At 39.1% G+C, this 57,671-nt stretch carries 44 protein-coding genes, 3 tRNA genes, 3 rRNA genes and 2 pseudogenes (1 of these 52 running past the window's edge); 15 read left to right on the top strand and 37 right to left on the bottom strand.

The features are described from left to right. The 5 genes from DBO93_RS00260 to DBO93_RS00240 form a co-directional block, all read right to left on the bottom strand. On the bottom strand, window positions 1-1,179 hold the 5' portion of the coding sequence (locus DBO93_RS00260) for a DUF3857 and transglutaminase domain-containing protein (protein ID WP_108454539.1). Its footprint begins 1,017 nt before the window's first position; the window shows 1,179 of its 2,196 coding nt (coding positions 1-1,179); the start codon lies at window positions 1,177-1,179; its stop codon lies off the left edge, out of view. Window positions 1,180-1,371: 192 nt separating this feature from the next. Continuing rightward, window positions 1,372-1,962 carry a PEP-CTERM sorting domain-containing protein gene (locus DBO93_RS00255; protein ID WP_108454538.1) on the bottom strand — a complete coding sequence of 197 codons (591 nt, stop codon included), beginning with the start codon at window positions 1,960-1,962 and terminating at the stop codon, window positions 1,372-1,374. Between the two features lie 44 nt (window positions 1,963-2,006). After that, on the bottom strand, window positions 2,007-6,029 hold the full coding sequence (locus DBO93_RS00250) for an ExeM/NucH family extracellular endonuclease (protein WP_162533683.1): 4,023 nt from the start codon (window positions 6,027-6,029) through the stop codon (window positions 2,007-2,009). A gap of 420 nt (window positions 6,030-6,449) precedes the next feature. Beyond that, entirely contained in the window at window positions 6,450-7,211 is a 762-nt protein-coding gene (locus DBO93_RS00245; RefSeq protein ID WP_108454536.1) for a haloacid dehalogenase type II, read from the bottom strand. Next, the gene (locus tag DBO93_RS00240) at window positions 7,211-7,861 is read right to left on the bottom strand and encodes a peroxiredoxin-like family protein (protein ID WP_108454535.1); all 651 of its coding nucleotides are present in this window, start codon (window positions 7,859-7,861) and stop codon (window positions 7,211-7,213) included. The genes DBO93_RS00245 and DBO93_RS00240 overlap by 1 nt, the downstream gene beginning before the upstream one ends. Before the next feature lie 122 nt (window positions 7,862-7,983). Between DBO93_RS00240 and DBO93_RS00235 the strand changes: the two genes are divergently transcribed. Further along, window positions 7,984-8,868, top strand: a complete 885-nt coding sequence (locus DBO93_RS00235) for a LysR family transcriptional regulator (RefSeq protein WP_108454534.1) — start codon at window positions 7,984-7,986, stop codon at window positions 8,866-8,868. Between the two features lie 28 nt (window positions 8,869-8,896). On the opposite strand, the gene DBO93_RS00230 is transcribed toward DBO93_RS00235, so the two are convergent. Further along, entirely contained in the window at window positions 8,897-10,852 is a 1,956-nt protein-coding gene (locus tag DBO93_RS00230) for a DNA topoisomerase III (protein WP_108454533.1), read from the bottom strand. Window positions 10,853-11,026: 174 nt separating this feature from the next. Between DBO93_RS00230 and DBO93_RS00225 the strand changes: the two genes are divergently transcribed. From DBO93_RS00225 to DBO93_RS00210, 4 genes are all read left to right on the top strand, one after another. Next, window positions 11,027-11,233 (top strand): cysteine-rich CWC family protein, encoded by a 207-nt coding sequence (locus DBO93_RS00225; protein WP_108454532.1) that lies wholly within the window; start codon window positions 11,027-11,029, stop codon window positions 11,231-11,233. 70 nt (window positions 11,234-11,303) lie between these two features. Beyond that, the gene (locus tag DBO93_RS00220) at window positions 11,304-11,741 is read left to right on the top strand and encodes a hypothetical protein (protein WP_108454531.1); all 438 of its coding nucleotides are present in this window, start codon (window positions 11,304-11,306) and stop codon (window positions 11,739-11,741) included. Between the two features lie 76 nt (window positions 11,742-11,817). Then, window positions 11,818-12,945, top strand: a complete 1,128-nt coding sequence (locus DBO93_RS00215) for an alpha/beta hydrolase (protein WP_108454530.1) — start codon at window positions 11,818-11,820, stop codon at window positions 12,943-12,945. 301 nt (window positions 12,946-13,246) lie between these two features. Beyond that, on the top strand, window positions 13,247-13,894 hold the full coding sequence (locus tag DBO93_RS00210; protein WP_108454529.1) for a thiol:disulfide interchange protein DsbA/DsbL: 648 nt from the start codon (window positions 13,247-13,249) through the stop codon (window positions 13,892-13,894). Window positions 13,895-13,957: 63 nt separating this feature from the next. On the opposite strand, the gene DBO93_RS00205 is transcribed toward DBO93_RS00210, so the two are convergent. The 3 genes from DBO93_RS00205 to DBO93_RS00195 all read right to left on the bottom strand — a co-directional run bounded on the left by DBO93_RS00205 (window position 13,958) and on the right by DBO93_RS00195 (window position 16,115). Then, a complete protein-coding gene (locus DBO93_RS00205) occupies window positions 13,958-15,211 on the bottom strand; it encodes a DEAD/DEAH box helicase (RefSeq protein WP_108454528.1) in 1,254 nt (417 codons plus the stop codon). 6 nt (window positions 15,212-15,217) lie between these two features. Beyond that, window positions 15,218-15,571 carry a DUF2750 domain-containing protein gene (locus tag DBO93_RS00200; protein ID WP_108457683.1) on the bottom strand — a complete coding sequence of 118 codons (354 nt, stop codon included), beginning with the start codon at window positions 15,569-15,571 and terminating at the stop codon, window positions 15,218-15,220. Window positions 15,572-15,638: 67 nt separating this feature from the next. Next, complete coding sequence (locus DBO93_RS00195; RefSeq protein WP_081150576.1) at window positions 15,639-16,115, bottom strand: acyl-CoA thioesterase; 477 nt, start codon at window positions 16,113-16,115, stop codon at window positions 15,639-15,641. Between the two features lie 118 nt (window positions 16,116-16,233). Between DBO93_RS00195 and DBO93_RS00190 the strand changes: the two genes are divergently transcribed. Next, window positions 16,234-16,677 (top strand): YaiI/YqxD family protein, encoded by a 444-nt coding sequence (locus tag DBO93_RS00190; protein ID WP_108454527.1) that lies wholly within the window; start codon window positions 16,234-16,236, stop codon window positions 16,675-16,677. Between the two features lie 50 nt (window positions 16,678-16,727). On the opposite strand, the gene DBO93_RS00185 is transcribed toward DBO93_RS00190, so the two are convergent. The 7 genes from DBO93_RS00185 to DBO93_RS00155 all read right to left on the bottom strand — a co-directional run bounded on the left by DBO93_RS00185 (window position 16,728) and on the right by DBO93_RS00155 (window position 23,950). Next, window positions 16,728-18,089 carry a DEAD/DEAH box helicase gene (locus tag DBO93_RS00185; protein ID WP_108454526.1) on the bottom strand — a complete coding sequence of 454 codons (1,362 nt, stop codon included), beginning with the start codon at window positions 18,087-18,089 and terminating at the stop codon, window positions 16,728-16,730. 178 nt (window positions 18,090-18,267) lie between these two features. Then, window positions 18,268-18,352: transfer RNA gene (locus DBO93_RS00180), tRNA-Tyr, on the bottom strand. 43 nt (window positions 18,353-18,395) lie between these two features. After that, window positions 18,396-18,510: ribosomal RNA gene (gene rrf / locus DBO93_RS00175) — 5S ribosomal RNA — on the bottom strand. Window positions 18,511-18,715: 205 nt separating this feature from the next. Continuing rightward, window positions 18,716-21,607: ribosomal RNA gene (locus DBO93_RS00170) — 23S ribosomal RNA — on the bottom strand. A 408-nt stretch (window positions 21,608-22,015) separates the two neighbouring features. Further along, a tRNA-Ala gene (locus tag DBO93_RS00165) sits at window positions 22,016-22,091 on the bottom strand. Window positions 22,092-22,207: 116 nt separating this feature from the next. Then, window positions 22,208-22,284: transfer RNA gene (locus DBO93_RS00160), tRNA-Ile, on the bottom strand. 122 nt (window positions 22,285-22,406) lie between these two features. Beyond that, a 16S ribosomal RNA gene (locus tag DBO93_RS00155) occupies window positions 22,407-23,950 on the bottom strand. The 16S, 23S and 5S rRNA genes sit together here with 3 tRNA genes alongside, the layout of an rRNA operon. A 792-nt stretch (window positions 23,951-24,742) precedes the next feature. Here DBO93_RS00155 and DBO93_RS00145 point away from each other — a divergent pair. Continuing rightward, complete coding sequence (locus DBO93_RS00145) at window positions 24,743-25,282, top strand: gamma carbonic anhydrase family protein (RefSeq protein ID WP_108454524.1); 540 nt, start codon at window positions 24,743-24,745, stop codon at window positions 25,280-25,282. A gap of 13 nt (window positions 25,283-25,295) precedes the next feature. Here the strand turns inward: DBO93_RS00145 and DBO93_RS00140 are convergent, their stop codons facing one another. The 7 genes and pseudogenes from DBO93_RS00140 to DBO93_RS19055 form a co-directional block, all read right to left on the bottom strand. Next, window positions 25,296-25,529 carry a hypothetical protein gene (locus tag DBO93_RS00140; protein WP_108454523.1) on the bottom strand — a complete coding sequence of 78 codons (234 nt, stop codon included), beginning with the start codon at window positions 25,527-25,529 and terminating at the stop codon, window positions 25,296-25,298. Between the two features lie 24 nt (window positions 25,530-25,553). Continuing rightward, entirely contained in the window at window positions 25,554-26,366 is an 813-nt protein-coding gene (aroE, locus tag DBO93_RS00135; protein ID WP_108454522.1) for a shikimate dehydrogenase, read from the bottom strand. 106 nt (window positions 26,367-26,472) lie between these two features. After that, entirely contained in the window at window positions 26,473-27,150 is a 678-nt protein-coding gene (locus DBO93_RS00130; RefSeq protein ID WP_108454521.1) for an OmpW family outer membrane protein, read from the bottom strand. Between the two features lie 210 nt (window positions 27,151-27,360). After that, window positions 27,361-28,275: an oxygen-dependent coproporphyrinogen oxidase gene (gene hemF / locus DBO93_RS00125; protein WP_108454520.1), complete on the bottom strand. Its 915-nt coding sequence runs from the start codon at window positions 28,273-28,275 to the stop codon at window positions 27,361-27,363. Beyond that, window positions 28,272-28,816 (bottom strand): annotated as a pseudogene (locus DBO93_RS00120) (Sua5/YciO/YrdC/YwlC family protein). The gene hemF and the pseudogene DBO93_RS00120 overlap by 4 nt, the downstream one beginning before the upstream one ends. Before the next feature lie 145 nt (window positions 28,817-28,961). Then, window positions 28,962-29,216, bottom strand: a complete 255-nt coding sequence (locus tag DBO93_RS19165) for a hypothetical protein (protein WP_239059222.1) — start codon at window positions 29,214-29,216, stop codon at window positions 28,962-28,964. A gap of 228 nt (window positions 29,217-29,444) precedes the next feature. Then, window positions 29,445-30,592 (bottom strand): annotated as a pseudogene (locus DBO93_RS19055) (AMP-binding protein); the annotation flags it as partial. Window positions 30,593-31,062: 470 nt separating this feature from the next. Here DBO93_RS19055 and purE point away from each other — a divergent pair. Beyond that, the gene (gene purE, locus DBO93_RS00110) at window positions 31,063-31,545 is read left to right on the top strand and encodes a 5-(carboxyamino)imidazole ribonucleotide mutase (RefSeq protein ID WP_108454519.1); all 483 of its coding nucleotides are present in this window, start codon (window positions 31,063-31,065) and stop codon (window positions 31,543-31,545) included. 10 nt (window positions 31,546-31,555) lie between these two features. Beyond that, window positions 31,556-32,710, top strand: coding sequence for a 5-(carboxyamino)imidazole ribonucleotide synthase (locus tag DBO93_RS00105; RefSeq protein ID WP_108454518.1), 1,155 nt, complete (start codon window positions 31,556-31,558; stop codon window positions 32,708-32,710). A gap of 54 nt (window positions 32,711-32,764) precedes the next feature. Here the strand turns inward: DBO93_RS00105 and DBO93_RS00100 are convergent, their stop codons facing one another. The 4 genes from DBO93_RS00100 to DBO93_RS00085 all read right to left on the bottom strand — a co-directional run bounded on the left by DBO93_RS00100 (window position 32,765) and on the right by DBO93_RS00085 (window position 36,164). Further along, window positions 32,765-33,340 (bottom strand): topoisomerase DNA-binding C4 zinc finger domain-containing protein, encoded by a 576-nt coding sequence (locus DBO93_RS00100; RefSeq protein WP_108454517.1) that lies wholly within the window; start codon window positions 33,338-33,340, stop codon window positions 32,765-32,767. A gap of 93 nt (window positions 33,341-33,433) precedes the next feature. Further along, window positions 33,434-33,907, bottom strand: coding sequence for a DUF494 family protein (locus tag DBO93_RS00095; protein WP_108454516.1), 474 nt, complete (start codon window positions 33,905-33,907; stop codon window positions 33,434-33,436). A 2-nt stretch (window positions 33,908-33,909) separates the two neighbouring features. Beyond that, entirely contained in the window at window positions 33,910-35,043 is a 1,134-nt protein-coding gene (gene dprA, locus DBO93_RS00090; RefSeq protein WP_239059044.1) for a DNA-processing protein DprA, read from the bottom strand. Between the two features lie 32 nt (window positions 35,044-35,075). Beyond that, the gene (locus DBO93_RS00085; protein WP_108454515.1) at window positions 35,076-36,164 is read right to left on the bottom strand and encodes a LysM domain-containing protein; all 1,089 of its coding nucleotides are present in this window, start codon (window positions 36,162-36,164) and stop codon (window positions 35,076-35,078) included. A gap of 116 nt (window positions 36,165-36,280) precedes the next feature. On the opposite strand from DBO93_RS00085, the gene def reads away from it, so the two are divergent. The 4 genes from def to trkA are packed head-to-tail and all read left to right on the top strand — an operon-like array spanning window position 36,281 to window position 40,559. Next, the gene (def, locus tag DBO93_RS00080; RefSeq protein WP_108454514.1) at window positions 36,281-36,796 is read left to right on the top strand and encodes a peptide deformylase; all 516 of its coding nucleotides are present in this window, start codon (window positions 36,281-36,283) and stop codon (window positions 36,794-36,796) included. Between the two features lie 50 nt (window positions 36,797-36,846). Then, on the top strand, window positions 36,847-37,848 hold the full coding sequence (fmt, locus tag DBO93_RS00075) for a methionyl-tRNA formyltransferase (RefSeq protein WP_108454513.1): 1,002 nt from the start codon (window positions 36,847-36,849) through the stop codon (window positions 37,846-37,848). Between the two features lie 2 nt (window positions 37,849-37,850). Then, window positions 37,851-39,167 carry a 16S rRNA (cytosine(967)-C(5))-methyltransferase RsmB gene (gene rsmB, locus DBO93_RS00070; RefSeq protein WP_108454512.1) on the top strand — a complete coding sequence of 439 codons (1,317 nt, stop codon included), beginning with the start codon at window positions 37,851-37,853 and terminating at the stop codon, window positions 39,165-39,167. 12 nt (window positions 39,168-39,179) lie between these two features. Further along, entirely contained in the window at window positions 39,180-40,559 is a 1,380-nt protein-coding gene (trkA, locus tag DBO93_RS00065; RefSeq protein WP_108454511.1) for a Trk system potassium transporter TrkA, read from the top strand. Window positions 40,560-40,593: 34 nt separating this feature from the next. On the opposite strand, the gene DBO93_RS00060 is transcribed toward trkA, so the two are convergent. From DBO93_RS00060 to DBO93_RS00045, 4 genes are all read right to left on the bottom strand, one after another. Then, window positions 40,594-42,060 (bottom strand): TrkH family potassium uptake protein, encoded by a 1,467-nt coding sequence (locus DBO93_RS00060; RefSeq protein WP_108454510.1) that lies wholly within the window; start codon window positions 42,058-42,060, stop codon window positions 40,594-40,596. Window positions 42,061-42,078: 18 nt separating this feature from the next. Beyond that, window positions 42,079-42,693, bottom strand: coding sequence for a YigZ family protein (locus DBO93_RS00055; protein ID WP_108454509.1), 615 nt, complete (start codon window positions 42,691-42,693; stop codon window positions 42,079-42,081). Between the two features lie 10 nt (window positions 42,694-42,703). Beyond that, window positions 42,704-44,023, bottom strand: a complete 1,320-nt coding sequence (gene pepQ / locus DBO93_RS00050; protein WP_108454508.1) for a Xaa-Pro dipeptidase — start codon at window positions 44,021-44,023, stop codon at window positions 42,704-42,706. Between the two features lie 74 nt (window positions 44,024-44,097). Continuing rightward, the gene (locus DBO93_RS00045; protein ID WP_108454507.1) at window positions 44,098-46,017 is read right to left on the bottom strand and encodes a transglycosylase SLT domain-containing protein; all 1,920 of its coding nucleotides are present in this window, start codon (window positions 46,015-46,017) and stop codon (window positions 44,098-44,100) included. A gap of 231 nt (window positions 46,018-46,248) precedes the next feature. Between DBO93_RS00045 and tusA the strand changes: the two genes are divergently transcribed. Next, a complete protein-coding gene (gene tusA / locus DBO93_RS00040; protein WP_108454506.1) occupies window positions 46,249-46,500 on the top strand; it encodes a sulfurtransferase TusA in 252 nt (83 codons plus the stop codon). Window positions 46,501-47,061: 561 nt separating this feature from the next. Next, a complete protein-coding gene (locus DBO93_RS00035) occupies window positions 47,062-48,018 on the top strand; it encodes a GGDEF domain-containing protein (RefSeq protein WP_108454505.1) in 957 nt (318 codons plus the stop codon). 424 nt (window positions 48,019-48,442) lie between these two features. Here the strand turns inward: DBO93_RS00035 and glyS are convergent, their stop codons facing one another. The 6 genes from glyS to dnaA form a co-directional block, all read right to left on the bottom strand. Beyond that, on the bottom strand, window positions 48,443-50,509 hold the full coding sequence (gene glyS / locus DBO93_RS00030) for a glycine--tRNA ligase subunit beta (RefSeq protein WP_108454504.1): 2,067 nt from the start codon (window positions 50,507-50,509) through the stop codon (window positions 48,443-48,445). Beyond that, window positions 50,509-51,444, bottom strand: coding sequence for a glycine--tRNA ligase subunit alpha (gene glyQ, locus DBO93_RS00025; protein WP_108454503.1), 936 nt, complete (start codon window positions 51,442-51,444; stop codon window positions 50,509-50,511). The genes glyS and glyQ overlap by 1 nt, the downstream gene beginning before the upstream one ends. A 178-nt stretch (window positions 51,445-51,622) precedes the next feature. Further along, the gene (gyrB, locus tag DBO93_RS00020; RefSeq protein WP_108454502.1) at window positions 51,623-54,067 is read right to left on the bottom strand and encodes a DNA topoisomerase (ATP-hydrolyzing) subunit B; all 2,445 of its coding nucleotides are present in this window, start codon (window positions 54,065-54,067) and stop codon (window positions 51,623-51,625) included. A 10-nt stretch (window positions 54,068-54,077) separates the two neighbouring features. Continuing rightward, window positions 54,078-55,175, bottom strand: coding sequence for a DNA replication/repair protein RecF (gene recF / locus DBO93_RS00015; RefSeq protein ID WP_108454501.1), 1,098 nt, complete (start codon window positions 55,173-55,175; stop codon window positions 54,078-54,080). Between the two features lie 2 nt (window positions 55,176-55,177). After that, window positions 55,178-56,281, bottom strand: a complete 1,104-nt coding sequence (gene dnaN / locus DBO93_RS00010; RefSeq protein ID WP_108454500.1) for a DNA polymerase III subunit beta — start codon at window positions 56,279-56,281, stop codon at window positions 55,178-55,180. A gap of 28 nt (window positions 56,282-56,309) precedes the next feature. Further along, window positions 56,310-57,671: a chromosomal replication initiator protein DnaA gene (gene dnaA / locus DBO93_RS00005; RefSeq protein WP_108454499.1), complete on the bottom strand. Its 1,362-nt coding sequence runs from the start codon at window positions 57,669-57,671 to the stop codon at window positions 56,310-56,312.

Raw genomic sequence — 57,671 nt, 5'->3', positions numbered from 1 at the left:
TTTTGCGGTTTTTGTTTCAATATAAGTGATCATATGGTCAAAATTTAACATCGGTAATTCGTCATTAAACTTTGCGCCAGGATACGAATTAATCAATGCTGGATAAGCGGCAATATCCGCTTGCTTTAATAAAGCAATAATCAGTACGGTTTGATCTTTACAATCACCATAAGCTTGGCTTAACACTTCGCTCGCTAAGTGAGGTTTATAGCCGCCTCGATTTACATGCGCTCCAATATAGCGCACGTTTTTTTGCATATAATCAAAAACGGCTTTAATTTTTTCATGTTCATTCATGCCTTCACGAAACAGGGTTTGAGCTAATTCAGTAATCGACTTGTCTGATTTTTGTGTCGGCAAATATAAGGTATTAAACCACTGGTTAATCGTACTCCAGTTTTTAATTGTTGAGAGATGAATCGCAGGCAAAATATCATCTAAGCTCGGCATTTCCATTTCCAACTCTATGCCTGGCTGATGCGTTGTATTCCAGGTATATATTTTACTTTTTGCTGTTTTAGTTAGCTTAGGTTCTATCTCAATATTATAGTTAACAATGGAAATGTCTGTCGCTTTAGGGACAGTTAAGGTGTTTTTTGTTTCTAATACTGGATCAATTCGTAGCCAATTAATACTTGGTAAAAACTTTACAAAATGAAAGTTAATACTTGAGAACCATTCGTTCTCTATATAGGGCTTTATTTGCTGCGTAGTGGCTTGATATTCAATAATACTTCCGGCTCTTAATTGAGGCAGTGCAAATTCATATTGTTTACCTTCATCGAAGTAGTCACCACTATTACTAGATACAAGCGATATGGCGTCAGCTTGCATTTCTATTACTTTACCTTCAGGGGTAATAACTCGAGCAAAGTCGATTTGCTTTTCTTGATAATACGAATTGAACTGGCTAATGAGTTTTGAGTAGTCTTTTACCGCACTTTCATCGGCAATATAAATGGCATTGTAAAAGTGGCTTTTTTCGAAGCCTTTTTCATCAACAATAACATCGCCTCGGCGACTTAATATTACCGCACTATTGGTGAATGTTTTAGTGGCTAAATTTCGCTTTGCTATTAACTCATCTACTGTTGGACCGATACTCGCTGTTTGAGAATAAACAGGTAAAGACAAAAAGATAAAGCTAATGAAGGTTGTAATAATACCGCGCAAAACCATGCTGATTTCCTTATTCGTAATACCCGTTAAGTAATTAACCGGTTAATTTTTATCCTGATAGCTTACCTATTTTTTAAAAATAACTAAAGTATTGTTTTGAATGAGTAATGTAAAGTTTTTCTAGAAGAATATACCTACTAGTGAATACTTAGATTAAGCTTCAGGCTAGTAGGTATAATTAACGTTATATACTTAGTGTTTTGCTTTTCTTGTCATGCTTGCAAGCATTAATAAGGCTAAAGCAAAAATAGCTATACTGCTTGGTTCTGGCACAGTAACTTGACTGCCTAGCTGAGCACTAGTACGTTGAGCTGATATAACATCATGTGAGAAGCCAAACTCTGCTATATCTACTTTCTCAAATGAGAATTTAGCTAAACCACCCCCCTTGACCGTAAAATCAATTGATGCGAGTAAAAAGCTACTTAATCCAAATTGAGCAATATCAATATCAAATGCATATGAATCTTCACTTATTGTTAAAGGCATACCTACCGTGTAGGTATCAGTTCTCTCACTAGGGAAAAAAACATCTATATCTAGCTTATCACCAAAAGTAACTTGCCCAAAATCTAGCAAACTTTCTTCGAAGATAAAATCAAAAGTAAAACTCGATACAAAAGACTGAAAACCAAAGTTATCTTCAAGTTCAGAAATGTAAATATTAGCGGTTAACGTGTCATTAATACCGTAAGTTTTATCTTCGATATCAATCGTTATCATTGATGCATTAGCGGTGATAGCAGCACACCAAAAAGTTAAAAGTATTAGTAATTTTTTCATGTTAATTCCTATTAAAAATTTTATTATTGTTATAGCAACTGCTACTACATCGCACAGCGACTACGAGTACAGTTTTGCATAAGAGTTCGTACATCGAGCGTATTGACTTGACCATCGTTATTTAAGTCGTAACTTAAATCGAAACTTTCACCTGCTCTTAACTTGCCGATAAAGGTTCTAATATCAGCAATATCAATATCCGCATCGTTGTCAAAATCACCAATTAACACTTCAGGTGTATTAAAGGTGAATGAGACAATCACTGGATCATGGTCAGATGCACGATAGGCATCACTGCCATAATATGAAACTAACTGACCTACAGATTTATTTTCAACGTTGTAATCAAACGCAACAGGTTCATCAGCGTTAATATGCCACTCATCAACCGAGTCAACAAAAGCCGTTAAAGTGCTTGATGCTAAGGCATGATCTAAGTAACCACTTTCACCACCAAAGGCATAAGAATATGCACTTAACCCCACTTTTTCAGCAATAAGATTGTGATAACCACTGGCTGTAATTGCGCGAATTGGATCTTCCATGCCGTATGCATTGAGGTCACCAATAATCAAAATATTATCGGTATCTGATTGCGTTGGCTTTGAAGCTAACCAAGATACAAGTTTGTTTGCCGCTTGGGTTCTTAGTTCATTCCAACAGGCTTGTCCGTCATTTTGATCAGCATTTGCACCTGAAGCACTGCCACAACTCCCTTTTGATTTAAAATGATTTACAGCAACAGTAAATGCTTCACCGCTAGTGTTAGAGGTAAACGATTGCACTAACGGTTGGCGATTGCCAAAATCAAATGGTGCTTCGTTTGTTGTTACCGCATTACCAGCAAGTGCTACCGTGCCAGGCTTATAAAGTAAACCAACGGTAATAGCATCAGTACCTAGTTCTGTGGCATCAATGCTAATATATTGATAAGTATTAGCACCTACAACGCTATTGAGTTTATCGGTTAAGTCGGCAATAGCAGATAACTCGTCAAAGCCATCATTTTCTATTTCCATTAAACCAACAACATCAGCATTAATTTCAGCTAAAGCATCAACTATTTTGTCACTTTGGCGGGTAAACTCTTCAAGGTTGTCAGCGCCACGTGCCGTTGGGAAGCCGCCACCTTGGCCGTCACCATTAAAGTAATTCAGCACATTAAAGCTTGCAACTTTAACTTCACTTGTAGAACCAATAGTTGGAGATGCTAAACGCTGGTTATTTCCAAGGAATGTAGGTTCTTGAGTTGGTAGAACACGATATTCATTGAAACTATAATCTAAAATACCGGTAATATTATCAACCGCATCGCCTAAGCGAACGCCATTGTTGTAACTTAAACCAGAGTTTGGAAAAGGTACAAATTCAGGGTTTTGACTATTATTTTGATCATCAAGCACAATAACATTTCGCGTATTTCTCTCGGCTAATGCTAGCGCCTGACTTGAGTTAGGTTGATATATATTAGTTGGGATCAGTAAGCGACCTTTTGATAAGCTCAGTTGGCCATATTTTGCTAAACTAAAAGTGTCGGTGACATGTAGCTTTTGCTCAAAACTGACTTTCATCCCTTCTAACGCTTCCCAAGTATTTAAACTATCAACCGGCATCATTATATTCGTTGCTGCGATAGTATCGCCTGCTCCACACTCAACAACACTTTCACTAAGCGTTAACTGTGTACGATTATAAAACTCTTTAACGTCGCCTTTAACACGTACTTGCGAGCCTAAAGTTGGCGCTTGGCCTTGACCATTTAAATAAACAAAAAGTGCTTCTGAAGTTGCTGGGTCGGCATCATTATCTTGCGCTTCTTCTTGGACAAAAAAGCCAGATAAACTATCAACAACTGAAGTTACAACACCTTCAACAACTTTGTTTTGTTCTACCATAGGAGAAGCATCACCGTTGCCTTGAATTGCGCTGATAAGTTCAGCACTGTCACCACACATACCGATTAACGATGGTTCTTCTGGCTCTGGATCAGGTCCTGGGCCTGGATCAACCACTGTGCCATCGAAGCTATGCGAGCCTAAAAAGCTAAAAGTGTTTGACGGATAGCTATCCCATTCATTGGCAACAACGAAAGCATCGCTAACATTTTTATCGCCGCTGGCAACTGAAGACTTTCTAACCAAGGTAGTATTAGACGCCCAACTTGTTCTTTCGCCTTTAACGCCGAAAGAGTCAACGAGTTCACCATCTTTTACTAGCTCAAAATAGTCATCGCCATTAAAGTTAACGGCACTTACAGCGATATCAACTAGAGGTTTTAAGGCGCTGTCTGCTGTTATTTGTGTTGAACCAAGTACAACAACGTCTTTGGCTAATACTACACCCGATAGATCAGTCGTTACTGTTGGTTCAGTATTGCCGTTAGCATAAAGTTTAAGTTGGTAGCCAGTTAATGAAACGCTGGTATTGGTTGGGTTAAATATTTCAACCGCTTTATTGTAGCTACTGCCTTCAACATACTCAGAAATAAACAAAGCTGAACTGCTAGATGGCGGTGTAGGGTCTACCGGATCAACAGGGTCTGGGTCTACGGGGTCTACCGGAGTAGGGTCAATAGGATCTACCGGTGTTGTTCCATCACAGGCATTTGTAAATACTTGTGTTACCCATTCAGGGTGATCAATAAACGGATTACGGTTACCTTGGAATTCATAAATACGGTTGTTACGTTCTTGCTCGTAACTGTCAACCGGATCGGCAACATGCCAAGCAAGTAAGGCACATAATTTACCTAAGCGAGGCTGACCTGTGCTGGTTAACATATCAACTAAGGTTAAATCAGGTGTTTGTGGATCAGCACCCTCATAGCGTACATCCATATAGAAAGTCATACGAGCAACATCACCTTTTACGACATCGCGCGGCTCAAATGAATTACCATCTACGCGATTTTGCGGCGCTTCTGATAAGGCATTGTCGCTGTAATCAAAATCTAAATTACCACGCGATGAATTAACTGAAATATCGGTAGGTCTTAAATGATGAATATCGGTATACGCTGAGGCACTTGAACTTGGGAAGCCATGACTTTTTGCCCAAACATGCTCGCGATTCCAGTTATCTGGATTAGAAGATTGTGAGCCACTACCGTTTGAGAATTTAGCTAATGAAAGGCCTCGGTATAATAGAATAACATTATCGCTGTTCAGCGGATCTTCGTCAGTTTGCGTAAGTGCAGTCCAAACTTCTGAGTAACTCAGTACGTTATGGTTTAGGGTAATAGCACCATTAATTGCATTGCGAAAATCTGTTGCTGATGCTTGATTAGCTTGCAATGCGTGTACATCGGCATAGTAAATAGCGTCGTCAAAATCACTTACTGATGCCACTTTACTTAAATCAGGGCAATTAAAACATGCGTTTGTAATAGTATCTGGAACTGGTGGTTCAATAGGCGGATCAATAGGTGGGTCAATTGGCGGTTCAACTGTACCGCTGTTACCCGAAACCATCACGTTATCAAAAGTAATGTATTCAGAACTCGCATTGTTTTTCATGCTAATGCGGATAACTAACGAGTTGCCTGCGGCAATTGCAGCTGTCACTGTTTCACTGGTAAAATCATCAATTAAGGTATTTGAAGCACTGCCCTTACCTTGCCAATTCTCTACAGTAACAAATGCTCCACCGTCAATAGCATAAGCAACATCTAGGAAATCTGTCCCTTCGTGGTTACCATTTTCTGCGGCATTTACCGACAAGCTAACATCAGAAAAGCTACTAATATCGATAGCTTCAGACAACCACATCGCTGCGCCATCTAAATCTCTGCCTTCAAACTTTCCATTATTAACTTTAAACCAATCTGATGTAGCGGTTAGTTTCGCTGCACTTACATCAATTGACCATTTGGTTACATTCGTTAAATCAATTTGGTCGAAAACTGCTCCTTTTCCATTAATAGCTGCAGCGTCGAAGTTTTCACTCCATATTTCCTCTGCGTTAACCAAAGTTGAAGCTAATACACTCCCGGTAAAAATAGTAAAAACCATTGAACTAGCGAAGCTTGACCTAACGCTGTTGAGCTTTTTTGGTAAAAAAATAGCCACCACACATTCTCCTAATATTATTATTATTCAAAATCACCTGACCTTATCCTGCCTAATGAATGTTAAATTATTGTTACAACAAAATGAAGGTTTTTTAATCATTGACCACTTGGTAAGTAAAAGATTCTCAAAATTTTTTATTACTAACAGTAAGTTAGCTCGATAATTATTTTAACAATAGTGGAGGTAACATTAGAGTATTACCTCTAAATAATTATAAAATGTTGATATAATTTAAATATTATTTACTTTTTGTTTATTCAAAGAGATAGAAAATAGCAGGTTTTTTCATATTTATGCTTATAACTAACAACGATAAGAGATATGAAATGAGGGGGGGACTAAAATCGCAGGGTTAAAAAATAAAACGGTTAATTACAGTGTTATTAACCGTTATTGTACTGGTTGTAAATATCGCTATTATTTCAACAACGTAACCAATTCAGCTAAGTCTTTCACCACGTGATCAGGCTTTTTCGCTAATGGATAAAGTGCTTTACCTGGGCGAGCAATAAATGTTGTTTGCAAACCAGCTTCTTTCGCGCCAGCAACATCCCAACCATGAGCGGCTATCATCATGGCTTCTGCAGGTTTTACATCTAGCTTTTTCAATACCCACTCATAAGCACGTAAATCTGGCTTATAAATTTTTATATCTTCAATGCTGTATCGCTCGTCAAAATAAGACGTTAAACCTGCACTTTCAAACTGTGCTTTTACACCTTTATTTGAAGAGTTAGTCAGGCTAACTAACTTATAACCTTGGGCTTTAAGTTTCGCTAAGCCTGCTTTTACATCGCTATGCGGCGGTAAAGTTAGCAGTGGCGTTACAATCGCCGTTTTTGCTTGCTCAGGCGTGATTTCAATATTGTTGTTTTGTGCCACCATTAATAATGAAGCCACGCCAATCTGACCAAAATCGTGATAATCGTTCATCACAGTAGAAACTAGTGAGTGATGCAACATGGTAGAAAACCACAATGGCAATAAGTCTTCGCGCCCACCAAGGGCTTTGCCGATAGAGGTTCGCATAGACGTTAAATCAAGTAATGTTTCGTTAACATCAAAAATAAGTACTTTAGGTTTGTTTTGTATTTCATTAGCCATAGTGACTCCTGATAAAAGGCTTGCGCCTAATAATATTGAAAGCGTAAGTGTTTTAATTGATTGTAAAAATAACATTAAATATTTTCCAGTTGTAAAGCCGCTAGGACATGTTCGGGTTCTGCACGTAAAGTGTAATCTTCGCTGATAAATGCGTAAGTAATGATACCGTTTTGATTAATAACATAGGTTGCCGGTAACGGTAATTTAAAGCTTTTATCACCATAGTAATGTTCGAAATCAATACCAAAACCGGTGTATAGCTTTTGAATACGCTCATCTAATGTAAATAAAAGGCCAAATTGGCTAGCGACGGTATTGCTAACATCTGACAACACATCAAATTCAAGGGCATTTTTTTGAGCGGTTGATAATGTTTCATCCGGTAGTTGCGGTGAAATAGCGATTAACTGAGTATTTTTTGCTTTAAATTTCGGTAAATAATCATTCAATGCTTTTAGCTCTAAATTACAATATGGGCACCAAGCTCCTCGATAAAAGCTCACTATAACCGGACCTTGTGTTAATAGTGTCGCTAATTCTGTACTTTCGCCACGATGATTCAATAAGCTAAAGTTTTTAACTTTTTGACCAACCTGCAAAGCATTATCTCTAATATGTTGAGCGATAAGTTCTTCATTGGTGGTATTCATTAACGCTAAAACTTCTGCAGGTAAGTTAGCCTCTTTTTGCACGTTATAGGCGTCGATTTGTGCTTTTAAACTCATGATAGACCTGTGTGATATAACTTTTTCACTATTATAATGTTTTAGTTATTTAAATAAACATTGCAAAACTGAAAGCTTCATTCGAAAATATTAAACATTAAAAAGCACATCATGGCGTTAATATGTACAACATAAGCGATTTAGAAACCTTTATTGCTGTAGTAGAAAATAAAGGTGTTTTGGCAGCAGCACGAGAACAGCGTTTATCGCCGGCGACAGTTAGTCATCGATTAAGTAAATTAGAACGCGAGCTATCAACCGTTCTAGTATTTAGAGATAGTCGCAGAGTGCGCTTATCGCCAGCGGGTGAAATTTTTTACAAACGTGTTGGTGCTATTATTGAGGCCTTGCGTGATGCTGAGCATAGTATTGGTGCGCGAAGCTCAAGTGTTAGTGGCTTATTGAGGGTCACGATGCCACCTTGGGTGTTTTCCAAATACGTTATGCCAACACTGACCCAGTTTGAAGATACTTATCCTGAGCTTAAACTTGATTTTTTAATCACAGATCACTTTGTAAATGTTGTTGATGACGCTCAAGACGTGGCGATAAGAGTTGGACAATTAAATGATTCAGGCTTACTCTCGCGCAAGTTAGTTAATAACACTCGTATACTGTGTGCAGCGCCAAGCTATATAGAAAAATACGGTATGCCAAATAATTTAACGCAATTAAGTCAGCATAATTGGGTATGCTTACCGTGGCAAAGGCAATTAAAATTATTTGATGAGCAAGGTAAAATACAAAGTTTTAATGCGCCAACACGTTTTACTATTTCAAACTCTGACAATATGACCCAAGCAGCCATTGCAGGACACGGTATTACGATAAAATCGAAAATTGCGATTAAAGATGAGTTAAATAACGGTGCTTTAGTTGAGGTTATGCCTGAAGTAATGGCGAAAAGTGATGCGCCAGTTTGGTTTCTACGACCACAAAACAGTTTAACAACCCGAAAAACTGACGTATTTTACGATTTTATGAAGTCGCTATTTATTGATTGCTAATCAACAAATGTTAGCTATTTCTGTAATATTAATTAACCGGCTTTTTTTTCCAAGTACTAGACTTTTTAGCTTTTGATTTTCGCTTAAAAGCCACTTTGGGCAACTGTGCAAAAGATTGCTGTTCCGACTGCTTAATCATCTCGGCTATCGTTAACGTTAACGGGCTGATTAAATCTTCATAGCGACTTTTTTTCTCACTGATGTTGGTGAGTGTTGCCTCCCAATGTGCGGTCATATCGGGTAATGTTGCAGCCATAGGCAGTGCATTAATTAAGGATACTCCAATAGCCGTTGCATGAATATTCTTGCCTTTACGCTCTAAATAACCACGTTTAAATAACAAATCAATAATGCCTGCACGTGTTGCTTCAGTACCTAAACCATCGGTTTCACGTAACATTTTTTTGATTGTATTGTCGCTGACATAACGAGCGATACCTGTCATGGCACTTAATAGGCTAGCATCAGTAAATTGTTTAGGTGCTTGTGTCATTCGACTGATTAATTCACCATGAAGACATTGTAGTTGCTCGCCCTTTACCAGCTTAGGCAATGATTGATGTGTTAGCTGGCATTCAGTATTTTCATCACTTTGATCGACTTTATTAGATTTACTTTTCGTGCGCTGAAATAGAACTTTCCAGCCTTGAGCTATAGGCGTTTTAGCATTAGCACTGAATTTACCCCCGGCAATTAACACGCTAATTCGAGACTGGTTATATTGATAGACAGGATAAAACTGTGCCAAATATTGCCTTACAATAAGAAAATAAATTTTCTTTTCAAACGGGTTCAAGGTTAATTTATTTGCAGATTTTTCAGTTGGTATAATGGCATGATGCGCTGTAACTTTGGCGTTATTCCATGCTTTACTTTTTAACGAACTATCAGCGCCTTGTGCAAACTTGGCATAGGTTTCAGCGGCGTTAGCTAACATGGCTATAATGCCTTTAGCTTGAGCATGATGTTCTTTCGGCAAATAGCGACAATCTGAGCGAGGGTATGTGATCAACTTGTGCTTTTCATACAAGGCCTGACAAACATCGAGTACCAGTTTCGCGTTTAATGAATATATTTTGGCTGCATCAATCTGTAAAGACGATAAATTATAAGGCAACGGCGCAGCCTGTTTTTTCTGTTGTTCGTCAACCTCACTCACTACCGCAGTTTGATTATTAATGCGGCTGACCACGTTTTCCGCTAAAGCTTTATTGAGTACGCGCCCTTCTTCATCCATATAAGGCTGACAAGCGTCACTGGGTTGCCACTTTGCAATAAACTTTGCCTGACTACCAGTTTGTAAGTGTGCGTGTACATCATAAAAGTTTTTCGCAATAAAGTTGTCTATTTCTTGTTGGCGTCTAACCACTAAACCTAGCAGCGGCGTTTGCACCCTGCCCACAGATAATACGCTATTAAAGCCAGCTTTTTGCCCTTGTAAGGTATAAGCCCGAGTTAAGTTTATGCCATATAGCCAATCAGCCCGAGAACGTGCTAAGGCAGAAATAGATAATGGCATATAAAGTTGATTGCTTTGTAAGTTAGCGAGCGATCTTTTTACAGCAGGTAAGTTTAAATCGCTGATCAATAATCGTTGAATATTCTGCTTTTTCTGTGCCGGTACTTTTAGAAAATCGATGACTTCATCAACCAATAGCTGGCCTTCTCGGTCAGGGTCACCAGCATGTATTATTGCGTCAGCCTGTTTAACGAGTTTTCTTAAAACCGTGAGCTGTGCACGGGTTTGTGTTTTTGGCTTAAGTTGCCATTGCTCAGGCACTATAGGCAAGTGCGCCATTTGCCATTTTTTAAACGCTGGATCGTAGTTTTCAGGATTTGCTTGTTCAAGAATATGGCCAATACACCAACTCACTACATCGCCATTAGCAAGCGCGATATAGCCTTGATGATTTTTTTGAGGTTTAGGAAGAGCAGCAGCTATAGCTCGACCTAAACTTGGCTTTTCAGCGATATATAATTTCAAAGTGTATACTTGTTTAAAGAGTGGTAACGGATAAACCTTTTATTAGCCTAGCACCTTAAACTGTTTATTTATACAGTAAATTAAAGTAACTCAGATATTATAGCTAAATATTCTCCTGTTAGTTAAGTTATGCTACTTTCCTTATTTATAAAAATAACATCAAAAGAGCCCATAATGCCAAGCCTTGATACAAATCGATGCCCTTTATGCCAACAAAGTAATTTTTGTGCCGTAAATGCTGATACTCCCTGTTGGTGCACAAAAAGTGAAGTTAAACCGGAATTACTGAGTGAAGTACCACAAACATTATTGGGTAAATCGTGCATTTGTAAAAAGTGTATTGATAAGTTTAACTTCGACAACATTGTCGATAAGTCTTAACGATTAACAATAACGTGTTAGTATCTTTTTTAAAGAAATTATTTAATTTAATCAATAACAAGGGGGTTTTGTGTCATATAATAATAAAAAACAAGACACTATATTTAGCTCTATTACTACACCATTAGGCGATGAACTTACTTGGCGCTTTGAAGAGCAGCAGTCAGTATTACTGACCGAGTTTTCATGGGAAAAGAAAGAGCGAATTTTAACTACTTTACGTCGTATATTTAATGATGAATGGCATAAAAAAAACATTAAAAAAGCGCCAAAATCACTTAAATATGAACTGGGTGAATTAGCTAACCTAAATAAAGAACAGATGATTTTTACCAAGCCTGCTACTGAAGATTTTCCTGCGTTAGCCGTTATCTGGTGGCCCTGGGGGCATGGAGCAACTTATTCTATGCGTATAAAAATACTCAACAGTAGTTATAATGACGCGGCGCTCAAGTTAGGCCAAGCCAACCTATTGCAGAAAATTGTTCAGCGCATAAAATTAAGATAACCCATTAGTTCACTTGTTAGCGGCAATATTTTAGCTACAATTATTGTAATTAAATTTATTGTTGCTGGATGATAGTATGCTCACATTAACATTATATTATGCTACAAACAGAAACCACCTTGGTGATCGCTGGTCTCCCGATAGTTACGGACAAGATTTTAGTGCTGATCGGGCTAACAATCTACGCTTTGGGCACGTTAGTGTTGATGTTAGTGCTAATAAAGTAAAAGAACACCTGAATGATAGTGTTGATAATCGCACCGGGGATGGTGAAAGCTTAGCGGGTTATATTGAGAAAAAACTGCGTAAGAAACACCTTATATCTGCATTTGAAGAACCCGAAGACCTTAAGGGTACAAAAAATTCACCATTACCCTCTATCAAAGCTTTTCAAGCACTCAAAAAACAAATGGAATCGAAAAAAGATCTCGTCGTTTTTATCCATGGTTTTAATGTAGATTGGTTTGAAGCGGTCTCTTCAGCTTTAGCCCTAGAATTAATGCTAAATCGCCATTCTCATGACGACGACGAGCAAAAAGATACCAGTGTGTTTTTGTTTTCTTGGCCTTCAAATGGCGCAATGATGAAAAATAAAGCTTACTTATCTGATCGTAACGATGCAAGGGACTCAAGTATCGCAGTAGCACGTGGGTTTCTTAAATTACGCGATTTCCTGATGACTCTCAGACCCACTCATAAAGACCCTTTGATTGAAGAATGTGGTCAACAATTGCATTTACTTTGCCACTCAATGGGTAATTATGTTTTACAGCATGCTTTAGTGTCATTAGATAAACTCAACAACCACAAACACTTTCCGCAATTGTTTCAGCATATCTTTATGTGTGCACCTGATGTTGACGATAATATTTTCGAAGAAGATCGCCCGATGGTTAATTTGCATAGGCTAGCAAAGCAAGTCACGGTTTATTACAACAATGGTGATTTAGCGATGTATATTTCTGATTACACCAAAGGTAATACAGATAGACTAGGACATAACGGTACGGCTAGACCTATGCAGTTACACAACAAAGTCAGCCAAGTAAACTGTTCTAAAATTGTTGGCGGTATAACTGAGCATAGCTATTATTTATGGGCCACGGTTAACGAAGATATTAGGCAGAGTATTGACGGCATTCCTTACGAAGATAGTACCCGAAATAGACAGTGTAAATCGGCACAAGTATGGCGATTAACCTAAATAGTATTACTTTAATGGTTACAGCTATTATGTAAGTTTTAAAAGCTAAGCGGGTTTATGAGTACTGCTTAGTTTATCTTAATAAATTACCAATAAACTGATTTTAACTGCTCAACACTTTTCTCCTGAAAACCTATACTTGCTTACTTTTGACACTTCTTTTTACATTTTCTAATGAACATTACCTTATAGGCTTTGTCTACACACTAGTATATAAACTTTGGGCTGGCTTGGCTGGCCGAATAACGCGTTAACAAATAACCGTCATCGCATTTGCTCAATATAATTGTTAAGGATAAATATGACTAGAGTATTAAAAATTATCAGTACATTGGCCGCAACCCTTCTACTTATAGCAAGCTACCCTAGCTTTTCAGCAAAATTTGAAGCAGGCAAGCATTATACTGTGGTCGCTGAAAAGAAAACCTCGACACCTGAGTTAACTGAATATTTTTCCTATTACTGTCCATCTTGTCGTGCTTATGAACCTTACCTTGAGGGTTTTAAAAAAGTGATACCTGAAAAGGCTAAGTTTAATAAAGTACATGTAGATTTTATGGGGCACACATCCCCAGAAATACAATTTATGCTGGGTAAAGCGCTTATCGTTGCTGAAAAATTGAATATAAATAATGAGTTTACTGCAGCTGTTTTTAAGTACTTACAAACCGATAGAGAAATTATTTCAAATCAAAAAGATATACATGATATTTTTGTTTCAATTGGCGGTAATGGTAAGAAATTCGATCAAGGTATGAAGAGCTTTTCGGTGATCGGTCAAGCAAAAAAAGAGAAGAAAATACAAGACAATCTCTCGAAAAACAGTCAACTTACCAGTGTGCCAACCATGGTGGTAAACGGTAAATATATGATTGATAGTAAATCGTTAGATCGCAATAACTTCTTTGCTGAATATAATGCATTAATCGCCTATTTATTTACCCTTTAAATTTTAGGCATAAAAAAGCCGAATGTTTTAATTCGGCTTAACGTCTAAATATTGTCTTACTTATCAGCGACGGCGCGACTTACTAGCATTAGTCTTTGCTTTATTTTTATCGCCAAAGGCTTTTTGCCTACCGTGTTTTTTTTGCTGACCCAGCGTATTTTTACGTGCTGGTAAGTCTTTTTTGGTTAGGTCTGGTTCATAACCGGGTAGCCATTGTTGCATTAGGCGTGTGTCTAATACCTTTTCAACGGCTTCTAACAACCAAGCTTCTGACGGGCTCATTAACGAAATGGCTAAACCGTCATTACCTGCACGGCCTGTACGACCAATGCGGTGAATATAGTCTTCAGCAATATAAGGTAGCTCATAGTTAATGACGTAACGTAAATCATTAATGTCTATTCCTCTTGCTGCAACATCAGTAGCAATTAGAGCACGAGTTTTACCTGCTTTAAAATCTGCTAATGCTTTATCACGAGCGCCTTGAGATTTATCACCATGAATGGATTGGGTTTTAATACCATCCTTAGACATTTCTTTTGCTAGATCATCAGCGCCTTGTTTCGTACGCGTAAATATAAGGACTTGTTGCCAATTTTTAGAACCAATTAAAAATGAGGTTAACTCACGTTTACGATCACTATCAACGGTATAAACAATTTGTTCTACTTGTGAAGCTGCCGTATTACGTTCACTGACTTCAATAAGCTCAGGATCATTAAGTAAAGTTTTACTTAATTTAAAAATGGCATCATCGAAAGTGGCCGAGAACAGTAATGTCTGACGCTTTGGCGGTAAACGATTTAGAATACGGTCTATTTCATCTTTAAAGCCCATATCTAACATACGATCAGCTTCATCAAAGACAATAGTTTCAAGATGAATTAATAACACGCTGCCATTAATTATATGGTCTAACAATCGACCTGGCGTAGCAATTAAAACATCTGCGCCTTTTTCTATCGCTTCAATTTGTGGCTTAATACTTACGCCACCATAAGCAACGGCAATATTAAGCTCAGTATTTTCAGCATAGCTTACAAAGCTTTTATACACTTGTTGTGCTAATTCACGGGTAGGGGTTAATACCAGTGCTCTTATCGGTCTTTGGGCAGGTATATTTGCACTCAAACGCTGAAGAATAGGGAGTGCAAAAGCCGCTGTTTTTCCTGTGCCAGTTTGTGCCCCTGCCATAATATCTTTATTCGCTAAAATAGCGGGTATGGCTTGCTGCTGGATAGGGGTTGGTTGGTCATAGCCTAAAGCTTTTACAGCGTCAGTAAGTGATTTATCTAATGCTAGGGACGTAAAACTCATGGCTATTTATCGCTTCTTAATCGATTGTTGCTTTTGTTTAAGTTCATGCTCTAGTTCATCAGGATAAAAAACTAAACCTTGCTCGTCTTGACTTGGAAATACCACAATAGCGAGTTCATCCTCAGCTAATCCGGTACTCCAACGACTAAACCATTTATTTAAAGAAATAGCTTCTGGTTGACAAGCTTGCCATTCATCAGTTGCCCAAGCTTTGGCAAACTCTTCATTAGGCCAAACCGGAACACAATCTTCATCTTCAGTGTTTAGCATTACACAGCCATGCTCATCAGTTAATATCCACAAGGAATTTTGACTAACCGCTTCATTAATGAAGTAAGCAGCACGTTGTGCATCATCCATTTGCAATATTTGTTTAATTTTTTCTGGCTCTAACACATGTAATCCTGATCAACTTTATTTATTGGCGCTATTCTACAAAAATTTGCATCTCTTCGCCGATTTGTTTGCGCATTTCCATTAATTTTTTTGCACTTTCATGTTGTTTTATATCTGCGTCAGTTTTTGGTATCCACTCAGGAATACGTTCAGACTGCCCGTTTTGATCTACGGCAACCATGATCACAATACAATGGGTTGTTAAACGACGATTTAGTGACTTAGGATCACAGGCATTAACTTCTAGCGCTATATGCATTGAAGAGTTACCGGTATAAATTACCTTAGCTTCTACTTCGACTAAACTACCAACATGAATTGGGGCTATGAACCGAATACCACCAGCATAAGCCGTAACACAATAACGACCGCTCCAACCTGCTGCACATGCATACGCTGCTAAATCTATCCATTTCATTACCGCACCACCGTGAACTTTACCACCAAAGTTAACATCTTGTGGTTCAGCTAAAAATCTTAAGGTAATATCGCGTTGTGGTTGATTCATGGTTTTTCCTAGTTATAGTAAATTGATTATGGTTGATTAACGCTAGCAGTACTTACATTACACGACATTTAGCGTTACATTACCACTAGTTAAATCATTTATAATTTATAGGTAAACCATGAAAATATGGGTTGATGCAGATGCCTGTCCCGTTGTGATTAAAGAGATATTATTCAGGGCCGCAGAACGTACACAAACAACCACAACTTTATTAGCAAATCACTATTTAAAAGTGCCGCCATCTAAGGTCATTAGCTTTGTTCAAGTTACAGCAGGCTTTGATGTCGCTGACGATGAAATTGTTAAACGTGCCGCGCCAAATGATTTAGTGATAACCGCGGATATTCCCTTAGCTGCCGAAGTTGTTGAGAAAGGTTGTTTAGCCTTAAATCCTAGAGGCGAGCTCTACACTGAAAGCAATATTAGACAACGCCTTAATATGCGCGATTTTATGGACACATTACGTTCAAGTGGTATTGATACAGGTGGTGCGCCGCCGATCAGCCAAAGTGATCGACAAGCTTTTGCTAACAACTTGGATAAGTTGCTAGCTCAACAATAATTTATTGGCAATCTACAACAGTTAAATATTAATTAACTGTTGTATTCACTTTACTTACTCGGGTTAATTCTACGACGACTGCCACTTTTACTTTCGCTATTGCCATAAGGGTTACTTGCTGAGCTATTGCCAATATGACGTCGGTTTTTACCCGTAGGTTTATTACCACGTGCATTATCACCAGAACGTTGACCATCTTTATGTTCCGAACCTTCAGATTTAAACTTTCTTGGCTTTTTAGGTTTTAAAGCGCGTAAATTACGAGATTCAGGCAAAGCATGTACTGGCTCAAAGCCTGGCACAATTTCTCTTGGAATATGTGTTTGTATTACGTGCTCAACGTCATTCAGTAAATCTATTTCATCAGCACAGACTAATGATACGGCATGACCACTAGAACCTGCTCGACCAGTACGACCAATTCGGTGAACGTAATCTTCAGGCACATTAGGCAACTCAAAATTTACGACTTGTGGTAATTGGTCAATATCGATACCGCGAGCAGCAATATCAGTTGCCACTAAGACACTAATTTTGCCTTCTTTAAATTGTGCTAACGCTTTAGTTCTTGCGCCTTGGCTTTTATTACCATGAATAGCGGCGGCTTGAATACCTGCAGCATCTAGCTGTTTAGTTAATTTATTTGCACCATGTTTAGTTTTCATAAACACGATAACTTGTTGCCAGTCATTTTCTAGAATTAAGTGTGTAAGTAAGGCTGATTTTCTATTTTTATCAACTGAGTAAATCAATTGTTCAACTCTTTCAGCTGTAGTGTTTTTTGGGCTAATTGAAATTTCTACAGGGTCATTAACCATGCGTTTTGCAAGTTCACGGATATCAGGAGAAAACGTTGCTGAGAAAAGTAGCGTTTGGCGCGTTTTTGGTAGCAATGATAAAATTTTCTTAATATCACGAAGAAAACCCATATCTAACATTCTGTCAGCTTCATCAAGTACTAAAATTTCTAATTGATTAAAGCGAACAGCATTTTGATTATATAGATCTAATAGTCGGCCCGGCGTAGCAACTAAAATATCAACGCCTTCACGTAAACGCTGCATTTGAGGATTAATTTTAACACCACCAAACACTACCGCAGATTTCAATGGCAAATGCTTACCGTACATTTCTACATTTTCAGCTATTTGTGCAGCTAGCTCACGAGTAGGGGTAATAATAAGAGTTCGGGCTTGGTTAGCACGGGCTTTATCACCACGAGATAGTAATTCAAGAATAGGTAATGTGAAGCCTGCTGTTTTACCTGTGCCAGTTTGTGCTGCAGCCATAACATCTTTGCCAGCAAGCACAGCAGGTATTGCCTGAGCTTGTATAGGTGATGGTGTATCATAACCTTTCTCAGCAATAGCTTTTTGTATTGGGGCAGATAAACCTAACTCGGTAAAACTCATAGAATATACTCTTCTCACTAATGGTTTGAGCCAATGTCAAACAGCGGTGGAGAATACATTATAGACGGCTTTAGTGCAATGATAGAGCTTATGCCGAGTAGATTAATTAACAGCTACATTTTATTTCTAGGTATAAACAAAAAAAACCCGTAACTTTCGTTACGGGTTTATAGAATGATGGTGGAGGGAGGTGGATTCGAACCACCGAAGGCTGAGCCGTCAGATTTACAGTCTGATCCCTTTGGCCACTCGGGAACCCCTCCACAGGGTCGAAAACCCAGCATAAGCTGGGTATTCTGAAAAGAAGCCTAGCAATGTCCTACTCTCACATGGGAACTCCCACACTACCATCGGCGCTAACACGTTTCACTTCTGAGTTCGGAATGGGATCAGGTGGGGCCATGTCGCTATTGTCGCTAGACAAAAAGGGTACAATCTTGAAAGCCGTTCATTAAGACGTGTCTCAATGATAATAAATACGTTTTGACGTGCACGGATGCACTAATGTCGTGTTGGCATGGATGCCAAAGAACGACGCTTCTCTTATTCACACAATTGTCATGCGTGATGCGTGTATTCCTACACTTTTTGTCAAACTTCATACAACAAAACCACTTGGGTGTTGTATGGTTAAGCCTCACGGGTAATTAGTATTGGTTAGCTCAATGCCTCGCAGCACTTCCACACCCAACCTATCAACGTTGTAGTCTCCAACGACCCTTTAGGGAGCTTAAAGCTCCAGTGAGAACTCATCTCAAAGCCTGCTTCCCGCTTAGATGCTTTCAGCGGTTATCAGTTCCGAACGTAGCTACCGGGCAATGCTATTGGCATAACAACCCGAACACCAGCGGTTCGTCCACTCCGGTCCTCTCGTACTAGGAGCAGCCCTCTTCAATTCTCAAACGCCCACGGCAGATAGGGACCGAACTGTCTCACGACGTTCTAAACCCAGCTCGCGTACCACTTTAAATGGCGAACAGCCATACCCTTGGGACCGACTTCAGCCCCAGGATGTGATGAGCCGACATCGAGGTGCCAAACACCGCCGTCGATATGAACTCTTGGGCGGTATCAGCCTGTTATCCCCGGAGTACCTTTTATCCGTTGAGCGATGGCCCTTCCATACAGAACCACCGGATCACTATGACCTACTTTCGTACCTGCTCGACGTGTCTGTCTCGCAGTTAAGCTGGCTTATGCCATTGCACTAACCGTACGATGTCCGACCGTACTTAGCCAACCTTCGTGCTCCTCCGTTACTCTTTAGGAGGAGACCGCCCCAGTCAAACTACCCACCAGACAGTGTCCCCAAGCCCGATAAGGGCCCTAGGTTAGAACATCACGCATACAAGGGTGGTATTTCAAGGTTGGCTCCACCGCATCTGGCGACACGGTTTCAAAGCCTCCCACCTATCCTACACATGTAGGAGCAATGTTCACTGTCAAGCTATAGTAAAGGTTCACGGGGTCTTTCCGTCTAGCCGCGGGTATACGGCATCTTAACCGCAATTTCAATTTCACTGAGTCTCGGGTGGAGACAGTGTGGCCATGATTACGCCATTCGTGCAGGTCGGAACTTACCCGACAAGGAATTTCGCTACCTTAGGACCGTTATAGTTACGGCCGCCGTTTACCGGGGCTTCGATCATGAGCTTCTCCGAAGATAACCCAATCAATTAACCTTCCGGCACCGGGCAGGCGTCACACCGTATACGTCATCTTTCGATTTTGCACAGTGCTGTGTTTTTAATAAACAGTTCCAGCCACCTGGTTACTTCGACTCTCCTGTGCTTACTCCGCAAGGGATTCACACGAGAGAGCGTACCTTCTCCCGAAGTTACGGTACTATTTTGCCTAGTTCCTTCACCCGAGTTCTCTCAAGCGCCTTAGTATTCTCTACCTAACCACCTGTGTCGGTTTGGGGTACGGTTCCTATATATCTGAAGCTTAGAAGCTTTTCCTGGAAGCATGGCATCAATGACTTCAACTCCGTAGAGTCTCGTCTCGTATCTCAGCGTTGAATGAAGTCCCGGATTTACCTAAGACAACCGCCTACATACTTTCACACGGACTACCAACGCCGTGCTCACCTAGCCTACTCCGTCCCTCCTTCGCAATATATAGAAGTACAGAAATATTAATCTGTTTCCCATCGACTACGCGTTTCCGCCTCGCCTTAGGGGCCGACTTACCCTGCCCTGATTAACATGGGACAGGAAACCTTGGTCTTTCGGCGGGGGAGTTTTTCACTCCCCTTATCGTTACTCATGTCAGCATTCGCACTTCTGATACCTCCAGCAAGCTTTACAACTCACCTTCAACGGCTTACAGAACGCTCCCCTACCACTTGTTCCTAAGAACAAATCCGCAGCTTCGGTGACTAGTTTAGCCCCGTTACATCTTCCGCGCAGACCGACTCGACTAGTGAGCTATTACGCTTTCTTTAAAGGATGGCTGCTTCTAAGCCAACCTCCTAGCTGTCTATGCCTTTCCACATCGTTTCCCACTTAACTAGTACTTTGGGACCTTAGCTGGCGGTCTGGGTTGTTTCCCTCTTCACAACGGACGTTAGCACCCGTAGTGTGTCTCCCGCATATCACTCATTGGTATTCGGAGTTTGCAAAGGGTTGGTAAGTCGGGATGACCCCTAGCCTTAACAGTGCTCTACCCCCAATGGTGTTCGTGCGAGGCTCTACCTAAATAGATTTCGGGGAGAACCAGCTATCTCCCGGCTTGATTAGCCTTTCACTCCGACCCACAAGTCATCACCGCATTTTTCAACATACGTGTGTTCGGTCCTCCAGTTGATGTTACTCAACCTTCAACCTGCCCATGGGTAGATCGCCGGGTTTCGGGTCTATACCCTGCAACTAAACGCGCAGTTAACACTCGCTTTCGCTACGGCTCCCCTATTCGGTTAACCTTGCTACAGAATATAAGTCGCTGACCCATTATACAAAAGGTACGCAATCACCGGACTAAATCCGGCTCTCACTGCTTGTACGTATGCGGTTTCAGGTTCTATTTCACTCCCCTCACAGGGGTTCTTTTCGCCTTTCCCTCACGGTACTGGTTCACTATCGGTCAGTTAGGAGTATTTAGCCTTGGAGGATGGTCCCCCCATGTTCAGTCAACGTTTCACGTGTGCCGACCTACTCGATTTCATGATAAGTTTATTTTCGTGTACGGGGCTATCACCCTGTATCGCTCTACTTTCCAGTAGATTCCACTAACTTACAAACCACTTAAGGGCTAATTCGCGTTCGCTCGCCGCTACTAACGAAATCTCGGTTGATTTCTTTTCCTCGGGGTACTTAGATGTTTCAGTTCTCCCGGTTCGCCTCATTAAGCTATGTATTCACTTAATGATACCCAAGTTACCTTGGGTGGGTTTCCCCATTCGGACATCTTTGGCTATAACGGTTTTTATCACCTCACCAAAGCTTTTCGCAGATTAACACGTCCTTCATCGCCTCTAACTGCCAAGGCATCCACCACATACGCTTAGTCACTTAACCATACAACCCCAAGTAGTTTCCTATTTGGTACAAGCAGGTGACAAAACCTGCTCAATTGTAAAGTCTGACATTTTCACGCACACAAAGTGTGTCTTGAATAAGAGTGGTAATAAATTCAACTCGTAAAAGTAAATTTACTACCGGGTTGATTACGTTTCCGAGGAGGAACCGTAATCACCATCATTAACAGGCGATATTCCCGTCAACAACAGCTTGGTATTTATAATTTACAAACAACAGCGCGACACCGTGTTTGCCATATAAATACCGGTATTTATATCAGCTTTCCAGATTGTTAAAGAACTTGTCATTCACACGCATTCGGTGGTGACTTGGTTAAAAACCAAACTTAAAGTAGCTTAAACAAAGCGTAACTTAAGTTTGGTCTTTCAATTCTTAGTGAAGAAGTGGTGGAGCTAAGCAGGATCGAACTGCTGACCTCCTGCGTGCAAGGCAGGCGCTCTCCCAGCTGAGCTATAGCCCCGCAATGGGAAACATACTTTAGCCAAAACGTAATATTTTGTTCTATATCAAGGCGGTTTATCGCAAAGTGTAGGCTTTCTACACGAGTGATGAACCAACGCCGATAGAGGACAAAATTGGTAGGTCTGGGCAGACTTGAACTGCCGACCTCACCCTTATCAGGGGTGCGCTCTAACCAGCTGAGCTACAGACCTATTTCTCTTTCAAGAATTTACGTCCGAAGCTAGCATGTTTGGACTTCTTCTAATTTGTTATCATGTAATTTGTGTAGACACTCATGAAACCGAGGTTTCCATTAAGCTGTTTTACTTCAAGATAAGGAGGTGATCCAACCCCAGGTTCCCCTAGGGTTACCTTGTTACGACTTCACCCCAGTCATGAATCACAAAGTGGTGACCGTCCTCCCCGAAGGGTTAAACTAGCCACTTCTTTTGCAACCCACTCCCATGGTGTGACGGGCGGTGTGTACAAGGCCCGGGAACGTATTCACCGTAGCATTCTGATCTACGATTACTAGCGATTCCGACTTCATGGAGTCGAGTTGCAGACTCCAATCCGGACTACGACAAGCTTTGTGGGATTCGCTCCACCTCGCGGTATTGCTGCCCTCTGTACTTGCCATTGTAGCACGTGTGTAGCCCATCCCGTAAGGGCCATGATGACTTGACGTCGTCCCCACCTTCCTCCGGTTTATCACCGGCAGTCTCCTTAGAGTTCCCGCCACTATGCGCTGGCAAATAAGGATAGGGGTTGCGCTCGTTGCGGGACTTAACCCAACATTTCACAACACGAGCTGACGACAGCCATGCAGCACCTGTCACAGAGTTCCCGAAGGCACAAGTCTATCTCTAGTCTCTTCTCTGGATGTCAAGGGATGGTAAGGTTCTTCGCGTTGCATCGAATTAAACCACATGCTCCACCGCTTGTGCGGGCCCCCGTCAATTCATTTGAGTTTTAACCTTGCGGCCGTACTCCCCAGGCGGTCAACTTAGCGCGTTAGCTACGCCACCCACAGATCAAGTCTACAGACGGCTAGTTGACATCGTTTACGGCGTGGACTACCAGGGTATCTAATCCTGTTTGCTCCCCACGCTTTCGTGCCTCAGTGTCAGTCTTTGTCCAGGTAGCCGCCTTCGCCACTGATGTTCCTTCCAATCTCTACGCATTTCACCGCTACACTGGAAATTCCACTACCCTCTACAAAACTCTAGCTTGCCAGTTCAAAATGCAGTTCCCAGGTTGAGCCCAGGGCTTTCACATCTTGCTTAACAAACCACCTACGCACGCTTTACGCCCAGTAATTCCGATTAACGCTTGCACCCCTCGTATTACCGCGGCTGCTGGCACGAAGTTAGCCGGTGCTTCTTCTGCGAGTAACGTCACAGCTAGCAGTTATTAACTACTAACCTTTCCTCCTCGCTGAAAGTGCTTTACAACCCGAAGGCCTTCTTCACACACGCGGCATGGCTGCATCAGGCTTTCGCCCATTGTGCAATATTCCCCACTGCTGCCTCCCGTAGGAGTCTGGGCCGTGTCTCAGTCCCAGTGTGGCTGATCATCCTCTCAAACCAGCTAGAGATCGTCGCCTTGGTAAGCCATTACCTTACCAACTAGCTAATCTCACTTGGGCTAATCAATGAGCGAGAGGTGCCGAAGCGTCCCCCCTTTGGTCCGTAGACGTTATGCGGTATTAGCAGTCGTTTCCAACTGTTGTCCCCCACTCAAAGGCATATTCCCAAGCATTACTCACCCGTCCGCCGCTCGACGCCGAATAGCAAGCTATTCTCGTTTCCGCTCGACTTGCATGTGTTAAGCCTGCCGCCAGCGTTCAATCTGAGCCATGATCAAACTCTTCAATTAAAAATCGTTTGTGATGCTCACCTTAACTAACCAAAGTTAACTAAGAAAAGACATCTGCTCAATGAATTCTGTCGTGTTACTTCCTATCCGACTAAAGAAGAAAGTAACTACATAAAACGTATATTTAAACTCGAAAGTCTAAATGATACTTATTTTTTGTGTGACATCATATTAAGCTGTTTTTTTGTTACCCGAGGGTAACTATGTAAAATCAACGTTAATGTGAGTGTCCACACAAATTGCATGATAACTAATTGTTAAAGAACGTTAGTCGATACTCGAAGTAAAAAACTAACCGAAACAAAATCTCATTCGCTTTGCTTCGTTGCTGCAGGCCTTGCCTGAAGCGAGATGCGCATTCTACGCAACTCAGTTTTAATGTCAACGTTTTATTTGAATTTATTTTAAAAGTTTTTAAAACTTTCAAAACCTATCTTTAAAACGTTAAGTTATCTAAATCAGCCTAAACCGTGCTAGATAACTTATTAAAACAGTTCGTTGGGGTGACCCCTTGGAACTGGAGCGCATTTTAGAGATTTTTGACCTCACGTCAACACCTAAATGCAATTAAATTGCGAAAAGATGTTTGTTTGCTTTTTATTTGTACAACCCTTGCTGTGGTTGAGTTTTTAATGTTCGATACGCTGATTAATTGCACGACCTTAGCTACTATTATTGTGCTCTTTGGCGTTATCTTTAGTTACTTAAATAAAACTATATATATGAAGATTGCTATTTCATGGCTGGTTTTTGCTAATATATCTAAATCAACCATTAAAAAGTCTTATATTTATGCATAATAATTTCCGAAGCTATCGTGGTATTACTCCTACATTAGGTAATGCTGTTTATGTTGATCAGTCTGCTGTGCTTGTTGGTGACATTACTTTAGGTGATGATACAAGTGTTTGGCCATTAGTCGCGGCTAGAGGTGATGTAAATAAAATCACTATCGGCGCGAGAAGTAACATACAAGATGGTAGCGTTTTGCATGTCACCCGAAAAAGTTCAGGTAACCCTAGTGGCAATCCATTAATTATTGGTGACGATGTTACTGTCGGTCATAAGTGTATGTTGCACGGCTGTGTGTTAGGTGATCGAATTCTTGTTGGCATGGGCGCTATTATTATGGACGGTGCAGTTGTAGAAGACGATGTGTTCATAGGCGCTGGTAGTTTGGTCCCACCAAATAAAACATTAAAAAGTGGTTACTTATATGTGGGTAACCCTGTTAAGCAGGCTAGAGAGTTGAAAGAAAGTGAAGCTAACTTTCTAAAGCAGTCAGCCATTAACTATGTAGAATTAAAGGCTGAGTATTTAGCTAATAGCTAGTGAGCGATATTATTTACTTCATTTCAATATGTATTTCATCACCTTCTGGCTCATTTTTCTCGAGCCAGAGTTCGGTGACCTCTTCTAAATCATATTTTGTGCAGTTAGTTATTTCTGCTAACTGCTTTAATTGCATTGAATGAAAATATATCGTTATCCTCTGTCCTGACAGTTGTCCAGTAAAAGACCAAGCGTCATGCGCCTTATCAAAATGTAAATCATCGTTAAATATAATAGCTTGGTTCATATCGTTATTTCTCTTTTTATGCCGTTATAGCAATTGTTCTCTTAACGAGTGCAGTACAGGTTCGACATCGGGGTTCACTTCTGTCCATAACTGAAAGCTTGCAGCTGCTTGCCCTACTAACATACCCAAGCCATCGATAATATGTTCAACACCGAGTAATTTTGCTTGTTTTAGAAATGCTGTAGGTTCTTTGCCATAGACCATGTCGTAACAGGTATTTGCATGTTGGATGGTTTTATTTGATATAGGCAAGCTGTCACCCGATAAACCCGCCGAGGTTGCATTTATAATAACATCAAAGGTTAATTCTTCAGTATCAGCAAACGTGATCGCTTTAATCGCATTATTAGGGTATTGCTCTGCAATAGCTTGAGCTTTGCTTAATGTTCTATTGGCAATGGTTAATGATTTAGGCGATTGTTCGAATAAGGCTTGTACAACTCCTTTGGCAGCACCGCCAGCACCTAACAATAAAATATTACTATTTTTTAAGGTCACTTGGTGCCTAAGTAAATCGCTAACTAAACCTATTCCGTCTGTCGTATCGCCATAGATAACACCATCGGTAAAAATTAAAGTATTAACAGCGCCAGCTAATTTGGCTTTTTCGCTAAGTTCATCACACATTGCAAATGCTTGTTCTTTGAAAGGCGCTGTAACATTGGCACCTTTACCGTTATTTGCAATCAGGTTATTAACGGCCACTTCGAATTGCCCTAATGTAACTAATTCGCTCTGGTAGTTTATTATGAGCTTAGATTGTGCGGCAAATTTTTGATGTATAAAGGGTGATTTAGATTGGGCAATTGGATTGCCAAATACACGATATTGATCCATGAGGTTTCTAGCTTAAGTGTTTAACCTAAGGTTAACGCAGTTATGAAAAGATAGGAACATAAAAGCAGCAACACAGTTACTGCTTTTTATAACAATTTTGTTTAATTTAAAACTTATAGCCTAACATCAAGGAATAAACCATAGGATCGATGCTAATATCTGCTTTGCCAATACTGTTACCAGCCACGTCAAAGGTTGCTTGAGTATCAATATCGATATATCGAATAGACGCATTCAAAGACCATTTTTCATCTAGCTGATAATCTGCGCCAAGTTGAACGGATAAACCGAACGAGTCGTCTAATGCTAGATTACTTAATCCTAATGACTTGGGCCCTGTTGAAAATCCCTCATCAAAGAAAACTGTGTAGTTTAAACCGATACCTGCATATGGTTTTAACGCCGAGTTATTTTCAAAGTAATAGAGCGCGCTGAGTGTCGGTGGCAAATGCTTTACTTGTCCTAAATTTTCACCATTAACGCCAAGCACTGAATTTTTATCTTGAATAGTAATATCATGACTAAAAGGAGTGGCCGCTAAAAGCTCGATTGCCCAGTTACTATCGAAAAAGTAGACAAGGTTAAGCCCTAATTGTGTGTTATTGCCATTTGTTAGGGTCATTGTTGAGTCAGCACCGCCTAACATAATATTTGATTTACTATTGTCAGGGTTAATCAATGTTGCACCACCACGAACAAGAAAGTCACCTGCTTGATTAGCAATCGCTAGTGGTGAAAGTGTTATTGCTGAGAGAATTAATCCCTTAATTATTGAAGTTTTCATGAAAGCATTACCTTTTGTAAAGATGAAAATAAACTGTTGGTTCATTAAGGTAATTTTACGCTGACTCGATTTTTGATAATTTGATCTGGCACAAGGTTTGTTTAAAACCTGAATAAAACTGGGATGAATTTTTCAATAAGTATAAAACAGTAACTCGATATTTTTAAAGCCCAAATAGCTGTTATGCTACTTGGGCTTTAAGGTGGGTTGTTAAGCTGAATGTAACCAGTCTTGTGGCACTAAGTAATGTTGTAGTGCAGCTTCTGGACTATTTGGATCGGCTTGAAAATTATATTCCCAACGCGCTAAAGGTGGCATCGACATTAAAATTGATTCTGTTCTACCGCCTGATTGCAAACCGAACAAAGTACCACGGTCGAAAACTAAATTAAATTCGACATAGCGACCACGACGATAAAGCTGAAATTGACGGTTATTCTCATCAAATGGTGTGTTTTTTCTCTTTTCCATCAAGGGTACATAAGCATCAATAAAACCAGTACCAACCGCTTTGATATAATCAAAGCATTGTTCAAAGTCCCATTTATTAAGATCATCGAAAAATAGACCACCAACACCACGTGTTTCGTCTCTATGTTTTAAATAAAAGTATTCATCGCACCACTTTTTATATTCTGGATAAACATCATCACCAAAAGGTTGGCAGATATCTTTGGCTGTTTGATGCCAATGCACAACATCTTCTTTGAACGGATAAAAGGGTGTGAGGTCAAAACCGCCACCAAACCACCATACCGGAGCTTCGCCTTCTTTTTCCGCAATAAAAAACCTCACATTAGCATGAGATGTTGGAATAAAAGGGTTTTTAGGGTGAATAACTAATGAAACGCCACAAGCTTGCCATTTACGACCAGCCAATTCTGGACGATGCGCCGTTGCTGATGGTGGTAATTTATCACCAGAAACCACGGAGAAGTTTACGCCACCTTGCTCAATAACAGTGCCGTTAGTTAGTACACGAGTTCTACCGCCACCACCTTCTGCACGCACCCAGTTATCTTCAATAAACTTACCGCTTCCATCAGCGGCTTCTAAAGAAGCACAAATTTGGTCCTGTAAGGACTTTAGAAATTCAATTACAACATTGATATTTACAGTGCTCATGAGCGAATAATATCTCCAGATAATGCATCTATAATAGTAGAAGGCTGTTCAAAGCCTAAGGTTTTACCTTTAATAATAAAATCAATTTTATCAGCGAGGTCACTTGGAATATCTTGCCACGTTTTAGCTGGGGCTGCCCACTTAAGTTAGCACTGGTAGAAACAATGGGTTTGTTAGTAGCTAAACAAAGCGCAACAACGTCTGGTTGACTGGTAACTCGCACAGCAATCGTGTCAAATCGCCCTGTTAATAGCGCCGAAATATTCGCATTTTTAGCGACTAACTGTGTAATACCGTCAGGCCAACGTGATAACACAGCATAGCGTTTATCTTGTGGTATTTTACTGTCATCTATATAAGGTAAAAGCTGAGAGTAGTTACCGGCAAGTAGAATTAAACCTTTATCTGCTGAACGTGATTTAATCGACAACAATTTTTCAATTGCCTCGTCGTTATCCGGATCACAACCTAAACCAAATACGGATTCGGTCGGATAAGCTAAAACGCCACCCTCTTGAAATGTTTCTAATGCTGTAGCCATTGGTTTTATTATGTAAGTTAAGTAAAGATTAATTAACCGTGATTATACTTTTTTTATGCATAAACTACATGCTTAGCTATAAAAAAACGGTAAGCGTTAATAAAACGCTTACCGTTACGATGTTCAACTTTGCTTTTGGGTTAGCTTAAGCCTCAGACAACGCTTTAACCTGCTGTCGTAATACAAACTTCTGTACCTTACCGGTAGATGTTTTAGGTAGGTCACTAAAAACGATGGTTTTAGGCACTTTAAAGCCTGCCATATGCTCACGACAGTGTTGTATAACTTCTTGTTCGGTTAATGTTTGACCTGGCTTTAATCCAACGAAAGCACAAGGGGTTTCGCCCCACTTTTCATCTTTTTTAGCTACAACAGCTGCTTCTAAAATAGCGGGATGCATATAAAGCACGCCTTCTATTTCAACCGATGAAATATTTTCACCACCCGAGATTATAATATCTTTAGAGCGGTCGCGAATTTCTATATAGCCATCGGGGTGCTTCACCGCTAAATCGCCAGAATGAAACCATCCATTAGCAAAAGCTTCGTCCGTTGTTGTTGGGTTTTTTAAGTAACCTTTCATGGTGGTATTACCACGAAACATTATTTCACCCATAGTTTCACCATCAGCAGGAACAGGTTGCATGGTGTCTGGGTCGAGTACGTCAACATCTTCTTGAGTCGGATAACGCACACCTTGACGTGCTTTTAATGCTGCTCGTTCATCAGGGCTTTTGTCATTCCATTCATCTTTCCATTCACTCACGACACAAGGACCGTAAACTTCTGTCAAACCATAGCTTTGTGTTATTTCAATACCGAGGTTTTCGATACCTTTTATTACCGCTGCAGGTGGTGGTGCGCCAGCAGTCATCGCTTTAATATTTTTGGGTAATTTCGCTAGTAATTCTTCATCTGCATTTAAGATCATATTAAGCACAATAGGTGCACCACAAAAGTGGCTTACCTTATGATCGATCATCGCATTCACAATAGCGCCTACTTCGACTTGCCTTAAACAAATTTGCGTGCCCCTACTGCCACAATAGTCCACGGAAAACACCAACCATTGCAGTGAAACATTGGCAAGGTCCAAAGGTAGTTGGTTTTATTATTGGTTGGCCAAATAAAATTATGACCTATAGAGTTAAGGTATGCACCGCGATGTGAATACACTACTCCTTTGGGGTTCCCGGTAGTTCCGGAAGTATAATTTAATGCTAATGCTTGCCATTCATCCTGTACGAAAGATTGTGAAAAGTTTTCATCACCTTGCGCTAATAACTCTTGATAATCCATGGTGCCAATTTTTTCTCCACCAGGGCCTTCACTATCATCAATATCAATAATCAGTGGTTTGCGCGTTGAAATAGCGAGTGCTTCTTTAACCACAGATGAAAAAGCGGTATCGGTTAGCAACACGTCACATTCGCCATGATCTAATATGAAAGCAATATTGTGTGCGTCGAGACGTATATTAATAGCATTAAGCACCGCGCCTATTTGTGGCACAGCAAAATGAGCATCGAGAAATTCCGGAATATTTGCCGCCATAATGCTAACGGTTTGTCCGGGCTTAACACCAAGCTTAATCAGGCTTGATGCTAATCTACGAACATTTTTACGATATTGCTGATAAGTGATTTTTTGCTTACCGTGGATAATTGCTACTTTGTCAGGATAAACATCAGCTGTTCGATTTAAAAAGTTAATCGGTGTCAGTGGTTGACTGTTCGCTGCGACTTTATCCAAGCCTTGATTGTAAATATTACTCATGAGCGTCCTCTTTACTTGTGGCTAAAGCACAATGAACAAACACATAATCCGCTTCTGCTATAAATTTTAGCGACACTTTGCATTTTAAATAAAATAATCATACGCTGAAAATCAAAATAAAAAATCATCCTTTGGTCTATAACGTCTCGACTTAATATTTCAGAATAAAGTGTGGTTAAACATTTAAAGGCTGCCCTTATAAAATGCTATATCTCCCACTGTAGGGTTAGTTTAATCAGCCATGTTGCATCTAAAGAGTAAACCTTTATCGTTTTGATTACGAGGCTCTCAACATTATCAACATGAGAATAAATAAAGTATTATTTATTCAAAATAATCGAAATAGATTTCCCGTTTCAGAAAATTTATAAACGCGGTATAATCTGCCATTAAATTTCACCTAATGCTAAAGCCAGTCTGCTCGCTATAACGTTAGGTCTCTAATCACATTATCAAAAGGCACATCGCGTATGAAAGTTGGAATTATTATGGGCTCAAAATCAGACTGGCCAACCATGCAGCATGCTGCGCAAATGTTAGATTTATTTAATGTTCCTTATGAAACCAAAGTTGTTTCAGCACACAGAACACCACACTTATTAGCTGAATATGCAGAAAGCGCTAGAGATAGAGGCATTACAGTTATTATAGGTGGCGCTGGTGGCGCTGCACATTTACCAGGTATGACAGCTGCTTATACGAGTTTGCCGGTGTTAGGTGTTCCAGTTCAATCAAAAGCGTTAAGTGGTCAAGATTCTCTGCTCTCTATTGTACAAATGCCTAAAGGCATTGCTGTTGGTACACTAGCTATTGGTACTGCCGGTGCTGCAAATGCAGGTTTACTAGCCGCACAGATTATTGGTACCTTCGACCCGACAGTACAAGCCGCGGTTGAAAAATTTAGAACTGAACAAACACAAACAATTCTTGATAATCCAAACCCTGCTGAATAAGGCTAGTTCAATGAATGTTTTAGTATTAGGTGCAGGACAACTTGCTCGTATGATGGCATTAGCTGTTAAGCCTTTAAATATTAATATACGCGCTTTCGATGTTGGCTCAGGTAATGTAGTTGACCCGCTTTCAACAAATATTATTTTTGGTAACTTAACGCAAGGCATTGAGTTCGCAGATTTTATTACCGCTGAATTTGAGCACATAGATCACCAAACCCTTGCATTGTGCCAAGCATCAGGAAAGCTTCGCCCGTCAAGCCAAGCGATTAAAGTTGGTGGAGATAGAAGGTTAGAAAAAGACCTGCTAGTAAAATGTAATATTGCCAATGCTAAACACCAAATTATTGCAACAAAAGCAGACTTTGACCAAGCGTTAGCTCACTTGTCTTTTCCGCTAATTTTAAAGAGTGCTTTAGCCGGGTATGACGGTAAAGGTCAGTGGAGATTAAAAGATAAAGCCAAAGCAGATGAAACTTGGCTAGATATTAAAGCTTTTTTTGATGGCGGTGAACAAGGTGTTCAACACGCGGTTGTAGCTGAACAAATGGTCCCTTTCGATAGAGAAGTTTCTCTAGTGGGTGCTCGTGATAGCCAAGGTAATACCGTAGTTTATCCGTTAACCGAAAACCATCACACCAATGGTGTTTTAAGTGTATCGATTGCAACGCAAGTAAATGAAACTCTACAAGCACAAGCTAAGCAAGTATTTGATAGTATCGCCAATGAGTTAAATTATGTTGGTGTGTTAGCCATAGAATTTTTTCAAATTGATGAACAATTACTGGTGAATGAAATTGCCCCACGGGTTCACAACTCAGGACACTGGACACAACAAGGTGCAGATACTTGTCAGTTTGAAAACCATTTACGTGCGGTTTGCGACTTACCCTTAGGTAGTACCGAGTTAATTCGTCCTTCAGCTATGATCAATATACTGGGTGAAGATGAAGTACCTAATGCTATCTTGAATGTCGCCAGTACTACTTTGCATTGGTATGGGAAAAGTAAACGCGCTGGCCGAAAAATGGGCCATATTAATGTCTCTGGCAATTCTGAAAAACAATTAGCTGAGCGATTAAGCCTATTAGCGGATATTTTACCTGAAGCGGCATTTGAAGAGCTTAAACCTTATGTTACTGGTTTCAAAAACAAACTAAGTTAAATTGTCTTAAAGACTATGCTTTACTAAAACCAGCAAGTTGCTGGTTTTTTTATATCAAACAGATTCGTTTTTCTGAAAATGACTACAAGGTTTAGACGCACATTGGAGTTTTTCTCCTGCCGCCATTTGCCTTTTCAATAACAAACCAAAACCACACTTTTCGCATTCACCCATAACGGGTTCATGATTGACGACAAATTTACATTTTGGATAGTGATCGCAAGAATAGAATGTTTTGCCAAAACGGCTGACTTTTGACTGTAGGTTGCCTTTTTTACAGTGTGGGCAAGTAACGTTTTGTTGTTCGAGTTCATTGTTATCTTGTGCAACAATGTGGTGACATTCTGGGTAGTTTGTACAGCCGATAAACATACCATAGCGGCCTTGCTTAACGGCAAGTTCACTACTGCATTCAGGGCATTCACTACCTACTAATATTTTGTCGTCAACGCGTTCATGTTCTACAACAGCTCGAGTATGTTGACACTCAGGGTAAGTAACACAACCAAAAAAAGAACCTGACTTACTGTGTTTAATAACAAGTTTAGCGCCGCAATCAGGGCAGACTTCATTGGCTTTTTCTAAGGCATGTTCATGACGTGAAAATAATGGTTTTTCGGGATTTGACATAATAGACACCTAAAAAATTAGATCGCTATTATGTCATATTTTATGACATGAACTGTAGCGTAATTTTCCAACAAATTACGCATGAGAAAAGCGTTAGTGTAAAGGCCCTTCTTGTTCATCAAAAATAAGGTCTTCCATTTGAGAGTAGGCATTTTCTTTACCTGGCACATTAAATAGCACCATCAATACAACCCACTTTAAATCATCAATACAAAAGAACTGAGTATCTAACTCCATCACCCGATCAATAACCATTTCACGAGTGATAAAGTCTAATAAATTTACCTGCTCTAAAAACATCAAAAAGCCACGGCACTCTACATCTAGAATTTGGCATTCTTGTGAGGTATAAATCCGAATAGATTTATTACCTACTCTTGTTAAATAAGGATAAGTCTCGGTATCTTGCAAGGCAGCAAGTTTCTCTAGCCAAGCCAGTGCTTTATAAATTTCATCTTGGTGAAAACCAGCACGAGTTAATTCATCCGTAAGTAATTCATGATCCACCATCACTTCAGCTTCACTATGAATATAATTTTCAAAAAGGTACATCAAGATATCAAACATAACTAGCCCCTATTTAATTTAAGGTAACCCCCTGGTACAGCAGATACCAGTCCCCTAAGTTCAAGCACTGTTAAACGTGTTAGCACTACATCGATAGGTAGTTTACATCGTGAAACCACCAAATCTACAGGTGTAATTTCATATCCCACACTAGCTAACATTGAATCGTTACACAAGTCTTGTTCTTCTATTTTTTCTGTCGGATTATCTTTCTCTTTGTTTCTACTTAAGTTTAAATCTTCTGATTCAATATCATCAAACTCTTCTACTATATCGGCAATGTCCTCTACAAGTTTAGCACCTTGTTTAATTAACCAATGACAGCCTTTGGCTTGTATATTATAAATTGAACTGGGTACGGCAAATACTTCTCTACCTTGCTCTAATGCACAACGCGCTGAGATTAAAGAGCCACTTTTTAGTGACGCCTCAACCACAACAACCCCCAAACTTAAACCGCTAATTAAACGGTTTCGTTTTGGAAAGTGCCCTGCCTTTGGCGCTACACCAGGGGGGAATTCACTAATAATTAGACCATTATTTTCAATAATGTTTTTTTGTAAAACTTTATGTCGAGCCGGATACGTTATATCTAAACCGGTCGCTACAACGGCAATAGTAAAACCTTTATTATTCAATGCGCCTAAATGTGCCTGTGCGTCTATACCTAAAGCCATACCACTGGTTACAACAAACTGTTCAGATAACTCTCCTGCTAATTTGTAGGCTATTTCACGGCCTGACACGGTTGCATTGCGACTGCCCACAATAGCCATTTTAGGCAATGACAATAAATCAATATTGCCACGAATAAAAAACACGATGGGAGGATCGTAAATTTCTTTTAATAATAGAGGATATGCGGGTGAGTCAAAGGTCACAATTTGACTTTGGCATTGATGTGAATCAGTGATTATTTTTGAGAATGTTTGCCAATCAGGTGATGATATAGCGAGTTGCTGATTACTGGTTAAACCTGACTTAGTTAAATCAGTCGATACTGAAAACAAAGCCGTTAGACCATATTTTTCAACTAAGGCAATTTTTTTATGGCTGGCTAACCGTGGAATTGCTTTCACGGCTAGCCAGTAATGTGTTGATGTTAATGCTTCACTGCTATTAATATTATTTGCCACTTGCTTCTCCTTAAGAGTGGCTAACTCAAAGGTTACGGCGCGGCAACTCCATCAAGCACACGAAGTGGTTTTTCAGAGTTTAAGATTAGCGCCATACTGACCTTATCATAAACTCTAAATACCATAACTTGCCCAATAGATTCTGCAGGCATATCGTAATCTGACAAATTGTCGCTGGCTAACTTGTTCCAGCGTGAAGTATCTTTAGTGTATTGTGGACCACTATCTGTTTCAACTACTGCAGGACTTTTACGCTTCACAGTAAGCACATCACCAACTTGCATGTCTTGGCTACTGCCTTTATTAATCATTACGACATCAAATTTTGCAAATTCACGTAACTTAGCAACAGAGCTTACAATAAGCCCTTCTAAGGTTTGTGATGCTGCACGCATAGTGAAAATAGAAGGATATTGTTGACCTTCATTTACTGGGATAACAAAAGCACCAGAACGAATTTCACGTTTTGCACCATCAATATAAATGGTACTAGGTTGCATTTTACTCATATCACCAGTGTGTGTTGCTTTACCGGTGCCAACAAGTCTAATGTTATATCCAAGGTTTTCATTGGTTTTAGGGTCAACAATGGCATCACCTTTATGATATACGCCATAGCTTTGACCTATGGTCAGGTCACTATTAATATAAACTTTCAAACCGTCGATACTAGATTTGTAGCCTTCATCACTACCAATAATGCGAGGAAGTCCTTCTAATTCAGCTGCACTTTTTACACTGTCGTAGCGAATATAAGGTGCAATAGCGTGCAACGGTAACGTACTCACTGGGTTTTGATCTTTTAATTGTTTACGAATTTTAGGCGACCATTTAAGTTCAGGTTTACCTTTAACCAACATAGGTTGGCCTTGTTCGTCAAAAACTAGGCGTAATTCATCACCAGGATAAATTAAATGGGGATTATTGATTTCTGGGTTAAGGCGCCATAATTTAGGCCACAACCAAGGTTGATTGAGAAATATACCGGATATTTCCCATAAGGTATCCCCTTTCTTAACGACATAAGATTTAGGGGCATCTGACTTAATTGTTAACTCATCAGCCAGTAAAGATAATGACAAAGTTAAGCCAAGTATCAACGAAAATATTCTTATTAGCATGTTAATCTGCCTATTATTATAGGTTTTATCCTAAACCACTATGATTAATTATAATTAATGGCTAAAATTGAAACATAACACTCTATGCGATATTTCGCGAACTCTTTTGATAAATTATGGCTATTTTACCTGTATTACGATTTCCTGATGAGAGATTAAGAACCAAAGCACAACCTGTAACTGAAGTTAATGATGAAATTCGCACTATTATCAGCAACATGTTTGAAACCATGTACGATGAAAATGGTGTCGGTTTGGCAGCAACTCAAGTTGATATACACCAACGAATTGTCGTTATGGACGTTTCTGAAAACAAAGAACATCCTTATGTCTTAATAAATCCTATTATCACACGTAAAAGTGACGATACGCTTATTAATGAAGAAGGCTGTTTATCTGTACCTGGCTGTTATGCAAAAGTTGACCGAAGTGTTGCCGTGACCGTAACCGCGCTCGATGAAAATGGCAAAGAATTTTCCTTAGACGGAGAAGAACTATTAGCTATTTGTATTCAACATGAACTCGATCATCTTGATGGTATTTTATTTGTTGACTACTTATCGCCACTAAAACGCCAACGTATTAAGAAAAAACTAGAAAAAGAAGCACGCATAGATAAAGCAAACGCTTAATCTTTTTCAAACGTAGAACAATTTAATTCAATTGCATTTTGGAAATACCTTTGTCCAACGACTTAACACAACCATTAAATATTATTTTTGCTGGCACACCAGATTTTGCTGCGCAACACCTCGCAGCACTTTTGCAATCACAACACAATGTTGTTGCGGTTTATTGCCCTCCTGACAAACCTGCCGGGCGTGGTAAAAAGCTCACGGCTTGTGCCACTAAGTTATTAGCGTTAGAAAATAATATCCCTGTTCAGCAGCCTGAAAACTTTAAATCTTTAGAGTCACAACTAACCCTAACCAGTTACCAAGCAGATGTTATGGTTGTGGTGGCTTATGGTTTACTGCTGCCAACAGTAATTTTAGAAACACCAAGATTAGGTTGTATTAATGTTCACGGCTCTATTCTACCAAAATGGCGTGGTGCAGCGCCCATTCAACGTGCTTTAGAAGCTGGCGATCCACAAACGGGCGTTACCATAATGCAAATGGATAAAGGCCTAGATACTGGTGATATGATCTTAACCGCTACCTGCGACATTACATCAACTGACACTAGCGCAAGTTTATACAGCAAATTAGCAGCGCTTGGTCCAACAGCTTTATTAGAAACATTAACGCTTATGGCTTCAGGTCAGTATAAACGCCAGCCTCAAGATAATACCCAAGCTACCCATGCCGCCAAGCTTGATAAAGCAGACGCTGAGATAAACTGGCAACAACCTGCTGCAGTACTTGATCGTACAATAAGGGCATATATTCCATGGCCTGTCGCTCAGTTTACTTTTCACGAAAACGATAATGAACATCGTATTCGTGTATTACAAGCCAGTGTTATAACGCTTGATCACAAACAAACACCTGGAACGATTATTAGCTGCGATAAACAAGGCATTGTCGTTGCCACAACGACCAATGCGCTTAGGCTCGAAACATTACAACTGCCGGGCAAAAAAGCATTAGCCGTAGCCGATATACTTAATGGTAAAGCCCTGTGGTTTGCCAAAGGCCAATTAATCAATGGTTCCACGTCACCTCAACAAGGGTTAACTTAATTATGGCCGCTAATCTTAGAGCCCTCGCTGCCCGTTGCACCTTTGCTGTTGTTGATAAAGGTCGTAGCTTGTCAGATGAACTACCACAACAAATTGCAAAAATAGACCTAAAAGATAAAGGGCTACTACAAGAACTTTGTTATGGCGTTTTAAGGTACTTACCAGAACTTGAACATGATGTACGTGACTTTATTAAAAAGCCATTAACTGGCAAACAGCGTGTGGGGCATTTCTTATTATTGGTTGGCATTTATCAGATAAAATATACCCGTATTCCAGATCACGCCGCTTTTAACGAAACAGTTTCTGCCTGCAAGCCTTTAAAGTGTGAACATTTGAAAGGTGTTATTAATGGTATATTAAGAAACTTTCAACGCCAGCAAGCTCAATTGGTTGAAAGTAATACTCAGCCTGATAATACTAAGCTACCTGCCGCTATCGCATATAATCATCCGTCTTGGTTTATTAAAAAATTACAAACTAGCTACCCTGACAGTTGGCAAGCTATTCTCATCGCGAATATGGAAAGACCACCAATGTGGTTGCGAGTAAATTCGCTTCACCATAGTCTTGAGCAATATTTAACCCTATTAGCAGCAGCCGGCATTGAATTTGCCTATATTGATAAAACTTCATCTGCCATTCGCTTAATTGAAGCTGTTGACGTAAACAAGCTTCCTGGATTTCAACTCGGTTGGGTATCAATTCAAGATGGAGCCGCACAACAAGCTGCAATTCTACTTGATTGCCAACCTGATGATAACGTACTCGATTGCTGTGCAGCACCCGGTGGTAAAACTTGCCATATTCTCGAATATAGTCCAAAAATTAAAGCCATGACTGCCTTAGATATTGAAGCAACTCGTTTACTGCGAGTGCATGAGAATCTTGAGCGCCTTAATCTGCAAGCAAATGTTATTGCCGGCGATGCAGCAACACCTGAAAAATGGTGGGATGGACAATTATTTGACCGAATTTTATTAGATGCCCCTTGTTCTGGCACAGGTGTCATTCGACGTCACCCTGATATAAAGTGGTTGCGTAAAAGCCAAGACATCGATGTATTAACTGACTTACAGCAAGATATATTAAAAAATGTATGGTCTTTGCTGAAACCCGGTGGTACTTTGCTATATGCAACATGTAGTGTATTGCCTGAAGAGAATAGTCAGCAAGTTCAACGTTTTGTTGATGAAAATCCTGATGCAAAACATATATCAATTACCCAAAACACCGACGATATTGGCTGGCAAATACTGACCAGCGAAAATTCAATGGATGGTTTTTACTACGCTAAATTAGTTAAAACACAACAATAAAAGCAATCTTAAATGAAAATTATAATTATTGGTGCTGGACAAGTTGGTGGCACATTAGCGGAAAACCTTGTCGGTGAAAAAAACGACATTACGTTAATCGACACCAACAGCGAAACCTTGCGTGAATTACAAGACAAAATGGATTTGCGCGTTGTGGTTGGTCATGGTTCTCACCCTGATGTACTCAAGCAAGCTGGCGCTGAAGATGCTGAGTTAGTTGTCGCCGTAACCAACGACGACGCGATTAACATGATTGCTTGTCAAATTTGTTATTCCCTATTTAATACCGCCAATAAAATTGCACGTATTCGTTCAAGTAAAATCCTTAAGTATCAAGATGAACTATTTCAAAATAAAAATATTCCTGTTGACCATGTTATTGCGCCAGAGCAGCTAGTAACGCGCGATATTGCTCGGTTAATTGATTACCCAGGCGCATTGCAAGTATTAGAGTTTGCTCAAGGTAAAGTTAGCTTGGTTGCCGTTAAAGCTTATTACGGCGGTTTATTAGTAGGACATGCCCTTTCCACCTTGCGTGAGCATATTCCGAATATTGATACCCGGGTTGCAGCCATTTATCGAAATGGTAAGCCTATTCGTCCATTAGGGACTACCGTAATTGAAGCTGACGATGAAGTATTCTTTATTGCTGCCTCAATACATATTCGCGCCGTAATGAATGAGCTACAAAAGCTAGAGGCACCCTACAAAAAAATCATGATCGCCGGCGGTGGTAATATCGGCTCTGGGTTAGCTCGCCTATTAGAAAAAAATCACCAAGTTAAATTAATTGAGCATTCAGCTAAACGTGCAGCTTATTTAGCGTCTGAGTTGAACGATACCCTGGTTTTTACCGGCGACTCGTCTGATCAAGAACTGCTAATGGAAGAACATATTGATCAGTTTGATGTGTTTATTGCCGTAACCAACGATGACGAAGCTAATATAATGTCTTCGTTATTAGCGAAACGTTTAGGTGTACGCAAAGCCATGGTGTTAATCCAGCGCAGCGCTTATATTGACTTAGTACACGGTAGTAACATCGATATTGCAGTTTCTCCCCAACATGCAACAATATCAGCACTATTGACCCATGTTCGTCGTGGTAATATCGATAATGTATATAGTTTACGTGGTGGTGCGGCTGAAGCGATCGAAATCGTCGCCAAGGGTGATGAAAGGTCATCAAAGGTGGTTGGTAAAACTATTCAACAAATTAAGTTACCACCAGGGACTACCATTGGCGCAATTGTACGTGACGATGAAGTATTTATTGCGCATTCAGATACTAGAATTCAAGCAGAAGATCATGTGGTATTGTTCTTAGTTAACAAACGTTATATAAGCGACGTTGAAGCGTTATTTCAATTAGATGCAATAACGTTTTTCTAATTTACACATCTAGTAAACATTCAAATAATATGAATTAGGTTCGCCAAAATGCTGGTGTGAATAACACCAGCAAAGTAAATATCTCTAAGCGCCCAAACAACATAGCAACAACCAATACCCACTTACTAAAATCATTAATGTCAGCAAAGTTAGCCGCTACCTGCCCTAACCCAGGACCAAGATTATTCAAACATGCGGCTACCGCAGTAAATGCTGAATATTCATCCATACCCGCCGCTAAAAGCAACAACATACAAATAACAAATACCGCTGCATAGGCAGAGAAGAAGCCCCAAATAGCTTCAACAACACGATTAGGTAAGGCTTTATTGCCGAGTTTGATGGTGAAGACTGCCTTAGGATGAACTAATTTATTTAATTCTCGTATACCTTGTAAGTAAAGTAATACCACTCGGATGACTTTCATACCGCCACCGGTACTACCAGCACAGCCACCAATAAAGCTCGAGAAAATTAATAAAATGGGGAGTAATGTGGGCCAGTTAGAAAACGTGGCTTCGCCAGCTGATGTACCTGAAAAACCTGCAGTAGTACTAATAGAAACCGCATGAAAAAGCGCTTGCTCAAAGTTTTCAAAACCTGATTGATAAACGTTAAAACTTGTTAGGACAATAAAACAGATAAAAATTAAGGTAAATTGGATACTCAAAAAAGCTTTAAATTCTGAATCATAAAAATAACTGCGCAGTGAGCGACTGTTAACAACGGCAAAATGCAGTGCAAAATTGACGCCGGCAACTAGTAAGAAAAATACACAAATAAAGTTGATCAATGGACTATTAAAATAGCCCATGCTTAAATCATGAGTTGAAAAGCCACCAATGGCGATAGTTGAAAACGAGTGACATACCGCATCAAATAAGCTCATTCCTGCAGCCCAATAACTTAAAGCACATGCCGTGGTAAGTGATACATAAATAAGCCACAAATGCTTAGCTGTGTCTGCAATACGCGGGGTCATTTTTGAATCTTTAACTGGGCCTGGAGTTTCGGCTCGATATAGCTGCATACCACCAATACCTAACATAGGTAAAATAGCTACCGCTAAAACGATTATACCCATACCACCTAACCATTGTAGCTGTTGGCGATACCAAAGCACGGCGTGTGGCAAGCCGTCAATCTGCGTTAAAATAGTTGCACCAGTAGTGGTTAAACCAGAAAAAGATTCAAAGAAGGCATCAGCAACAGAAAGATTAGGTTGATCTAATAACATTAAGGGCACAGCTGAAAAGCTTGCCAAAACGGTCCAAAAAAGGACAACAATTAAAAAGCCTTCACGCGCCCTTAAGTCACTTTTTTCAGCTCGATACGGATACCAAAATAAAAGTCCGGCTATTAGGCAAAAAAGAAAAGACATTAAGAAAGAAACACCACCACCATCTCGATAAACAAGAGAAATAAAAGCGGGCGGCAGCATAGTTACGCTTAGTAAAGCGACTAATAAACCTAATATTCGGATGATATTTTTAAATTGCACAGTAGTTTATTATTGCTTTTAGGTTATGGGTTGTAGGGTTAGCTGCCCTGCAGACATTGTTTGTAATTGCTGCTGGAAAAGCTTAATTTTTTCATCTGGTATTGCAAGTGTAAGAACCACGGTTTCATTGTAGTCTTGCTGGATAATTTCACCACCAATTTGTTCAATAAAATAGAGTACATCATTCACTTGGGTATATTGACACGCTAGTGTTTTACGTACCATAGGAATTTTCAATTTTGTTGGTAAAATAGCCAGTGCTTGCTTAACGCTACCACCATAAGCTCTTTGTAACCCTCCTGGTCCTAACTTAGTTCCACCAAAATATCGCACAACAACAGCACAAACTTCACCAATATTACTGCCCATAAGCATTGCTAGCATAGGTTTACCTGCAGTACCTGATGGCTCACCGTCATCTGAAAATCCATATAACTGACTATCTTCGGGACGACCAGCAACAAAGGCATAACAATGGTGATTAGCTTGTGGGTGCATGGTTTGTAAGCTTTTAATAAAAGCTTTTGCTTCTGCACTACTTGCACAAGGCTGAAGGTAACAAATAAAGCGACTACGGGTAACTATTGTTTCATCAATAATTGCTTGAGCCGCTATTTGATAGGGTTTAGACACGTATATAGTCTTAGTTTAAGTCAAAATCTCGTGTCATATTTTCATTATGCGATTGGTGCACAATAATATTATCTTCTATTCTGATACCACCGAATGGACGCATAGCATCAACTTCTTGCCAATTTATCATTTTTCCGTGGGGTGAGGCTTTTAAATCAGCAAGCAATGAATCAATAAAATACAATCCGGGTTCAACCGTAAATACTTGATTACTTTCTATTACGCGAGATGTACGTAAAAATGCATGAGGCTCTGGGGTATTAACATGTGTACCACGCTCGTCTGCCATAAATCCACCTACATCATGTACTTGTAACCCTAAATGATGCCCTAAACCATGCGGGAAAAAGGTCGAAATAATGCCAGTTTCTACGGCAGTATCTACATCAACATTAATATAGTTAAACTCTTTTAACACCTTACCAATTTCACGATAAGTGGCAATATGCAGATCTACATAACTCAGGCCTGGCTTTAAAGCATCTACGGCGCTTAACATTAAGCTGTCCATACGGGCAACTAGCTCAGCAAAGCGGTCACGTTTAAAAGAATACGTGCGAGTAATATCTGAAGCATAACCATGAAAATTAGCACCGGCATCAAGTAAAAAAGAACGGTGTGCTTGTGGTACGCCACGATCTAATGCGGTGTAATGCAAAATTGAAGTGTTTTCATTTAACGCCACGATATTACCGTAAGGTGTTTCACTTTCTACATGTTGTGTTGCTTTTAAATAAGCATGTTGAATATCGTATTCAGAGGCGCCATCAAAAAATGCTGCTTTTGCTGCTTTATGTCCTTTAACCGCAATCGCACTTGAACGACGCATACACTCTTGCTCGTATGAGGTTTTATAAGCGCGATGATAGTGCAAGTAGTTAATTAGCGGCTCTGGATTAATATGTTCAAATCCCAACGCTTTTGCCACTTCAATGTGAGCACCAATATAAGCAAATGATTTTTTATCGTAAGGTAATAACTTATCAACTTCACTCGCTTTAGCTAGAATTTTTATATCGAAAAATTCATTCCAATAGTTATCCGCTAAGCCAATAACTTTATGCCAAAAATCAACAGGTTGGTAATATATCAAGGTAGGTTTTTCTGAACCGTTAACGATCAACCAACAGTTAGCAACGTCAACCAAAGGTAACCAAGCTTTAAAGTGCGGGTTCACTCGAAATGGGTAACTGTTGTCGTCTAAGAATGCCTTAATTTCTTGACCAGAATGAATGACTAAACCTTCAAGATTTTCTCTTGTTAATACGGCTTTAGTTCGTTTTTGCAACTCAGCAACATGAGCTGGATAATGACTTGCTAGTTTATTCATCTGGTAACTCTCTAAATTTCTTTGATATTAATTATACCGTGTTTAGCACAAGATTATAATGCTTAGCTAAAATGCTATTCGTTGATATTCATTGCGATAATCAGGTCGAATAAAGACCCTTTTTGCCCGACTTTATGTTGATATATTTGCTGATAAGCTAGCACACTTTTAACGTATTCTCGGGTTTCTTTAAACGGTATTGTTTCTATCCAAACGTCTGCTGGTAATGGCTCTGCATCTTTTAGCCAACTTTTAACTCGATAAGGACCTGCATTATATGCAGCGGTCGCAAGCACCTGATTACCGTCATGTTTGTCGAGTAAATTTCGTAAATATTTCGTGCCTAATTTAATATTATTTTTTGCTTTAAATAAATACTGATTTGAAACCTTTCTTTTTGCCAATTGTTTCGCTGTACCCGGCATAATTTGCATTAAGCCCTTAGCGCCTGCTGGAGAATTAGCATCAGACATAAACGAACTTTCGCGTCTTGTTATAGCAAACGCCCAAGCGGGATTAATCTTTTGATTATCAGCATAATGTTTAATTTCAGTTTCAAAACCTAGTGGAAAACGTAAATTAACATCATTAAGGTAGCCTACTTTGGCTAAGGTAAATATTGCACGATCATACCATTGCATTTCATTAGCCACTTTTGAAGCAACTAGCTTGTCACGCTGATTCAGTTTAGACAGCCAATAGTTCCACTCTAAGCGAGCATGATGAAAACGTCCTATCGCAAACAACTCAAAAGCTCGTTTAGCTTCAGGGCTTTTAATCACAAACGCTTTTTCTTCTGCACTAACAACAAGTGGCATATTTTGAAAATTAGACGCTTTATTTAAGTAACTAGCAGCTAAAAAACCATAGTAATGTCGACTTTGTGCAAGTTCGCTTAAGAGCTTAGTTCCTTGCACTAAATCATCAGTAGCTAATAAACTTCTACTGTACCAATAACGCCACTGTAAACTCTGCTGCGCTGTTGTTGGTAATTTTAATAGTTTATCTTTTATATGTTGCCAATTTTGGTCGCGCAACGCGTCAGTTATATACCACTGGGTTAAATTACTACTAAATAACTTTTCATCTACCTGCACTAGCCAACTAGCAGCATCAGCATGATTTTTACTGGCAAGCGCTAACGCAAACTTCACGGTAATTTGTTGCTCTTGTTCTTTAGTAAATGGCAATAAAGTTTTTGCTAATGCATAAGTATCAAGCGCTTTTTCAGGCGATCGCCATATTAATCGCTTGAGACCATAAGCCACTATTTCAGCTTCACGTGCTGATTTATTACTGAATCTAGACAATTTACCAATATAAGCAGGATCTCGTCGAACTTTATGCCATACCTTAGCTAAAGCTTGTTCTTTTTCCGGTAATAGCTTTGTTAGATAAGGAATAAGGCTATGTTTACCACCATCGGCCGCTAACACAATGCGTTGCCATATCAGGTCATTAGTACGATATCCCGCTAGTTGCCATTTTTTGAATATGGGATCACAAACTTTGGGTTGTGACTTACCCACCAACCAAAGAGCGCTTACTTTAGGTAAAACTCTAGTTGGCGCAACACCCGTTTGTAATTCAAAACTATAATGTTGGCAGGTTAATTCGACATTACTGGTGGGTTTAAAAAATGTTTGAAAAAGTACTGGCTGCTTACGCTTAGCTAAATAGGTTAACCATTTCTTTCTTAAAGGCCAATCTAGCGGAGTTCCTTCGTATTTTGTTAAGAATTCGCTGATCTCTGTCGCTGACGACAGCTTCATTTTGGTCATTAACCTTTTCTGATCTAAATAAGGTTGTAGCGGATAATAATGCAATTGCTTATATAGGTTTTGATATGTGGCTGAACTAGCGTTCCAAACTTGATTTTCAGCTTCAAGAAAAATATTTCTTTGCTGATTATCATCATTTGCAAATGAAAAGGTGCTGGCTAATAAGCCACTTAATATAATGGTTTTGATAAACCGGAAACTACCTAACGGCATTTGATGACCCTGGAAAAATAACGATAGATCAATTATTCACTCCTTACATCACAAAGCAAGTCTATTCAGCACAATTAATAGCTTATTTAGCGATAATTGGGCTTGATATAATTAAGGACAGACTAAAACAACTTGATATTAAAATATTATAAATAAATTTATAGTTGCGTCATTTTAAATAGGCTTTAAAATTGCCGCTAAATACTTTTTTATAATCAGGTTCAGCAAAGCATGACCGATAGCCCTTTTTCTAACACCGACCAACAATTAGATGCGATTGGGCTTCGCTGCCCTGAACCCGTAATGATGCTGCGCCTGACAATTCGTAAAATGGCAAACGGTGAGACACTATTGGTCAGTGCAGATGACCCCTCTACTGCTCGTGACATTCCCAGTTTTTGTCGATTTATGGAGCATGAACTTATTGAACAACAAATTAAAGAAATGCCTTTTCAATACGTTATAAAGAAAGGCTTGGGATAGTAAGTCTCAATATCTGCTAAGTATTAATTATCGAATGGTCATAAGAATAGTTGCGTCCATGAACTACAAGTAACAGACAATAGCTTAACCGCACAATATCGACACTTATAAATCGTTAAATTTCATATCCGTAATATCAGCTTTGAGTAAAAGTCATGACTAATTTAAATTTGAACATATCTCTAGGTCTAGACTGCTTTGCAACCATGTTTCGTGAAATTTATCAGGCCGCTTCTCCGCCAAAACGATCGTTCAGGGTAGAAGATATAATGACTGTAATTGCCAAGAAACCGATGTTCTAAGTTATTGAAAATAGGTCAAAAATTGGATTGCTTTAGTACTAAAAGCCGACGAAGGAAAATAGTACCGAAAGGTTCCCTTAGAGAGCTAAGGGGGATTCACCTATAACCTCTTCCCAACACCTCATTCTTTTTCATGTTATTGATATTCTTCAGTGACAAGTTTACCTAGATCTTAATTAATGCTTTAATATAAATATACAAAAGTGCTCTGATTTTAAGCTAAGTAAATATTGAAAACCATCAGGAAAAGGAAAGCTGTATGATAGAAAGAGGGGTATCGGAGAAAGTATTGCTATTTCTGAATTTGCTTGGCTCTATATGCATATTCCCGTTTGCAATATTACGTTGGCACTACGGTGACATTACTTTAGCGATTGTTGACGGCATAATATCAATAACATTATTAGTTTTTTTTTCGTACATATTTATAACCCGAAAAACAGCTGTTGTAAAAATTTTAAATGCCATTTTTTTAGCTATTGCACTCCTTACAAGTATAGCAATGAAAGGACAATCACAAATTCTTTGGGTAGCCCCTGCCATTATCGCAATCCACTATTTAGTGCCCGTAAAACTGGCAAAAATCATCAACATAATACTGTTGTCTATAATGCTAATCATTGTTTACCCACATACAAACTTGATTGAGTTCATAACAATCTTATCCACCACTATTTTAACAGCATCTCTATCCTTCGTAATGTTTCGTGCATACACTAATAAACAACGCGAACTAGCTTTACTTGCGACCATAGATCCATTAACAGCTTCAGGTAATAGACGATTATTAGGAACAAAGCTATCGGAGGTAATTGCTAACCAGAGCCGTGAACAATATTCAATTTGCTTACTATTACTGGACTTAGATGGCTTTAAAGAAATAAATGATGAATATGGGCACGCTATTGGAGACCAAATTATAATATCTGTATGTAAGTTAGTAAAAGAGCATACACGAGTGTTGGATTCACTTTACAGATACGGTGGTGATGAGTTTATTATTGCCCCCTTGAGTATGAACTTAAAAACCGCTAAAAAACTTGCTGAAAAAATACGTCATGTTGTTGAGAATCATAAGTTTATTCACGATATCAAATTAACCCTATCTATAGGTGTTTCTGAGTATAATATTGGTGATACACCTGAATCATGGATTAGTCGTGCAGATATATCTTTATACAAAGCCAAGAATAATGGTAGAAACAAAGTTTATTAAGCACAGGTAAATAAGATTGACGTCAGTCTATTTATATCAGCTAAGTTGCCAGAACGTTCGAAGCTCATCAAAGAAAACACACTATTTCTTTGCAACGTATAATAAATAACTGCAATTGAAAAATAAATGATGCTGTGAATCATTTAGTAAAAGCTGCAGCTACAGAATTGAAGAATGGCATTAGAATTACTGCACTTAGCCCTACAGTAGAGATTTAATCTCTACCTATATACCCAGACTATTTCCCTTGTTTTAAATCAGCATCTAGATAAAAAGTTGCTAATGCATATTTTAAAAGTGTTATGGATGTACAGACGGGTTAAATATTGGAAGTTTTTAGCACCTTAATTTTTCTTAATATAAAATGATAGATCAAAAAGGGAATGCCATAGCATTCCCTTCTTAGTTTTATCTCACTTAATTTCTACTGCAATAATGAAATATCTGCGATAGCAAAGAAACTATTACGAATTTCGTTTAGTAACGTCAGTCGATTAGTTTTAACTTGTTCATCGTCAGCCATTACCATGACATTATCAAAAAAGTTATCAATTGGAAGCTTCAATGCTGATAACTCAGTTAATGCGCCTTGATAATCTTTTGTAGCCATTAATGGTGCTATTTTAGTTTTTACCGCTGAAAATGCAGTCGCTAATTCTGTTTCTGCAGTTTCTAATGCTAAACCTTGATTAAACGCCTCAAACAGTTTGCCTTTAAATTTAACTAGAATATTACCGACACGTTTATTAGCCGCTGCTAATGTCGCTGCTTCTGCTAAAGTTTTAAAGTGTGTTACGGCGTGAATACGCTTATTAAAGTCTAGTGGCGCCGATGGTGCATTCGCTAACACGGCTTGTATAACATCAACACTAATATTTTGATCTTGATAATAAGCACGGTAACGTCCAAAAACAAAATCAAGTACTTGTTTAGTTACGTCTTGATTCGTTAGCTTGTCTTGATAAAGCTCAACACTTTTAGCCACTAAATCAGCAATATCTAAATTAAGGTCTTTCTCGATGATAATACGTAGTAAACCAATGGCCGCACGACGTAGAGCAAATGGGTCTTTGTCGCCCTTTGGAGCTTGATTAATACCAAATATACCGACTAAGGTATCAACCTTATCAGCAATCGCTACCGCACAACCTATGTTCTGTTCTGGCAGTGTATCACCAGCAAAACGTGGACGGTATTGATCTTCAAGTGCCTGTGCAACAGCTTCTGGTTCACCATCATGTTGCGCATAATATTTACCCATGGTGCCTTGTACTTGTGGAAACTCAAGAACCATATCTGACATTAAATCAGTTTTACTGAGTAAACCGGCACGATGGGCCATAGCGGCATCGTCACCAATTACATTGGCAACAAACTCACTTAAGCTAGCAATGCGTTCAGACTTCGCTTTTACAGTTCCCAGCTGTTTTTGGAACAATACAGACTCTAAACTCTCCAATCTTGATTCAAGTGATTGTTTTTTATCTGTTTTAAAGAAAAACTCGGCATCAGCTAAACGTGGGCGGATTACCTTCTCATTTCCCTTAATAACTTGGCTTGGGTCTTTACTGTCTATGTTTGACACAAAAATGAATTTATTCAACAAGTTACCTTCAGCATCTGTCACTGGAAAGTATTTTTGATGATCTTTCATCGAATAAATTAATGGCTCTGCTGGTACATTCAAAAACTCTTCATCGAAGCTACCAGTTAACACTACTGGCCATTCAACTAATGAAGTTACTTCTTCTAGTAAATCATCGTCAGGTAAAACGATGCCACCAATTTCTGTTGCTGCTACATTAATTTGTTGTTGGATAGTTTCTTTACGTGCTTGGTAGTCAACAACAACATGTGCTGCTTTTAGTGCGCTTTCATAATCATCTGCATGACTTAATGCTACAACTCCGTGATGATGAAAACGATGACCCGTCACTAAGTTGTTAGAGCTAATATTTAGCGATTCACCTGGAATAATACTTGCGCCATACATTAGGGTTAAGGTATGAACTGGGCGAATAAATTGTGTTCTACCTGAGCCCCAACGCATAGGTTTAGGTACAGGTAACTTAGCAATGGCGTTATTAACCATGGCAGGAATTAACTGCTCTACGTGCTTGCCTTGCTCTATAGTTTTGTAAAGTAACCACTCTCCTTTATCAGTAACTAAACGTTCGGCTTCTGCAACAGTAATACCATTTGAACGCGCCCAACCTTCTGCAGCTTTACTCGCATTGCCTTCAGCGTCAAATGCTACGTTTACCGCAGGTCCACGTTTTTCTATGGCTTTATCAGCTTGGTTTGCTATTAAGTTATCAACCTTTACCGCTAAACGTCTTGGTGTTGCATACCAGTGGATATCTGAATACGTGAGTTTAGCATCGTCTAACTGCAACTTAATATGATCGAAGAATGTCGTTGCTAAGGTTCTTAATGATTTCGGTGGTAATTCTTCAGTACCTAGTTCAATCAGTAGTGTTTCTGTAGTCATTATGATTGTTCCTTAGTAGAGCTACCATTTGCTGAATTATTTTTACACAGTGGAAAACCGAGTTCTTCACGTTTTGCATAGTATGCTTGTGCACAAGCTTTTGATAATGTTCTCACCCGTAATATGTAACGTTGACGTTCTGTTACCGATATTGCGTGTCGTGCATCAAGTAAGTTAAAAGCATGTGATGCTTTCATTACTTGTTCATAAGCAGGTAATGCTAAGCCAGCTTCTATCAGTTTTTGGCTGTCTTTTTCACATTGATCAAAGGTTTTAAATAATGCGTCAACGTCTGCATGTTCAAAGTTATAAGTTGATTGCTCAACTTCATTTTGGTGAAATACATCGCCATACAATACTTTACCCATTGGGCCATCGGTCCAAACAAGGTCATATATACTATCAACGTTTTGTATGTACATAGCTAAGCGTTCTAAACCGTAGGTTATTTCACCTGTAACGGGTGCACATTCAATACCACCGACTTGTTGAAAATAAGTAAACTGCGTAACTTCCATGCCGTTTAACCAAATTTCCCAACCTAAGCCCCATGCGCCTAACGTTGGTGACTCCCAGTTGTCTTCAACAAAGCGTATATCGTGTACAAGTGGATCAATACCCATCTCTTTTAAAGAGTTAAGGTACAGTTCTTGAATATTGTCAGGAGAAGGCTTCAGCATTACTTGAAATTGATAATAATGTTGTAAGCGGTTTGGGTTTTCACCATAGCGACCATCAGTAGGACGACGACATGGTTGCACATAAGCACTACTCATTGGCTCAGGACCAATAGAACGTAAAAATGTCATCGGGTGAAATGTACCTGCCCCTACTTCTAAATCTAATGGCTGAACGATTACACAGCCTTGGCGCGACCAATAATCTTGCAACTGCAGTATTAGTCCTTGAAAGGTCTTTATATTAAAGGTACTCATAACATTCCGAATCTATGGTTATATTGTATTAAATAAGGCTAATTATAACGTTTGTCGCTTTATTAGCCTAGTGCCCTTGCCTAGATGTTTGATATTTTATTAACATATTTTGCAAGGTTATAAACAAAAAATGCCCGATCTGGTGATCGGGCATTTATATCTTAAAAGTTTTTAAACACTAAACATCTAAGTTAGCTACTTTAAGTGCATTTTCTTCAATGAAGTGCCTACGCGGTTCAACATGATCACCCATTAATGTAGTAAACAATTGGTCAGCTGCAATAGCGTCTTCAATAGTTACCTGAAGCATTCTGCGAGATTCTGGATCCATGGTTGTTTCCCATAATTGACTTGGGTTCATTTCACCTAGACCTTTATAACGCTGTATGTATTGACCACGTTTTGACTCAGCCATTAACCAGGTTAACGCTTCATCAAATTCAGTAATCTGCTTAATTTTTTCGCCACGTTTAACGTAAGCACCTTCTTCCATTAAGCCGTTCACTGCTTTATTTAAACTTTGAATTGATGCAAACTCTTTTGAGTCAAAAAATTCATAGTCACAATCATATACCGTATCAATACCATGCTTACGCACATTAAAGCTTGGGTAGTAAACATTACGCTCTGGATCTTGCTTAACTTCAACAGTATAAATAGAGCCATTACCGTCTTGGTCAGATAACTGTTTAAGTAAGTTCGCTGTCCAAGATTCAACTTTTTCTTTATTGTTAAAATCTTCAGTAGAAATAACGTCGCTGTAGATCATTTTCTCTAGAATATCAGCAGGAATCAAACGAGAAACACGCTTTATAGTTTCATGAGTTTTTCGGAATTGTTTTACTAAATTCTCTAAAGGTAAACCTGATAACGCCGGGGCAGATTCATTTACATGTATTTCTGCATTCTCTAAAGCAAGCGTTGTTAAATATTCAGTTAAACCATTCTCATCTTTTATATAACGCTCTTGCTTACCTTTTTTCACTTTATAAAGTGGTGGTTGAGCAATGTATATATATCCACGTTCCATAATTTCTGGCATTTGACGATAGAAAAATGTCAGTAGTAATGTACGTATGTGAGAACCATCCACATCGGCATCGGTCATGATGATGATACTGTGGTAGCGTAGTTTCTCAGGGTTATATTCGTCGCGGCCGATACCACAACCTAAGGCTGTAATTAACGTACCTACTTCTTGTGAAGATATCATTTTATCAAAACGCGCTTTTTCTACGTTTAGAATTTTACCTTTTAATGGCAAGATAGCTTGGTTTTTACGGTTTCTTCCCTGCTTGGCTGAACCGCCAGCAGAGTCCCCTTCCACTATATATAGTTCAGATAGTGCCGGATCTTTTTCCTGACAATCTGCTAACTTACCAGGTAAGCCTGCAATATCTAACACACCTTTTCTGCGTGTCATTTCTCGTGCTTTACGAGCGGCTTCACGTGCACGTGCAGCATCAACAATTTTCATAATAATAGTACGAGCAACAGCAGGTTTTTCTAATAGGTATTCACCTAATTTTTCGCCCATTGCTTGTTCTACGGCAGTTTTAACTTCCGATGAAACTAATTTATCTTTAGTTTGCGAAGAGAACTTAGGATCAGGTACTTTAACTGAAATTACTGCGGTTAATCCTTCACGAGCGTCATCACCAGATGCACTTGTTTCAGTACTACCACCTTTCTTAGTTTTATTTAGACCTTCTTTAACCATGTAGCTATTAAGCGTACGTGTTAATGCTGTTCTAAAACCACTTAAATGTGTACCACCATCGCGTTGTGGAATATTGTTAGTAAAACAATGAATACTTTCTTGGAAACCATCATTCCATTGCATTGCAACTTCAACAATAATTCCATCTTCACGTTCTAAATCAAAATAGAATATTTCTTCATTAACGGGTGTTTTGTTAGTATTTAAATAATCAACAAACGCTTGTATACCACCATCAAAGTGGAAATGATCTTCTTTACCGGCTTCACGTTCATCAATAAGTCTGATTGATACACCAGAGTTTAAGAATGATAATTCACGGATTCTTTTCACTAGTAAGTCATAATGAAATAGAACATCGGTGAATGTATCTTCACTTGGCCAGAATCGAACTTCTGTACCCGTTTTATCACTTTCGCCAACAACCTTTAAAGACTCGGCTGGAACACCATGATGATAAAACTGTTCGAATAACTTACCATCTCTTCGAATGTTAAGTTTTAATTTGTGGCTCAAAGCATTTACTACAGAAATACCAACACCGTGCAAACCACCTGAAACTTTATAGCCTGAGTCTTCACCACCAAACTTACCACCAGCATGCAATACTGTCATGATAACTTCTGCTGCTGAAATACCTTCTTCAGGATGAATTTCTGTCGGAATACCACGACCGTCATCTCTAACAGATACAGAACCATCTAAGTGAATTTTAACAATAATATCACTACAGTGACCTGCAAGTGCTTCATCAATTGAGTTATCCAACACCTCAAATACCATATGATGAAGACCTGTGCCATCATCGGTATCACCTATATACATCCCTGGTCTTTTGCGAACTGCATCTAAGCCTTTAAGTACTTTTATACTTGCCGAGTCATATTCATTTTCTATTGTCATAGCTTGTAGCCTACTCACTCATTACTGATAGTTTGCCATGTTTCACGTGAAACATTTTATAGTTTTCTTTCTGTGGAACAAGTTGTTCCACCGCTGCTTTATCAATTGCGGTTACAATAACCTGACATTCTATTGCTGCTATTGCATTATTTAATAATGCTCTAGAATGAATATCTAGCTCTGCACCTACGTCATCAATTAATAAAATTGGTTTTACTAGGTTAACTCTTTCAATCAACTTTGCTTGTGCAAAAGTTAACGCTAGTAAAAACAACTTCTGTTGTCCCCGTGATAATTGATTATCTATTGAAGCACCATTAAGTAAAAACCTAACATCAAATTTTTGTGCACCAAATAAACTATATCCGTTTGCTAATTCTTTATCGTGATATTGCTGTAATACATCTAGTAAATTCTTCTTACTATTCCAGCCTTGTAAATATTGAATAACAATTTCTTTAGATACTGAAGGTAACATTATTTCAAGCCAAAAACTTAACTCTTTAGTCAACTCTTTAACATATTCAGATCTAAGGTCAGCAATAACTTGCGAGCTATCAGCAAAAACATCTGTCCAATAATTTAACGTACTGCCCGTAGTTTTAGAACGTAAACAAGCATTACGTTGTTTTAGAATGCGTGAAAACTCTTTCCAGTGATCTGAAAATGAATGTTTCACGTGAAACAATCCTAAATCAATAAATCTTCTTCTTTGCTTTGGCCCACCAAAAAATATTTTAAAGCTCTCTGGCGTTATAACCTGTACAGCAATATTTTTTGCTAAAACAGAAAATTTATTCTGTTTTTCACCATTTATTCTTATTTCAGTGTTCGTTGCAGTGGCGCCATTAAAAATTTTTCTAACGCCCATTTGGCAATCTTTATTAGTTTTAGCGCTTACAGTAAAGCTGTGCTTATGATGCTGTAATAAATTAACCACATTAGAACTACGAAAAGATTTGCCATGTCCTAAATAGAAAATAGCCTCTAATAAACTACTTTTACCGCTACCGTTATCACCAATAATAAAATTTAAATCTGAATGTAATTCAATCGATATATTTTCTATATTTCTGAGATCTTGAACAATTAGTTTACCAATACTCATTCTTACAAACGCATTGGCATAACAACGTACAAGGCTTCTCCAGATTCGCCACCTTCAATCACTACACTACTATTTGCGTCTGCAAGTGTGAATTTAACATCCGTTTCTTTAATGGCATTTAAAACGTCTAATACATAACTGACGTTAAAACCAATTTCAACTTCTTCGTATGGAAAATCTATTTCGATAACTTCTTCGGCTTGTTCTTGTTCAGGGTTGTTAGCCGTAATTTTTAATTCCGTGCGACCAAAGTTAAGACGTACACCTTTGAATTTTTCATTTGATAAAATAGAAGCACGAGATAAAACTTGTCTTAACACATCTTTGTTAGCATTAAGAATTTTATCACCATTACGGGGAAGTACACGTCTATAATCTGGGAAACGACCATCAACAAGTTTACTGGTAAATGAAAATTCAGTATCTATTATTCTAATATGATTAGAGCCTAAGAATACTTGAATACCTTCATCAACAGGATCAAGTAAACGTATAATCTCTAAAATACCTTTTCTAGGCACTATCACTTGGCGAGCAGGTAATTCAAGTTCAGGGTTGGAAATTTTGCATATAGCCAAACGATGACCATCAGTAGCTACAGAGCGTATTTCATGGCCTTCAGTTTCAATCGACATGCCATTCAAATAGTAACGAACATCTTGGTTAGCCATTGAAAAATGGGTACTTTCTATCAAACGAAGTAATTCAGATTTCAATAATGTAAATTCTACATCACCCTTCCATTCTTCAATATTAGGAAAGTCACTAGCAGGTAAAGTTGACAATGAATATTTACTGCGACCTGTACTGATTTTTATAACGTCATTATCAGTTTCAAAAGTCAGCATAGAGTCATCAGGTAAGCTTTTACAAATATCGAGTAACTTACGTGCAGGAATAGTTACCTGACCATCATCTGATTGATTATCGACAGTGGCATACGCAACCATCTCTAACTCTAAATCAGTAGCTGTTAAAGTAAGTGATTGCCCACTTACGTCAAAAAGTATATTACTTAAAATGGGTAATGTACTCTTTCGTTCTACAGCACCTGAAACCAATAGTAATGGCTTCAAGAGTAATTCTCTATTTAATGAAAATTTCATTTCTGACTCACTATTAACTTACTTATTATTATGATGACAATGTTCTTGTTAAATTTGAATAATCTTCTTTTATATCGTGAGATTCTTCACGTAAAGATTTCACCTTACGACATGCATGTAGCACTGTAGTATGGTCTCGCCCACCAAAAGCATCACCTATTTCAGGTAAACTATGGTTAGTTAACTCTTTAGATAATGCCATGGCTATTTGACGAGGTCTAGCAACTGAACGATTTCTACGTTTTGACAGTAGATCTGCTACTTTAATTTTATAATATTCTGCAACGGTTCGCTGAATATTATCAATAGTGACTAATTTATCTTGCAAGGCAAGTAAATCTCGTAAAGCCTCTCTAACAAAATCAATCGTAATTGCTCGACCAGTAAAGTTAGCATTTGCAATAACTCTATTCAAGGCGCCCTCTAATTCTCTAACATTAGACCGTAGGCGTTTAGCAATAAAGAAAGCAACCTCGTCAGCAAGATTTATATGACTCTCTTGTGCTTTACGTTTTAAAATAGCGACACGAGTTTCTAATTCTGGAGGTTCAATAGCGATGGTAAGTCCCCAGCCAAATCGAGATTTTAGTCTGTCTTCAACGTCAACTTCTTTAGGATAACGATCGCTGGTTAAAATTATTTGTTGATTACCTTCAAGTAAAGCATTGAAAGTATGGAAGAACTCTTCTTGAGTTCGATCTTTACCAGCAAAAAATTGAATATCATCTATTAATAAAGCATCAACTGAACGGTAATATTGCTTAAATTTTTCCATGGCATTATTTTGCAGTGCGCGCACCATGTCTTGAACAAAACGTTCTGAATGCATGTAAGCAATTTTAGCATTAGGTTTATTTAATAATATGCCATTACCAACAGCATGTAATAAATGTGTTTTACCTAAACCTGTGCCGCCATAAATAAATAGCGGGTTGTATGCAGCACCAGGATTGTCAGCAACTTGTGAAGCGGCGGCTCGTGCTAATTGGTTTGATTTACCTTCTACGAAGTTGTCAAAAGTATACTTAACCCTAACATTTGTCGTTTTAGGCAAATTACTTTCTGGAACAGCAGTATCTCTATTAGCAGGCTGAATATTAGGTTGAATTTGGTTGATACTATTTTGAATGTTAGGTGTTTGTGATGGAATACTACCTACGTCAAAACGAAGTAAAGGTGGATTTGCGCTATCTTGCATCCCTACGAGCTCATTGATGCGATTAACGTATTTATCTCTTACCCAATCTAGTACAAACCTATTTGGCGCATATAACGTCATTATATTGTCTGTAACCACGCACTGTAGTGGTCGAATCCACATACTAAATTGTTGTGCGGGTAATTCTTCTTGAAGAACAGACAAACATTTTTGCCAAAGTGTAAGATCCAA

Source organism: Colwellia sp. Arc7-D (assembly GCF_003061515.1).
Taxonomy (GTDB): Bacteria; Pseudomonadota; Gammaproteobacteria; order Enterobacterales; family Alteromonadaceae; genus Cognaticolwellia.
The sequence above is the reverse complement of the archived record's forward strand: the minus strand, read 5'-3'. Positions and strand labels throughout refer to the sequence as shown.

Coding starts and splice junctions, on each gene's coding strand:
- DBO93_RS00255 (WP_108454538.1), bottom strand. CDS start 1,962: ATGAAAAAATTACTAATACTTTTAACTTTTTGGTGTGCTGCTATCACC.
- DBO93_RS00245 (WP_108454536.1), bottom strand. CDS start 7,211: ATGTTATTTTTACAATCAATTAAAACACTTACGCTTTCAATATTATTA.
- DBO93_RS00240 (WP_108454535.1), bottom strand. CDS start 7,861: ATGAGTTTAAAAGCACAAATCGACGCCTATAACGTGCAAAAAGAGGCT.
- DBO93_RS00235 (WP_108454534.1), top strand. CDS start 7,984: ATGTACAACATAAGCGATTTAGAAACCTTTATTGCTGTAGTAGAAAAT.
- DBO93_RS00225 (WP_108454532.1), top strand. CDS start 11,027: ATGCCAAGCCTTGATACAAATCGATGCCCTTTATGCCAACAAAGTAAT.
- DBO93_RS00215 (WP_108454530.1), top strand. CDS start 11,818: ATGCTCACATTAACATTATATTATGCTACAAACAGAAACCACCTTGGT.
- DBO93_RS00210 (WP_108454529.1), top strand. CDS start 13,247: ATGACTAGAGTATTAAAAATTATCAGTACATTGGCCGCAACCCTTCTA.
- DBO93_RS00205 (WP_108454528.1), bottom strand. CDS start 15,211: ATGAGTTTTACGTCCCTAGCATTAGATAAATCACTTACTGACGCTGTA.
- DBO93_RS00200 (WP_108457683.1), bottom strand. CDS start 15,571: ATGGATGATGCACAACGTGCTGCTTACTTCATTAATGAAGCGGTTAGT.
- DBO93_RS00195 (WP_081150576.1), bottom strand. CDS start 16,115: ATGAATCAACCACAACGCGATATTACCTTAAGATTTTTAGCTGAACCA.
- DBO93_RS00190 (WP_108454527.1), top strand. CDS start 16,234: ATGAAAATATGGGTTGATGCAGATGCCTGTCCCGTTGTGATTAAAGAG.
- DBO93_RS00185 (WP_108454526.1), bottom strand. CDS start 18,089: ATGAGTTTTACCGAGTTAGGTTTATCTGCCCCAATACAAAAAGCTATT.
- DBO93_RS00145 (WP_108454524.1), top strand. CDS start 24,743: ATGCATAATAATTTCCGAAGCTATCGTGGTATTACTCCTACATTAGGT.
- DBO93_RS00140 (WP_108454523.1), bottom strand. CDS start 25,529: ATGAACCAAGCTATTATATTTAACGATGATTTACATTTTGATAAGGCG.
- aroE (WP_108454522.1), bottom strand. CDS start 26,366: ATGGATCAATATCGTGTATTTGGCAATCCAATTGCCCAATCTAAATCA.
- DBO93_RS00130 (WP_108454521.1), bottom strand. CDS start 27,150: ATGAAAACTTCAATAATTAAGGGATTAATTCTCTCAGCAATAACACTT.
- hemF (WP_108454520.1), bottom strand. CDS start 28,275: ATGAGCACTGTAAATATCAATGTTGTAATTGAATTTCTAAAGTCCTTA.
- DBO93_RS19165 (WP_239059222.1), bottom strand. CDS start 29,216: ATGCATCCCGCTATTTTAGAAGCAGCTGTTGTAGCTAAAAAAGATGAA.
- purE (WP_108454519.1), top strand. CDS start 31,063: ATGAAAGTTGGAATTATTATGGGCTCAAAATCAGACTGGCCAACCATG.
- DBO93_RS00105 (WP_108454518.1), top strand. CDS start 31,556: ATGAATGTTTTAGTATTAGGTGCAGGACAACTTGCTCGTATGATGGCA.
- DBO93_RS00100 (WP_108454517.1), bottom strand. CDS start 33,340: ATGTCAAATCCCGAAAAACCATTATTTTCACGTCATGAACATGCCTTA.
- DBO93_RS00095 (WP_108454516.1), bottom strand. CDS start 33,907: ATGTTTGATATCTTGATGTACCTTTTTGAAAATTATATTCATAGTGAA.
- DBO93_RS00085 (WP_108454515.1), bottom strand. CDS start 36,164: ATGCTAATAAGAATATTTTCGTTGATACTTGGCTTAACTTTGTCATTA.
- def (WP_108454514.1), top strand. CDS start 36,281: ATGGCTATTTTACCTGTATTACGATTTCCTGATGAGAGATTAAGAACC.
- rsmB (WP_108454512.1), top strand. CDS start 37,851: ATGGCCGCTAATCTTAGAGCCCTCGCTGCCCGTTGCACCTTTGCTGTT.
- trkA (WP_108454511.1), top strand. CDS start 39,180: ATGAAAATTATAATTATTGGTGCTGGACAAGTTGGTGGCACATTAGCG.
- pepQ (WP_108454508.1), bottom strand. CDS start 44,023: ATGAATAAACTAGCAAGTCATTATCCAGCTCATGTTGCTGAGTTGCAA.
- DBO93_RS00045 (WP_108454507.1), bottom strand. CDS start 46,017: ATGCCGTTAGGTAGTTTCCGGTTTATCAAAACCATTATATTAAGTGGC.
- tusA (WP_108454506.1), top strand. CDS start 46,249: ATGACCGATAGCCCTTTTTCTAACACCGACCAACAATTAGATGCGATT.
- DBO93_RS00035 (WP_108454505.1), top strand. CDS start 47,062: ATGATAGAAAGAGGGGTATCGGAGAAAGTATTGCTATTTCTGAATTTG.
- glyS (WP_108454504.1), bottom strand. CDS start 50,509: ATGACTACAGAAACACTACTGATTGAACTAGGTACTGAAGAATTACCA.
- glyQ (WP_108454503.1), bottom strand. CDS start 51,444: ATGAGTACCTTTAATATAAAGACCTTTCAAGGACTAATACTGCAGTTG.
- gyrB (WP_108454502.1), bottom strand. CDS start 54,067: ATGACAATAGAAAATGAATATGACTCGGCAAGTATAAAAGTACTTAAA.
- recF (WP_108454501.1), bottom strand. CDS start 55,175: ATGAGTATTGGTAAACTAATTGTTCAAGATCTCAGAAATATAGAAAAT.
- dnaN (WP_108454500.1), bottom strand. CDS start 56,281: ATGAAATTTTCATTAAATAGAGAATTACTCTTGAAGCCATTACTATTG.